Source organism: Gracilibacillus saliphilus (assembly GCF_010994085.1).
Lineage (GTDB): Bacteria > Bacillota > Bacilli > Bacillales > Amphibacillaceae > Gracilibacillus > Gracilibacillus lacisalsi.
In genome coordinates, this window is record NZ_WJEB01000019.1 from 57,672 (window position 1) to 115,342 (window position 57,671).

Consider the following 57,671-nt stretch of genomic DNA (forward strand, 5'->3'; position numbering starts at 1 on the left):
TTTGCGACGGTGATCAATGCAAATAAACCATCGCTATAGTGCAAAAATAGCTCTGTTCCATTTAAATGGAACAGAGCCTATTTTTTTGTGTTAAATTTAGTCCTTTAGTCCTGATTTAATGGTTAGGTGAAAAGTTTGCTATTTCTTGTCGTTTATTGAATAAAAACATGTTATAATCTATTTGAACTAATTCTTAATGATTATACATCATTTATCCACCAAGAATATTTACCTACACTAATTATGAAAACCCTTACTAATAATACTAGAAGTACGGAGGATTTGATTATGACAAACAAATTTATACACAGAAGTAAGAGCGCTTTCAACAAAGCAAAACAAGTATTTCAAAACACATCTAAAAAAATAGGCAAAGGTACAAGTAAACTAAAAATAAAAATTCCAAGTAAGAAATCTAAAGATGGACAACAAGTACTGCAAAATAGTAGTGTTTCTAAAAAAGATTCAATTAGCACTAAAATTCTAATTAGTATTTTAGCAACAGTACTAATCAGTGTTTTGATCGTTGGAATTGCTTCTTATTTTATCTCTAATAATATTATTAAAGATAAAGTTACAGAAGCTTCCGAACAAACAATTGTCCAATCAGGAGATAAACTCGATTATTTGATGAATCAATATAAAGATCGGGTAACAGAAATTTTAATGGCTGATAATTTCAGCAATACATTAGCCGAACTAGATCGCTACGATGAAACAAATAATTTTGATTATTTCAATTTAAAAAGTACGATTGATGACGCACTAACCCAAATTACTATGATTGATAACAATGTGAGTCTCTATCTGTTACATACCGAAAAAGAAAGATTAATCTCTTCTTCGGAGACGCTACCTGAGGAAACTGTCTTTAGTTCTGATTGGTATCAGAGTGCTGTAGAAGCGGAAGGTTCGACTGCCTGGATTGGTGGTCTAGCGCAAGGGGTCAATGGTACCTCTGATGATCCTAAAGTTGCTTTTGGACAAAAGTTAAGAATTAGTGGTACAGAATATATTTTAATAGTTGAATTAGATACTGCCGTATTTGAAGATGCTTTACAAGATGTTAGATTTGGTGAAGAAGGCTTAGTGAGCATGGTAGATCGAAATAATGAAGTTGTCTTTTCTTTTGATCACGAAGAAATAACACAACCATATGCTTACCAGGTTGCAGTAGATTCTGAAGAGAACATGACCGAAGATAATGGGCAACTCGTTTTTCAACATGATTCTGAAGTAACAGATTGGTATTTAGTTGGCTCTGTCCCTGAAGCAGAATTAACAAAAGATACAACCATTATTTTTTACGTAACGGCAGGTATTATCCTATTATCGTTAATTATCTCTCTTATCATTGCAAACGGAATAGTTAAAACAATTGCTCGGCCAATTGCTGATGTTTCCAGTTTGATGGCTTCTGCCGAACAAGGTGATCTTACAGTGAGATCGAATCATACGTCTCGCAAGGATGAGATTGGAGAATTGGCAGAAAGCTTTAATGAAATGCTCGAAAATATCTCAGGAATGATGCATCAAACTAGAGAATCTGCCAACAAAGTATTACATGCTGCGATAGAATTAACGGATATTTCTCAAATGCAATCACAATCAGCGAAAGAAGTTGCTGCTGCATCTGAAGAAATTGCTAGTGGTGCTACAGGCTTAACTGATGAAGCTGAAAAAGGTAATTCCTTAGCATCCAACATACATGATGAAGTGGAAAATGTCTTCGAAAATAATAGTGATATGGAGAATCATGCGGTAGAAGTGCTAGAGCGAAGTCATGAAGGTTTAGAAAAAATGGACGAGTTGGTAACCAAAACAAAAGACGGCGAACAAATGACAAACGCACTTGTCGAAAAAGTAGATACATTGAAAGAAAGCACAGAGCAAATCAATCAAGTAATGGAAATGCTCACGAATATTGCACAGCAAACGAATTTACTTTCACTCAATGCTGCAATTGAGGCTGCACGTGCAGGTGAAGCTGGTCAAGGCTTCGCAGTAGTTGCAGATGAAATCAGAAAGCTTTCTACTCAATCTAAAGATTCGATTGATAAAGTGGAAGAAATTACAACAGGTATCGTAAATGAGGTTAATGAAACGTTAGAGGTTTTAGAAGAAGCTACACCTCGTTTCAAAGAACAAGTAACGCAAGCAGAAGATACACAATTAATACTAAATGGTGTTGGAGAAAGTATGGGTACGTTTACTGGTAAGATCCAGCAGGTTACCCAATCTATCCAACAATTAAGAGATTCACAGGAAGTATTAACTTCGACCATTCACCAAGTAAGTGCAACAGCACAACAGTCTTCTGCGATTAGTGAAGAAGTGTCAGCCACTACAGAGGAGCAATTAAAAGTAAGTGAGTCGCTAGTTACTACTTCTGATGAACTAAAACAACTTTCTGAAGAATTACAAGAAATGATGAAGAAATTTCAGGTGTAGGAGTAGAAGCTCAAGTTGATGAATCGAGTAAGAAAACCAGATTGCTAGTTCTTAGCTGATTGTCTGTTTCGAAAAGATTTCCAATCTAATTCGATCCGTCAAAATCTTTATTTTAATTATAGAAAAGATGAATCCCCAAAAAATTAATTTTCGGGGATTCTCTTCGAATAAAATGCTAATCTAAATATTCACCTCCTGGATATAATGTAACAGAATATAATCGCTTACTCTGTTGTTGAGTTCTCCACTTTTTAATCGACAGATCTACATATTCACTTGCGTAAACATAGGCAGTTGTTTGATCATAAATGATAACCTGACTTTTTCCACTTCCAACGAGATCGCCATACACTAAATAGCCATCTTTCGGAAATGTTGTCACTACATTTTTGTAACCATCATAGATGGTTGGATATACATTATCTCCTCGTCTATAGGCTAAAATATAATCTAAGTCATTATCGTCCCAATTATGTATGGTATCAATGATAGTTAACCAACCAGCAGTTTCCCTATTTTCTTTCCATATTTCTTTTCCATTCGAATCTAACAAGAAGATCCCGTCTTTTCCATCCGAGTAACTAGAACCACGTTTAATTCTATCCAATCCGGCAATCTGTAAGCCCGGTAATTCACGTCGAAAATTCCCCAAGCAAACATGCTGTGATTCAATAGAACCACTATATCTCCACCGCTCATTTCCTTGCCAATCATATAAAACAGTCACACTTCCACCAATTACTATCTGATCTTCGCTCTCTTCTGCTTGAACTTTCCCTACCCATATACAATCCGCATGTTCTTCTAAATCACGACAAGACCATAATAATTGGCCATCTGAATTTATAAAATCGTAACCTGCCATTACTTCATCTTTACCATCACTATTAAAATCGAATGCCCAAGGAAAATGACCAATATTCCCTTCATGTGTCCACAATAATTCCCATTGATTGTTCAACGCCCACATTTGATGATATCTATCCTTCAAAATAATATCTTGTGGAAAGTTATTTCCTGTTAGGTTCGCAATGATAATACAGTCATGTGCTTGTTCTGCAGGTAATGGATATTTCTTTTTAATGGTTCCTGTTTTACCATCAATCTGAAGAAAAGTATGATCCATAATACAAAGAACTTCATTGTAGTCGTCTCCATCTATATCATATATCTGTACCGGATAATCACTTCCTGGCCCACCAGGATTATGGCTTGGAGTACCTAATTGCCATAATAAATCTCCTTCCAAATTAAAAGCTGTCATCGCTTCGACTTGATGTGGCTCATATCTATCATCAATCCCACCATTCGGTTGGACCATTAATAGATCCAATCTCCCATCCCCTGTTAAATCTCCAAGGTACATCTTACAATTTTCTCCAGCCTGGTTGATATTAATTTTTTTTAGTAGTCTTGGTTTTATCGATTTCGTTGTAGTATTCATCTCTTAGCACCCCTTCAGGACTTTATGCTTCGTTTTCTTGCAGTTGACTTTGCCTAATTTCCAATCTTAAAAATGTACGATATGTTATATACATAATTACTAAACTAGATAAGCTTGCTCCAAAGAAGAATATAAATACTGGTAGGTGAAAATATAAATAATATAAAGTTAAACAGGCAGCGATGAGGTAGATGGTTCGTATTGGTGAATAAATAGCCATAAGAATAGCATTTTTAAAATAATTGAACAGTTTGTTTTCATAATGTACATACATCGGAAAAATGTAAATAAACATAATCCCATATACAGTTGCCGCAATGATTAGTAGAATCTTACTTAGTTGTTGTAACCAAGCAATGTCTAGTTGTAAATAATTAAAGTTCACATATAACATATAACCAAATATTAACAATAACAACCCTAAACCATTGGCACGTGCAAATTCCTTTTTATATGTTTTCCAGAAAATGTATAAAATCCGAATTCCATCATCTCCTTTTGACCATTTTCTAAATATGGTAAACATTGCAACAGTACTAGGACCAATCCCAAAAATTATAAAACCAAGAATTGTGAAACAAATCCATAAGAAGTTTACATACAACAACAGAAAAACTGTTTCTCCAAAGTAATAAAATTTACTGATAAATCCGTCATTTAACATGACAATCCACCTCATTTATAGCTATATTTTGATCGCATGTTTGATCGATAAGTTCGAATATGCAGCAACCATGGGTGCCATTTGTCTAAAGCCTATTTTCCCACCTTGTAGAACAGGACCAAAGCTAGTACCATCATCTATCCATTCCAGAATTAATAAATTATTAATAGAAAATTGAACGTATTCGTCATATTTAATCAATTTCATATGATAGGGATAATTTGCATCCTCTACTGGTGGTAATGGATCAGCTGCCTGTGTTACTAAATGAAACCCATGACTTTTTCGTAAATTACAGGTTCGAAACGCACGTTCTTCTGCATGTTTATGACGAAAATAGGATAAGTGTAAGGTATTTATCGCACCAGAATGATAGTCTGGATAATAGCCTGTTCGCTTCGGAAGTGATGGATCAAATAAGTCTTCATCATTTCTTCCTGTTGCAGCAAAAAATAGCATACAAAGACCAGGTTCTTCTAGAGGATAAAAATCCCATTCGATCATTATTCGATCTGGAAACTCGATCGGACACCATAATAGCCAATGTGCACGATCACCATATTCCTCTGGATCAAGCCTATTCTCTAAAAGTAATTTGTTGTTCCAAGTACTTGTTTTTACCTGACCTTCTTTTATCCAATCAGTTACAGAATCTGTACCTGTTAAGTCATTTTTATATAATATTTCTCCTGCCTCAAAGGTTATATTTTTCATTAACTATTTCCTCCTAACTAAAATTTTTAAGAAAGACGGAAACAAACAACTACCTCACCCAACTTGATAGACATTTGTTCTAATCCTTCTTATTCTCGGGCAGAATTAATTTTACGTAGTCCAGTTTCTGCCCGAGTTAATAATAACCCATTGTATATTATCCCTTCACAGAACCTAACATAACACCTTTGGCAAAATGCTTTTGTAAAAACGGATAAAACAATAATATTGGAATAGTTGCAACTACGATAACCGCTAATTTAATTGATTCTTCTGGTGACTCATATAGAGATGCTTCTTGTAAGTCACCTAATCCAGTGTTTGCTACCATTACTAACTGTTGAAGTAATAATTGTATTGGCCATTTCGTTGTATCTGTTAAATATAGTAAGGCGTTGAAGAAATCGTTCCAATAAAATACTGCATAGAATAAAGTAAAAGTTGCAATCACTGGCTTAGATAGTGGCAACATGACACGCCAAAATGTTTGAAACTCTGTGCAGCCATCGATTTTTGAAGAATCCTCCAATTCTTTAGGTAGTTGTTGAAAGAATGTCTTTACGATGATTAAATTAAATGGATTTATAGCCATAGGCAACATTAGAGCCCAGATAGAATCTAACAAGCCTAAATTTTTTACAAGTAAATAAGTTGGAATCATTCCTCCATTAAACAACATGGAGAATAAAACTAGATTTAAAACCAAATTACGACCAACCATATTTTTCCTGGATAATGGATATGCCATAGTTAATGTCAATATCATACTAATTATGGTACCTATTACAGTTACAATTACAGAGATACCTAAACTTCGAATTACTGCATTCGTAGAAAATATATAATCATATGCAACTGTTGTAATTTCATTTGGTATTAAAAAGAATGTTCTTGTCGCAAGCTCTGATTCTGTTGAAAAAGAGCCAGCTATTACATATAAAAAAGGAACTACAGTAACAATTCCAACAATTGCCAAAAACACATGATTAAACACGTCAAATATTCTTCCGGGACCAGTATTATGCATTCGATGCATATAAATTCCTCCTCTTCACTCCATTCCTATTACTATCCTAGAACAAACCGCCTTCTCCCGCTTTTTTAGCAAGCCTATCTGCACCAACTATCAGTACAATACCTACAATTGACTTAAATAAGCCAACAGCAGTACTGTAACTAAATGCTCCCTCGGTTATACCAACGAAGTATACATACGTATCAAATACATCTGCTACACTACGGTTTAACGAGTTAGACATTAAGTAAATTTGTTGGAAACCAGTATCTAAGAAGTTACCCAACCTTAAAATTAATAGAATAACGATCGTGCTTCGTATCGCCGGCAATGTGACATGCCATAACCTACGGAATCGACCTGCTCCATCAACAATAGCTGCTTCATACTGTTCTTGATCAACACTTGCTAATGCTGCTAGAAAAATTACTGTACCCCAACCTGTTTCTTTCCAAATAATTTGTCCCATAATCATCGGTCTAAACCATTCTGGACTTGACAAGAAATTAATCTCTTTGCCTGCTACACTTGATATTAATTCGTTTACTACACCACCACTAGTTGTCAAGAATACATAACTAATACTCGCAATAATTACCCAAGACATAAAGTGTGGTACATATACTAATGTTTGCAATGTACGTTTATAAAAGCTTAGCCTAATTTCATTCAGCATCAATGACAGAATGATAGGTGCCGGGAAAAAGAATATTAGATCATATAACGCTAATATAAAAGTGTTTCTTAATAATCGTAAAAAATCGGGATTTGTAAAGAAATAATGAAAATGTTCAAAACCAACCCATTCACTTTCCCATACACCAAGAAATGGTGAATAATCCTGGAAAGCTATCACGATGCCCCACATTGGGAAATATTTAAATATTATAAAGTAAATTAACCCAGGTAATACCATAAAGTATAACCATTTCTCTTTTAATATTTGTTGCCATTTGCTTTTTTTGTTTTTTTGAACGACACTATTTACTTTATTTTCATGTACATTTTCCATCGAATCCCCTCTTAATCTGTTATTTGACGTAAAAAGCAGGTTACAAAACCTGCTTTTTACAAGCTATTTTAATGATAGTTATTGATGTGCTTGGTGTAATTGATTGATTTCTTCTATATAATCTGTACCACCATTTCTTTTCCATCGCTCTATCTCTTCTTCTAATCCTGCTTCATCAATTTGTCCTACAATATATTTAATACGAGCATCGTTAATAATATCATCAAGCTGCTGGCCTTTTTTAGAGTAAACTTCTGAAATATATGATTCTGCTGGGTTAGCTACAACAATGTCTTCATTTTCTATTTTTAAATCATTTTCTAATTGATGTAATGCAGTTGTTTCTGCTGAATGCGATTTAGCCTCTGGAATATACATTAGCATTTGGTTAAATCCATCTACTTCTTGTTTTAAACCTGCATCGTCCTTAATGTTGGATTGATATTCTCCATCTACTAGGTCATAATGTTTTCCTTCGATACCATTTTCTGCCATAATCTGCATTTCCTCATCATTCATTTTATCCAAGAAATCAAGAACTTGTTTCATCTCTTCATCTGATTTAACTGATGTTCTAGAAATTGCTAACATACCTGAATAACCTGAGGTTGGTAAGTTATGCAATCCTGTTGGGCCTTCTACTGCTTTTATTACAGTAATTGGATCATCATTCTCAGGGTCAGCATCTACAATTTTTTCTGCAATACGGTGTCCTTCATCAAGCACGTTTACTTGTACACCGGCTTCACCAGCTACTACAGGATCAGACCATTGTGCTGGATCCATAACAGCGAAGTCTTCATTAACAAGTCCTTCATCGTAAAGCTGTTTAAAGAAATTTAATGCTTCCATATAATTGTCATCCATAAAGTAAGGATACAATTCGCCATTCTCATCTTCACCCCATTTATTAGGTACGCCAAACCAAGTTTGCATAACATCCCATGGACCTTCATATTTTGAAACAACTATACCATAGGTATCATCTTGTCCATTTCCATTTGGGTCTTCTTCTTTAAAAGCTTTTAACATATTATAAAAATCATCTATGGTTTCTGGCTCTTCTAATCCTAAGTTCTCTAACCAATCCTTACGAATAATAACACCGTTACGTCCTAAATCACGTTCACGAGGAATACCATAAATTTCTCCATTAATCGAACTATTTTCCAAGACAATTTCATTTGCTTGACCTAAATTAGGATAATCAGCTAAATGTGGCCCTAACTCCCAAAATGCTCCATCTTCTACCGCACTAATAAAACTTGGTGATTTATTAGGAATCATCATAACATGTGGTAAGTCTCCTGATGATAAGGTGATATTGAACTTATCTTCTAAGTTACTATTTGGAACCCATTCCATTGTGATATTTTTATTTGTGTAATCTTCTATCTCCTTTAATACTGGACTATCATCTGTTGGTGGTTCTGTAGAGAAGGTTGGAACAAAAACACGCAAATCCATTCTTTCTTCAGAGCTTTCGCCATTATTTTCTGAATCATCACCAGTTTGTTCATCACTACCTGTATCATTCCCAGCAGTATCACTATCATCACTACAACCTGCTACAACTAAAATACCAAATACGAATAAAGCCATTAATAGATAATGAAATATTTTTGATTTCATCTTGACCCTCCCTGAAATATACCTTGTCATATTCGACCACCACATTCTCCTTGTTGATTTCACAAAATGATTTACTCTTTGATCCCCCCTCTGTTTCTGAAATTTAAAAAGGATTTGTGTGTGTCGCTACTTCAAATATAAAACGCTTACATTTTTTCCATCAATATTCATTTTTTGTCCTTTTTATTTATAATACCACTCAGCTTTGGAATGAATGGGTTTACATCAATAAATTATCACTTTTTTTAAAATATAATACTTTTTTGCCCAACATAAAATAAGTGTTTTATACTTAAAAGTTCTCTAGATAAACTTTTTGTATACCTACATCTTTTAAAATAGTGTTCTTCATTATCATATAATTTTTTCCATGTCATTCGACTAATCAATTGGACAAAAAAATTACAAGATTTTACTGAAAGTATGAAAGAGGATTATGCGAGATAACTCTCTAAGTATTTAGAAATATATAAAGTGCTATAACTATTGGACATAAGTCAAACAAAATCTTTCTCAGTATATCCGATACTGTTCTGCAGCCAGTCTTGATAGGTCATGTAGCTTTTTATCACAAACAGAGTTACAGCTAACAGAAGCGATTATCTGTATACTCTATTTCAAAAACTTTAATTTTATCCTCCCTACATGCATTAATAGCTATTTAAACAGGAAAATGAAAGATCCGAACGACATCCAATTCTGAACTAAAGAATTTGAATTACCGTTCGGATTTTGTTATGACTTAAAAAGCTTTGTTCCAATCTTTTTTAACAGTTAATATTATTTTAAAATCATTTGTAATTGATCTGCGATTATTTTTGCGATTTGGTTTGCCCCTTTTACAGTAAAATGAGTATGATCTGTTCCATTTACATCAACCATATAATAAGTTTTTGCTTCATTAAAACCTACTTCTCTTAATTGCTTGATACTTAACGACATCAAATCGATTAATGAACATTCCTCTTGCTCTGCAACTTCTTTCATTGCATTACAATAGTCGCCAAAGTCAGCTAAGAACTCTCCAGAAACATAATGAAAACGTGCAACTGGTGTTATCAAGATTGGTATTGCTTTGTTAGTCTTTGCAACCTCTATATATTTCTTTAAAAATTCTTTATAATCTTTATAGGGTTCTGTATATCTTTCCGGCTTTTCTTTTGTGGCATCATTATGACCCATTTGAACAAGGAGATAATCTCCTTCAATTATTGCTTTGTCGATTACTTCCAATCTACCTTCTTCGATAAAAGTTCTAGTACTTCGACCACCAATTGCGTGATTAAAAACAGTATATCCATTCAGATAATCTGATAAGTACTGCCCCCACCCTGCTTGTGGAGCATCTTTCTCCTGATAGCTTTGACATGTTGAGTCACTTGCTAAGAATAATCGTGCCTTCATCCCCTCAGTCCTTTTTCTTTTTTAATATTCCTTTTATACTAACGGGGCCAATTAACCCTGATCGTAATGATTCTTTGTCCATTTGATTTGCGCTATTATTAGTGACACGAACACGCAGTAAGTTTTCACCTTGTTTTAATAGTTCCCCTGAAAATGATAGGTGATATGGAGCCCACATTTTGACTTTTGTTTTTGATTGGTTAATGGTTACTTCCGCTATTTCATAAACTGTGCCTAAATCGATAACAACCTCATCCAATTTATCTCCTTCATTTTCAAATACATATTGATATTCGATGGTACCAGAATAGTATTTTAAATCTTCGCATGTACTCCAATCACGTAATTCCGACCTATTCCATCCTCTCTCCTGTACAATTAGGTTTGGATGAAGCCTCACTTGCTTGGGAATTGGCCGTTTTTGCATAGAAAGTGGCGTATCACCTTCCACACACCAAATAATTGCTTCACGGCTCGACAGATCTAGCAAATATTCTTTTTCATTCTCTTTTATTAAAGACTGTTCATCACCTGTCCACGGATTCCATTCTTTTGTCGGTTGATCATTGGAAAACTGTATGTTCCCCTTATAAGGCACATCACCTTCATTGACGATAAAATAAAATAAGCGACCGGCTTTTTTTATTTTTGTCATTCTGATTGTGTGACTCTCTCCTTGCAATATTGCATGTCGATAAGGTGAAAAGTGCATTTCTAATTGATTTCTATCAACTGATGATAAATAAATAACATCAAGTAAAACTTCTTTGACTGAATTATCAGTTATTTGATAAACTTTTCCTCCATTTGAAACAAACTGTTGTAATTCTTCCACAACAGTTGGATTAAATAGTGATAAATCCATATTATCCAGCACTACTAAATGGTATGATTGTTGACCAACAAGCAGACGATCACCTTGGACTTCTATTTGATGATCAACAAATAATGATTCATGTAAGTAATTAAATTCTATTTGATGCTCATAAAAATACTTTGCCATTTTCCAAGGTATATGATTGTTTAACGTTAATATTGCTATCTCTGCCTGATTTACACTATCAGTCATTAGCCAGCTAATCCTTTTTATATAGGTACTGAAATATTTATAATAGGGCCACCAAACATTGTTCGGACCAACATCTGGTGGACGTTCATGGCTTCTTTCTCTACCTTTTACAGAATAATAGAAAGCATGAGGACAAAACAAATTAACTCCTCTTACCGCCAACCAATCTGTATACCATTTCATATCAGAAGCAGAAAGATTCCAACTATTATCAATACCACAAACACCTAAATATTCATTCAAATTTCTTCGTCGATTATAATGCCTAGCCGCATCACTACCACATTTTGCTGCTGTTGAATGTTCTCCCGTCACTCCTTTCTCTTTTTCAGGAGCCACCCACCTCCAAACCACATCCTGTCCCGGAATGCTGAATGATTTCAGCAGACCAATATCATCACTTTTGGCAGGATGTCCGGTTAAAAACAAGTTATTTTTGTCACACCACTCTGCTATAGGGTTATAATATGTCTCTAACATTCTCTTATTAATGGCTTTTTCGTAAGTTTGCTTTACTATTTTTGTTTTTTCTCCAATATCGAAAAACAACCCTGGTAAGTCTTCTATATGTAAGCCTTCATGATATAAAAATTTCTCAAAGTCATTAGTCCATGCTAAGCAACCTGGTATAGCATTTCTTCCAGTGATATCTGGTTCATCAGTAAACATTGCGAAAATTGTATTTCCAAAATAGTCACCTACAACTTCTTTGTATCGCTCATGGGTAATCTCAATAAAAGCTTTAACTGCAGCTGGATTTAAGAGATCTGTTGAACGTGGTGCCTTATATTGCCCGTCATCTTGATTCTTATGAATTCCTCTAATTGTACCTTGTGTATAACTTTCAACTAAAAAAATACAGGAGTAATCTTCTTTCTTTCGACTATTTACTTGAAAATAAGATTCGATTACTTCTTCAGAGATCATGACTTTTTCATCATATAAGTGAACAACTTGTGCATTAAGAGGATAGAGACATGTAATTTGTTCAGCCTGATAGGAATCTGTTCCATTTTTTTCAGCTAAATAAACAGCCACTAGACGATCATCTTTTTGTAACGGGACATCCATTGCTTGATCTAATAGATCGATAACCTTAGCAAATAATCCTCTGCTGGCAAACGTGGGATCTCTTTCAACAACTTTGCCATTAGCAGCTCCAGAAGGATACATCGCTTCATCATACAAAATAACATGCATATTCCGCCGATCAGCCTCTTCAACGGCAAACTTTACATATTCCATAAAATCATCTGATAAGTATTTTGTTTGTTCAGGAATACCTATTCTAGGGTGTAAAACAAAACCTTCTACTCCTTTTTCTTGAAAATCTTTTATTTGATTTTGTAACTTTTCTTTATCTAAATGATCATTCCAAAACCAAAATGGCATTGGTGAAAACTCAGACGATGGACTTACAAACTGCTGATATAAACTATCCATTTAGCATTCCTCCTAGATGTTGCTTACTCCTGATTTACGATATTGACTTGGAGTCAAACCTACATGTTTTTTAAATATTCTATTGAAATAACTATGCCTGTATCCAACTTCTTCCGCAATCTCATGTATTTTCATGTTAGTTTGAAATAAAAGTTCTTTTGCCTTGTTCATCCTTATTTTTGTGAGGTAATCTATAAAATTAGTGCCGTATACTTTTTTAAACGCCTTACTTAATGTATAAGCTGTTGTACCAACATATTCCGCACAACTTTCAAGTGAAATATCTTCCATGTAATGTTCCCCAATATAAGAAACAATTTTGTCAACAATTACCTTCATCTCCATATTCATATTATCTTCCACATATGTAATATACGGAGTAATAACATGATTAATCAACCATTTCACAACCCATTCCACTTCACGAAGATGTGATAATTCTTCATACATATTTCGCCCTTTATACAATACCACTGGGTCAACACCAGAAAGTAATATTTCATGTTGTATCGCACTATACAATTGCATCATACCTGCTTGCACACTAACTTCTTTTTTACTGTTTTCCAGAACTCTATCAAAGAAGTTTCGGATTAACTCTTCTGTTTCATTGATTCTGCCTCTTCTAATACACTGAATAATTTCCTTTTCCATTTCAAAAGGATAGAATAGCTTATGATTAGATACATCTCTTTCGACCTCATTTAACATGAGAATTTGATTTTGGTTATTAAAATCCCGAAACCGTTTGATCCTGCCTATTTCTTCAAATAGAAAATTAATGTCTTTTACCTTAGTTGTCATTGAACTAATGGTAATCGTGACATATCTGGATAAAACTTGATTGATCGCTGTTGAAATATCATCAGCAAGCTGTTCTAAAAGTTTCATCACATTTGTTATCTGGTTAGGAATAATTAAAAATATGGTAGAGGTCATATCATATTGATTGAGTACAGTATACTGATCCAAGTATTCTTTCGTTAAATCTTCAGCTATGTTTGCCATCGCAAAAGCCACTAAACTATCATCCTCACCATACTTATGCTCACTCTTATTAGACATTCCAGTTAATTGAATATCCAATAATACAAAAGAGTGATTTTCAACATTCCACCTGTAATTTTCCATTTTTTTCTTTAATGCTCTTTCATCAAAATCATATAAAAACCCACTCGTTAACTGGATAAGGAAATTCTGCCTTAGTTGAGGTATTTGACGCGTTATTCTTTTTTCCAATTGTTCACTTTCAGATGTCAACATATCTATGCGATCACGAATTTGTTTAAATTCATCTTTAGTTCCACTTGTTGTAGAGCGACTAGAGGGTGTAAAACTACTTGTTAAGTTTCTTATAGGTTGATACAAACGATTCGATGCAAATAATGTTAGGAAAAAAGCTAATCCAAAAACAGTTAAACTAGCAAAAAGTATCACTTTTGAAATCGTGATAATTGGTGAAGTAATAGCTGATATAGGTGCCGCTGAGACGTATGTCCACTGTGACCCCACACGGTCAAAAGTACCATAGGAAACGGAATAGGTCTTGTCATTCCAATCGATTTGAAATGACCGATCTGTTATATTCTGATCGGAAAACATAGAGACTAACTTATTCGTAAAGTTATGCTCTGAAAATTCTTCAGTTGATAACAATAATTCACTATTCTCATTCATTAATAATGTGACACCATTACTATACGGTGTTAAGGTTTCAAGCGTACGGATAAGACTTCCACTATCTATAGATACAACAATCGTTCCAAATGGGCTACTAATCACACCAGGTATTTGATGTGTTAAGATTAGGTTACTAGAATATTCCGTATGTTGATAAAACTCTTCTTTATGATCCCAAGAAATATGTTTAGGAGATTCCAACAACGACTGATATGCTCTCATTACACCTTCTTCACTTAGGTGGTTCAAATATGGATTAAATAAAATGGGGCCTTGTTCTCCTTCAATAAATAAATTAACTTCACTAATAAGATACTGACTACCTTGCAGTATCATCAATTTTTGCATAATTTCTCTAGTTTTTTGAAAGTCGTAGACAAAATCCGTAGTAACGAGTTGATAATTAAATGTTGGATCAAACGCCCAATGTGTGAGTGATTCCTCTAAATAGTTAAATTGATCATCAATATTTTGTGCTCGCTCACCTATTTCTTCCAAATGAACTTTTTGCAACTCATTTTCTGTTGAACTCAAACCAAAAGTATAGATAGCAACACCTGATATTATGCCTGGAATGGAAGAAATAAATAAAATTAACAAAAAACTTTTTCGAAAGTAATTACTGTGCCAACGACTTGCAAACCAACTCTTTATATATGAAAAAAACTTATTGTTTTTCATTTTCTTCACCTCACCTAACTATCTTAACACAAATGTAAGCACTTTCATACTATGTGAGGAAAAGTAGGTAAATAGCATCTTATTTATTTTACTCTTAACAATTCTGAATAGCTTCTTCCAAAGGACATTCGCTTTTCTATTATTTTCTATGTTAAGGCTTATTGTATAAATATAGTAGATTACTTCTTTCTAAACCCTTATATATCTATCATGTCTGATTCTAAATATTGATCAATTAATTCCAAACAAACAATTAAGTTAAGAGACCATTGAGAGGCTGTGTTCGTCGACATCGACTGTACTTCGAAAACTGGTTTGACATAGTCAGATGCTTTCACTATTTTTAATGGTGTTTTTATCTGCCAATGGGTGGAATCTGCAAGTAAATATTGCCAAGCTTGTTTTGCAAGTTCTTCATCTTTTTGATTTGCTGCAGCATAGGCAACTAATGATGAAGAAAGCATAGAAGTTCCCCACGGTTGATCACCCCGAATAGCTCCAGATGTCCTTTGCGATTTTTCTTCTTTTGACAAATTATAAAATTCTCCAAATTCTACGAGCATTTTCTTCCATTCATCATCTTCCAAAATCTCTGCCATTTCCATCCATACTTGTGCACCACCCATACTCATTATTAAATGATGTCCCCAATTTTCATTACCCATAAACATTAATTCTCCAGTTCTTGGATCATATCCAAAAACAGGTCCTGTTAATAATCGATAAGGCATATTTTTCAGAGCGTTAATACCTGTAAACATCTTATCCCGAAATGTAGTATCTTCATAGCGTTCCCACCTTGTTAACCAATTAGAACAAAATGCAGCCCAATCCGGTCCGCTTCGTACATGAGTAGGAAAATGATCCTTTGGAAAATACGCTCTCATTGGATCGAGATGTTCTGTTGTGTAATCAGCGTTAACTACCTCATCCATTATGTCGCCAATCCGTTCGTCAGCTGTTAGATAGTAATACATTTTATGAAGTCCAGCTGCACCTATTCGAGCTTCTTTACACCCACAACCCCAATGAACCACATTATGCCTTGAACCAAGTCCTCTATATTCACCTAAATGATATACATCCACTTCACTAGTATGTCGTGTCATTGCTTCAGCAAACCGGAATAAATCCTCTCGTCCTGATCTTAAAAACATGTACCATAACCAGTAGTTAGGAGCTAGTTCGGTATTTTGCCAAGCACAACCACCTAAATCATATTTCCATTCATGACGAATATGATCATAACTATGCATTACGTCTCCATAATCCCAAAAACCGTACCAACCTCTTTGTTCCACCTCATCTAGGTAGAATTGGATAACTTCATCAAGTGATTTTTCAATGCTTGCTTTTATTGGTGTACTCTCATCTTTTAAACTCCAAACACCTAATGCTTTTGTATCATGGTAATATGCTGGATCACATACTAATAAAGGTGGGGATTCTTTTTCTTCGACAATCGTTTGGAGTACCTCCTGATTTGGTGTATTTTTGAATAAATCAATTGTTATCTCACTTGTATTGCCGATTCCATAAGGAGTACTGCGAAACTCCTCAGCACCTTCATAGGCTGATTTTACGTGTGTTTCGGAATCATAATGCCTTAAATCCATTGATGGCGCATCTGGTGACCAAAACCACGCTGATAAGGTAGCAGTTTGTTCAGCTAATTGCTTTACCTCTAGAGATGAAGGGTATTTTCTCCAAAAATTACGAACAGCAACAGCTATTCCCCCGTTTTCACTACCAACATATGCTAATCCTCCTGCTCGTTTTCCAGATACAGCACGAATCCAAGCAAATTCATCTTTAGTTTGCTTTGTAATGGTATAAGAGTCTGCAGAGATTTGGACTAACTTAAAATTGCTCCACGTTGCAGAATCATCCAATAATTCTAGAAATTGATGATCTTCAGAACTAAATTCAATCGGTCTTCCTGCCATTTGCGCTTTGTAAAGTTCTTCATATCTGCCAGTTGTACGCCAAGTTAACATACCTTTAGGAGACTCACTAAAAATACCATTATCACCTGCGAATTTTATATATCTATTATATAATGGCCCATTCATTGGTATTTTAAAATCCATTCCAATACCTTTTATAAAATCTTGATGAGGATTCCCATCATATAAGAATGTGTGAACAGCTTTTATCGCTGTTTGACCTAAGTAAAAATATAATCTAAGCGAAAAAGGTAGCCATTCGCGTTTATCATTATTTATTTTATGTCTACCTGTAATTTTAACCACTGCCCTTATTGGTCCATCTTGTTCAATTTCTACATCTTTAATTTCACTATAAAATACTTCTTGCTTTGATGTTACTATTCCTTCCGTTTGATTTTGTGATTCTCGTATTCCTTTTAAATATCCACCTTGACATAGCAAGTTATTGCGATAATATACTTCTTCTATTAAAATAGTGCCTTTTTTATTTACTTTACAACTTATTTCGCCAGTATTTATATAAATAGAGTCAGGACTATTTTCTATTTCAAGTGGATCAATTTCTTTTGAGATGTTTCCTTTCTTAAGTTGTAAGCAGTCAACATTTACTTCATTCTTCCATGAAACAGCATGTGCAGTCCACTTCACACTTCCATCAGGCCAAAATGCGGTTGGCCAACTTTGAACTGGTATTTCTACTTTATTTTCATCAACTAGCCTTACAGGATCTTTTCTATCTAACACTCCTTTTATCCAAGGGATTCCCCATGTTATACCTTTCGTTATTCTAGGTTTATTTCCTAACCAAGATAAAGGAACCATTACTTCCATACCCTCTCTTCCCCTTCCAATTCAGATGCTCAATTTTTAGATTGTGGAATTTCGATTCGGAATAATTTTGCCTTCTCATCATAATAAGATACAACATTTTTTATATAAGAGATCACAGCATTTATTTCTACAATAAATGCACCTTCCTCATTTATATAGGGCTCACCATTTAACAAGTTTTCTTCACCATTTACGAGAAGATGTGTACGCCCTATTTCGGCGGTAACCGTATAACCATCTGAAACCAATGTCATAATCCCATTCTCTTCATCGTATTGATAGTCAAATAATTTGGGAAAATCATTTTTGATTCTTTCTATGATAAATAGAATCGGACTATAGATACTTCCATGTTCATAAATACTAAAAATGCCATTTGTATTAGGTTCTTGTCCATTTACAATGACCTTACAATATATTTTGTCAGGAGCAGTATATTTAACTGCGTCCGCTTGTGGTATGGCTTTAAATGTAAAACTATTTTCAGGTGAATCCTCAGAGTATGATGGTTCCAGATATTGTGGACAATCATTGGATAGTGCATTTGTATCGGTTGCTTTACTATAGATCTCAATACTATCTCCAGGTAGTCCCTGCATTTTAGCTTTTAATATAATGTTTCCTGCCTTCCTAGTTGAACGAATGAATACCCTATTTTTTCCACATTCTGCATAAACATAATTTTTATGAATCACACTATCTTCTTTTCCATAGCCATTAAAGCGCCCACTATTGTATCCACCTAGAAATATACCCTCACCTTCAATCGTAAAATCGATCCTATCATCTGCATGTGGATGACGACGATCGTTAGCATCCAAAACCTCAACATCAACATAAGCTATATCAGTGCCATCTGCCAAAAGCCCTCGATCACCAACATGTGGTGTAAGCTTTAATTTTACAGACTGAGATACTGTTTCGATTATATCAGTAGCAACATGATTTCCGTGATAATCATATGCTTTAGCTATAATAGAGCCAGATTGAGTAACATCAATATGTGGAAATGGAAAGACAAACGTATCTACCGGCTTATCACATTCTGCTACTAATTCGTCATTTATCAAAAGTTTTATTGTAGCGACAGAATAACTTCCTAGAACATATACTGTTTTATCCTTTGGATTGCGGTAACTATATTCTCCAGTTTTTATCCAATAAGTGCCGTCAAATTCTTTAACTGGGTAACGATAATTTATACCACCCTCGGATGGATAATTCCAATGTCCTATTATTTTTATCATCGGTACAGGTGATTGCATAGTACGAAATACCTCAAAATTTTGCTTTTTTATACGAACTGGATCAACACGACCGCTCATTCTTGCGTTTTCACTTGCAGCTTGTCGCCCGTGTTGTGCTGAATCTGTCCAACATAATGCCGCTGCCGCTGAATAATAATTATTCCCAGATGCACCGCCAATACGATCATTAAAAAATTCCGCATACCCTTTAGCTGCGTATAGAGCTAAATCTTCAGAAGTCAGATCATGACAATCACCACCAACTTGTTTTCTACCGCCACGGCCTAACCATAAATTATCATAATCAAAATGAGGGGGTGAAAAATCATCCCAGACACGTCTAGGGGCTTCTTCACGTAAATATTCGGTTTCTGTAACTGGCATTTTTTCAGATTGATAACGTCCGGCATGACGGTTTAACATTGTACCTACATACTCTGCTTCATTTAATACTTCTTCTGTATTTAATGTACGGCACCCCATAAATCGACCGCCATTAGGATCTAACTTTTCCTTTAATAATCGCATTTCACGCATATGTTCTTTATTAATGGAATTATTGCCCGCTTCCCAGAAGAAAATGGAAGGATTATTCCTAAAATAAATAATAATATCTCTCATTAACTCGACTCGTTGATCCCATTGTCTGCCAAAGTTCTCTCTTTCTTTATCACCAGCAGGTTGTGTGCAAACAATACCGTAACGATCAAACGACCTGATATCTGCTGGACTACCTGCCACATGCATAAAACGAATATGGTTTGCATTACTTTCACGTATTAATTTCGCATCCATATCTTTGAGCCAATCTGGTGCTGTGCCAATGACTGCCCATTCATTTGCAGCTCTTTGAGCATATCCTGTTAACCAAACACGACAACCATTTATTTCCACACCACTATTAAAGTCATATGAAACCTTTCTAAAACCTGTAACATTAGTAACTTGATCTAATATTTTTCCATCCGATATTAAATAGGTTTGAACTGTATATAAATAAGGATCATCTGGCGACCAGAATCGTAAATCTGTACCTTGACCTTTAGATTTTACTACAGATACCTCTAATGAATCCGTTTTTGTAGGTGCCACTTCCTCTTCTGATAATGGTATATACTTGTTCCCTTCTTGTATATAAGCATCCTTTGGTGTTATCGACAGTGGTGGTAATTCAGGAAGATTTTTTGCTTTAGGTATTTGAATGTTTCCTGAAGACATGCGTGCTACTTCACGACCATTATGATCAAGTATGATAGATTCTAATGATATGATCTTGTCTGAGTCATTCTCATTTCTAACCTCCGCCTCAACATTAATAATAGCTTTTTTATTCTTAATGTCATAATCCGATCCGTAAATATATACCCCTTTCGTCTGCAGGTTACTGTATATCGGCAGTGTAATATGTAATTTAGGTTTAACATGTAACCTGATATTTTTAGATAGACCTCCTATACTAGGATTAAAATCATTCGTATTCCAAAAATATGCCACACCTCTTACGCTTTCTTCAATATTATCTGTTTTTTGAGATGCCATGAACGCACCTGGTGTCGCTCCCTCTACATTTGGTGTTTCTGCAACAAATCTATCTAAGTTTCTTGAAGAGGTATTATCAGTAGCAATCGCTATTAAGTTATCAGCCTCATAATCGATATATGGTGTTAAATCAAATCCAAACGGACCCACACCTGCTTCATAATAACCTGCCATCGTTCCGTTTACATACAGATAACAGGTTTGTCGAATTCCTTCAAACTCTATCAAGCATTTTTTTTCTTTATGCTCAGAAGGAAGACGGAACCATTTTCTATAGAAAGAGAATGTCCTTTTTTGTCCACTCCCTGCATCCTCGATTCTTGCAACAAATAAATCTTTGTCATTATAAGTGTGTGGAACACCTACCGTTTCCCAATCATTTTCTTCATATTCTCGTTCATAAAAACATCTACCTGTACCATCTTTCCAGCTATCTAAAGCCTCTTGAAGAGGATATTGATCTGCAAGTTTAAATTTCCACTCATAATTAAAATTATATATTTTGGATTGAACCTTCATATCTGTTATGCAATAACTTCCTTTTTCCTTCATAACCTTTGATGTTCCCCCCTATATTAATAATCAGTCCATAAGAAATAATAAATATAGATACCTTGCGAAAACGCTCACAACATTTCCACCAGTAACTAACCGTGATAAAACCACCTCGATATAATAATTTTAATAAAAATCATAGCATCAAAAAAACTTTCCAACAATAATACTATTTTGCATTTGTGAAAATTGAGCTGGATTAAAGCTCAATCGTAAACAGCCTGAAAGCATAATCACTGACACAGCATATCATTCTATGCTTTCAACTTTTCTTGTTCCAAAAATTGATCAGATTTTCTCCTATTCCACCAATATTGGATGTCATTAAAAGTGAATGGTAGTTATGCAATTTGTATAGTGACAGTTTCTGTCTCATTCGAACTCAAAACACATCAACTTCTGCTAAAATTTGGTCATTGTTTTGAATCAAGAAGATACGCTATAAACGAATTTCTTATATACCTTCAAATTACAGGAGGTAATAGCTAAGAAAAAAGGATAATTTACTCGAATCTCAATAGAAAGCAATCTGAGTAAACATTTCAAAGAAAATCAACACTTCGAGTCATTGATTTTGAAAATGTTGAGTTATACACTTGTTAATACCATTTTGAAAGGAAGGTGAATAAGTGGTTAAGAACCTTTATTTGAGGTATCGAATAACAAGAAGGGGGTGAATAACCAGAAGATCATTTTCATTCAGAGCACAAAGTCCACTTTTGGCTGATGCTAATTCTTCCAGATATTAACTGATAATTAATAATTGATCGACGAGAGGAGAAATATTTTGTGAAAAGAATAGGAAATTTGTTTGTCATTGGATTTATGTTTGCGTTATTGTTTATGACAGGTACAGTTTATGCAGATGAAGTTAATAAGAGTTATTACATTTCTCCAACTGGTAGTGATAGCAATCCTGGAACTAAAAGTGAACCATTTGAAAGTCTGATGAAGGCGCAATCCGAAGCTGCATTTGGTGATACCATATATATTCGTGGAGGGGTTTATGATGAGTTTGAAATAACAGAAACCAATAACCCTCATGAGGATGTTTATCATTTTGTGCATGATATTTATAAAAGCGGAATTACTTATAAGGCATATCCTGAAGATGAAAGACCTGTGTTTGATTTCAGTAGTGTGCCAACTGATCAACGAGTAGCTGCTTTTTATGTAGGTAGCGATGTAAGCGATATCAATTTTGAAGGGTTTAATGTGACAGGTATTAAAGTTGGTAATCAAAAACAATCCGAAGCTTTTAGATTACATGGTCAAGCAAACTTTTGGAATATGATTGTCCATGATAATGAAGCAAATGGTTTTTATTTTGCTGGTGGCCCAGCTTCTGGCATTGTTTATAATTCCGATGCTTATAACAACATTGGACCAACTGACAGCTCAGCTGGAAATATAGATGGTTTTGGTGCCCATGGAGAGGAAGTAGTTTTCATTAACAACAGAGCATGGAATAATAGTGATGATGGTTTTGACAGTATCAGTGTAGAAGGAGCAGTGATTCACCATAAAAACTGGTCTTTTAATCACAGGGGTAATCAAGAAGGCAAAGGCGACAAAAATGGTTTTAAAGTCGGTGGCTATAGTTATAGAACAACAGGAATCCCGGATCCTATGCCTGTTCACACCGTTCAATATAATTTAGCGGCTAATAACGGAGCCAATAATTTCTATGCCAACCATCAACCAGGAAAAGCAGCTGATTGGATTAATAATACGGCTTATAACCCCGGTTATGGTTCTAACTTCAATATGCTAGAGCGTGTTAGTCCAACTAGTGAAGAAGACATCCCTGGTTATAGAGAAGTTTTACACAATAACATAGCTTTTAAGGGAACAATAACATCAAATAATAATACTCCACCAGAAAACGAAACGAATAATTCTTGGACCTTAAATGGTGGTCTTCAAATCAAATCTGAAGATTTTTATAGTTTGGATATGACCCAATTAACTGCACCTAGAAAACCAGACGGTAGTTTACCTGATGTTACCTTTATGCAACCGGTCCCGACCAGTCCTCTTTACGAGTACGATTTAGGTTACCTTGCCTACCAAAAGAATCCCGTTTCAGCTCTACAAAAACTAGTGGACGTATTCGAACAATATGGCATGATAGATAATCACGAAATCGTAAAAAGCCTCCAGACGAAATTAGAGAAAAATAAGATAAAACCGTTTGTTAACCAGGTAGAGGCTCAATCGGGAAAACATATAGATAAAGGAATTGCTCGTGTTCTTATCCTAGAAGCGAAAGCGTTGAAAACCGAATAAAGATTTAACCCAGGTAGAAACTCCCTTCAATCCATATTGGTGTTTCTACCTTTTTCATACATTGGTGGTAGAGCAAAAATGATACTAGTCCAAACTTTCATATATAAGAAAATGATTTTCAAACGGATCCGATTTCTATACCAAAACTAGTATTAACGATAGCTCAAAGGAAAAGCTTATGTGAATGCTAAACAGTTACCACAACAAATCTTCATTTTCATCCATATACATCGGCGAAATATCCATAAATAAATACAAGGAATCAGCTAACGGATAGGAAAAAGTACGAATCCTATCACCTGTTTCGATATCATTGTAAAGATCAGAAAGAATCCCAGCTTGTTCTTCTTTCATGCGAATAACATTTTCAATAAAATACGGACGCCAACTCCAATTTTTCCCTTTAATCGTCTCATCCCAGACCCAGCCTTGATCCATATGAACAAGGTTAACAGTTTTCTGAAACCCATCTTCATCTGTTACATAAATTCGAAAAAAAATATGTTCCATTTCTTTTGCTAGACTATCAACTTGTTCATCTAAACTCTTATTCTTCTTCACTAGCTGCCATTTTTCTTGAACCTGTTGATTTAGTGTGGCTGTCAGCTGATATTTAGTAGTTAGTTTGGATCTTTCCACCTCAATAAACTGTTGGATATTTTGACGAAAACGTTCTTTCAATACGTCTTTTGCTACGAAGGTATCAGATGTTTCGGCGAGAAAGCTTCCTTGATAAAACCGGCCATTATTCCTCCATGCATAATGAAAGTGATAATTGGACGTAATACCGTCAAATAATAATTCGGCTCCAAGTTTACGCGCAAGTAATGATAGGGAATAAATGATGCCATGAAAACCATTAGAATTTGATTCACTTTGAAGGGCTTGCAAATCAACTTTTAAAATATCTGGTTCCATGAGGCTAATCCGATCTAAATTACTTGTTCCTGTTCCTAGATCATCAATAGCTACTTTCACACCCATCGTTTTTAAATATTTGAATGTGTGTGTCACCAGTTCAATATCTCCACGAAATTGATGCTCCGTTATTTCGATTACAATTTTGGAAAGATCAAGACCTTTTTCCTGATACTTTAACAGATGATTTAGAAACTGATCTTCCTTATCTAAGAGAAAATAATTCGCATGCACGTTCAAATACAAGTGCTCATCCATTCCTTGCTCAACATACTGTTTTAATGCCATGTCTTGAACCTTTTGATCAATTTCCATTTTGAAATCATCGGGAACATTCGTATCATGGAAAAATGAACCTAAAGGAATAACTTGATTATCTATTTCCAATCTACCTAACACTTCATAACCAGTCACTTCATGACTATCCGCACTGAAAATTGCTTGGAAATAAGGCTTCGCTTTATCTACATGCATCATTATATCTAAAGGATCCATCTTGATTCCCCTCTCTTTACATTAATTGTAACCGCACATATTGTTTTATTCAAAAAAATAGTCTGAATCCGATTGGAATTCAGACTATTCACTACTTCGATTAAAATTTCGCTTGATATCGATCTAATTCCCATTCCGTAACGGCTATACGATAACTATCCCACTCATCTTGTTTCAATGATAAGTATTCATTTAACGCATAGTCACCAAGAACTTTTTTACCAATTTCACCCGCTTTTAATGCTTGAATGGACTCACCTAATGTTGTCGGTAAGTTTTCAATACCACGCTCTTCACGTTCTTCATCACTCATGCTAAAGATATCATCTACTGTTTCTGTAGGTGCTTGTAATGATTTTTCCACACCATCGATACCAGCCGCTGCAATACTAGCATAAGCGTAGTATGGGTTAGCGCTTGGATCTGGACAACGAATTTCAACACGAGTTCCCGCGCCACGCGTAGCTGGAATACGAACTAATGCAGAACGGTTAGACGCAGACCATGCGATATAACAAGGTGCTTCATAACCTGGTACTAGACGTTTATAAGAGTTTACTAACGGATTTGTAAATGCAACAAATGATGGTACGTGGTGTAACAAACCAGCGATAAAAGAATAGGCTGTTTCAGATAACTCACGAGAATCAGACTCATCATAAAAAGCATTCTTCCCTGCTTTCTCATCGAATAGCGACATGTTCACGTGCATGCCGTTACCATTTTCACCAAATACCGGTTTTGGCATGAATGTAGCGCGTAGACCGAATTGCTGTGCTACAGTTTTCACAACCCATTTAAATGTAGTAGCATTATCTGCAGTTGTTAGTGCATCATCGAATTTAAAGTTAATTTCGTGTTGCCCTTGCGCCACTTCATGGTGAGAAGCTTCAATGGTAAAGCCCATCTTTTTCAAAGTCTTATAGATTTCCAAACGAACACGTTCACCTAAATCGTATGGAGCTGGTTCGAAATAGCCACCTTGGTCATGTACTTGTTGAGTTGGCTGTCCTTTTTCATCTGCTTCAAATAAAAAGAACTCTAATTCTGGACCTACGTTAACCGAAAAACCTTTTTCTTTAGCGTCATCTATTGTTTTTTTTAGAATATTTCGCGGATCTCCTTCGAACAAAGAACCATCAGGATTTGTGACACTGCATAAAAAACGCGCTTCTGAGTAATCTGGTTCTTCTGTCCACGGTAATACTGCGAATGAGTTTAGATCTGGTAATAGGTATAAATCTGATTTATTAATCGGTGTAAAACCTGTAATAGATGAACCGTCGAACATTGTTTTTCCTTCGACAACATCATCTAATTGTTCTGCTGTTACCGTCACCTGTTTTAATGTTCCTTCGATATCAACAAATTGTAAATGTAGTAATTCTACATGTTTCGTTTTAATTTCTTCTTTAATCGTTTCTAGTTGCGAGACAGTGTCCACTGTTTTCTCTGGAGCAATTGTTGCCATTTTTCATTTCCCCTTTTCCATGTAACTTTATTTAACATCCTTTGTTATTAACAATCCTACAATAGACCGAAACAAATCGTCATGACTTTTGTAAGAAAATCTAACAAACTTTTTTAGTGTTTTGTAAGTATTAAATGCTTTCTAATCATTGGCAAATCGCCTATCATGACCTTTGTACGGTAGCTTAATTTTTTTCGCAATAAATTGCATTATGTAAAGTGTGCTGTATACTTATTAAAAACATAGATAATGGTTACAGAAAAAAAACCGGTCCTTTTTATAGGATACCGGATTAAACAATCATTGATCTTTCACAAATAATTTTAAAGCTTGCCATTCCTCTGAAGTCAGTGTTATGCCTTTGCCCATTTTTTCATGATCTGGTGACCAATCACGAATATCATACTTTGGTTCACGATCATTCCAACTGATAAGATTAACTTCTTTACGCCATCCCTTTGGTGATTCAGAGAGGACAGCTACTTGTTCTATAATTTCAAATTTAATTCCTGCCAAGTTTAAAAACCCCCTATTATGATTCCATATTCCAAAGTCCGCATATAGAGGGAGACTTAACAGGTTTTAGCGCCTGTTATCCTCCCGTCTTAGCATTCTTGTGTAACTTGAAGCTTAAAGCGCACCGTCGTGATAAAAAGGAAGACATAGACTGCTACTAAATCTCTCTCTATTTTCTCTATATTTTAATTGAAGAAATTGGAGGATTCAACTTTTATGTGAAGTACCCATAGTTAGTGTAGTTTATATTTATCAATTAAATCACTTAAATTCTGATTCAAACTTGTTAAAGTTTCTGCTGAACTTGCAACATTACTGATTGCATTAATTTGTTCATCAATGGAAGAAGTAATTTCTTCAATAGATGCTGCTGTTTCTTGAGATACACTGGAGATACTCTCTACATTTTCATTCATTTTCTCTGCTTGTGTTGAAATGCCACCTATTTCTTCTTTCACCTTAGTAATAGCTTTAACAATGTCCTTTACTGCTTGTTGCATCTCCATAAACCTTGTTTCCGTCAGCTTCACATCGCTATTTAGTCCCTCTGATAACATACGATTCTCTTCTACAGCTTTTACCGTTTTTTCTGTTTCTGACACAATGGTTGACACAACATTTTGAACATTATGTGTCCCTTCTTTAGATTGTTCTGCAAGCTTACGAATCTCATCTGCAACAACAGCAAATCCTTTTCCATGTTCACCAGCTCTAGCTGCTTCAATACTTGCATTTAAAGCTAGAAGATTCGTTTCTTCCGCTACATGTTCAATCGTATCCATGACCTCTGTAATGTTTTGAACTTTTTGATGTAATTGACGAATGTCGTTCGAAATTTCATTCGCTCTAGTTACTGAATGTTGGTTTGATTCCTGAAGCTTTGAAACAATATCAATACCTTCATTTGATAAAGATTCTGTTTTATGTGAGATGTCGTCCATTTTTTCTGTTTGTTTCTGCATTTGCTGAATAGCTTCCGTTAATCTCTCCACGCGATAATGAATATCTTCTAAGTCATTCGCTTGTTCCTGTGTGCCTTTTGAAATTTCATTCATCGCATCACCAACTTCTTCACTACTTGCCGACGTTTCCTCAGAAATGGCAGACAAATCTGTCGCTGAATCTAATAACTGATCACTAGATTTCTGAACATTGGTTACAAGGCTTCTTAACTCTGCAGACATTTGATTAAAGGAACTAACAAGTATACCAATTTCATCAGTTGATTCTGGTAAATCAGATTCACTAATATTCCCATTTGCGATATTGGTGGCTTGTGACGCAACATCTTTTAATAAACTTAATTTCTTTCGTGTTAAGAAGTAAAACAATATCGAGCTTGCTATAATAATTATGGCAGTAATAGCGAAGATAACAAATTGCAATACATTTAATCCTTCATAAAACTCATCTTGAAATACCGCAACCCCAACCGTCCAATCCCACGGTTCAAAATATCTCATGTAAGCTGTCTTATCACGGTAGCTACCATCTGGTTGTTCATCATTATATTTTACAAATCGCTCTGAAGGAGCATTATTTGCTCCTGCTTCTATCATACGGGCGCGATTATTTCTGTTTAATTCATCTGCTGGTTCTCCCCCAATTTTGCTAGGGTGAAGTTGCAATACTAAATCTTGATCGTAAGCAAGTACATAACCACGATCTTTATAAACAAAGTTTGTCTGTGTGTAATCATACTCATTATTCTCGTTAACAGGTCCATTTAACATCTCTCTTGCTTTATCTTTTGCTTCTTCTTCACTTAAATCTCCTGATTCTACTTCTTCATTTAATAACTCCAGAACAGTGTATGCACCATCGGTAATTTTCTGTAATTCACTTTCCCCTGAGTCTAAAAGTTGACCTTTGGCTACTTGATAACTAAAAATACCGATGACGATACCTGTAATTGCTGTAATTACTATAATTAGTGCGATTAACTTTATTGAGATACTTTGCAATTTTTTCATGTTATACTCCCCTCCTATGCCTTATATCGACAAATTTCTCAAAATTTCAATGAAGGGAGACTAAAATCAATCGAAGTTAATCATTTTTATAGTGTCTATTTAAAAAAGTAAAGAATAATAAAATCATAAACACGAAAACGGAAAGAAAGATAAACATTTGTGAAAAGCTAGTATACTTAATGATCACCCCTAAAACAAAGGAGCCTAATGCGATCCCTAAATCATATAAAGTATAAAAGGTTGCTGTTGCATGTCCAGTACGATGTTGCTTCACTCTGGAGACAGCTATCGTTAAGAAAAACGGCAACAATGAGCCATAACCGACGCCGATTACAGCAGCAGCAATCAAAAACGTGACCGCATGATTAGAAAAGCTTAGCATGAATAACCCTAAAGAAAATAAAACCATACAAGGAATAATGACCGGCTTTGGTCCTCGAAGATCGAACTGTTTCCCTAAAAATGGTCTTGATAAAAGCATCGTTACTGCAAACACAACAAAGAAGTAATTGGATACATGATCTAATCCACGTGCATTAGCATAAACAGAGATAAAGGAAACAATACTTGCATAAGCAAAAGCAATCAGCAAGCCGATAAAGGAAATAGAGACTGCTTCTTTTTCAAGTAATTCCTTCCACTTAAATGAAGTTCCTTTTGGCTTGTCAGTACCTGTTACCTCTTTCGCTTGAACGAAAAAGCTAGAGATCACACTTAAAACCGTAAACAGGTTAAGCATAAGAAATAAGTTATAATATGAAGTAAATTGGATTACGGTAAGTCCTATAAAGGGACCAAAAACAACCGCTAAATTCATTGCCATTGTAAAGTATCCAAGTCCTTCTCCACGCCTTTTGGCTGGTACAATATCTGCAGCAATTGCAGATGTTACGGTTGTAACAATCGCAAATGATAATCCGTGAATAAAACGAAGTACCAGCATTGTCATAAAAGTGTCTACAAATAAATAAAAAATCATCGTCATCGCAAAAAGAATACTACTGATTAATAACATTTTGCGTTTGCCAAATTTATCGAGAATGGTACCTGAAAATGGTCTTAACAATATCGCAGCCAACAGCATGGCAGTGACAACGAGACCACCTTGCGCTTCCGTAGCACCCCACTTATCAATCACATACAACGGTAATGTCGTTAGTAACGTATAAAATGTGATAAAAATAAACAGATTCACTGCCGCTATACTTATAAAATTCTTCGTCCATATTCTTGGTTGGGACATACCTATTCATCTCTTTCTATTGATAGTTTTTCTAGAAGGTGTTGTAAAGTAAGTTTTTCCTGTTCTGATAATTGTTCCAAAAATAATTCTTCTGTTTGTTTCACTGCTTGAATAATTTCCAGATAGGTTGATGTTGCTTTTTCCGTTAATGTGACAATCCGTTCTCGTTTGTCGGTTCCAATTTTCCGCTCAACCCAACCGCTTTGCTCCATCCTTATTAATGTTCTCGTGATGGTTGGAGCTTCCACCTTTAAATATTGCCATATTTCAGTCTGTGTCATGTTCCCCTTTTGATATAAAGTATAAACAATTGTCCATTGAGAATGATAAAGTCCAAACTGTTTTAAAGTTATGTTTAATTCATTTTGAAACATTCGCAGTTTTTGATGATATAAGTGCAACAAATGACTCGTATCCATGTTCTTACTCCCTTCCATTTTATTTACCTAGGTAAATAAATAACTTTACAAGTATAAGATATAAGTGATAAAAAGTAAAGAAGCAGCCAGTAATAACTGGCTACTTCTTGCTTCTCATTCGTTCTTTTACATATTCAATAAATTCATTTGCTTTTTGTTCGGGTGGTTGTGTCATTAAACTAACTACCATAAATAAAGCTGTTGCAACCACAATTCCCCAGATACCAGATTTCAAACCGAGTAATAATCCGCCAGTTGCCTCTATATAAATCACCAAAATACTACTAATGGTAACACTGACGATAACTCCAGCTGCTGTACCTCTTTTCCAGAAGAAAGTCCCGACGATTGCTGGAACAACAACAATTAATCCGGCTGAAGAAGCAACAGAAAGAACTGCAATTAAATCAAGCTCCAATTGAGCAAATAAAAAGGCTAATACAGCAATTACCGGGATAACGATTTTACCGATTAATAATTGCTTATGATCGTCAATGTCCCCTTTCACATTACGATATACGTCTCGTGAAAATAAAGATGATAATGTTAGTAAAATCGAATCAATGGTTGAAATTGCAGCAGCCATAATTCCAACCATTACGATCACACCTAAAATCGGTGGAACGACTTCAGAAGATAACAACATCGGAGTCGCTAAATCCGCATTTTCTAAACCAGGGAATAGAATAGATGCTGAGAAGCCCCAGACAACAGACACAACCGTATATATAAGTCCAAAAACTAAAAATCCCATTAACATATGACGCATACTTTTTAAAGAAGCTGGCATAAACAATCGCTGACTTACTTGTGGATTGGATATACTAAAGAAAAACCATGGTATGGTTAATCCTAAAAACGTCCAGAAATTAAAATATCCATTGCCCGGAACGGCAAATGCTTGTGGATCATTCGCTTCAATTGATGCAAAAAATCCACTCACACCCCCTAAACTATTGACAATTAAAATGACGACAATAGTTGAAGTAATGATCATGATTAATGATTGTAAGGAATCGGTCCATGCCACCGATCGAATCCCCGCAATATAAGAAAAGACAAGTGCTAATACCGTTGCAATAATAACACCTGTGGTATAAGGTATCGCATCATTCGTCACCCCTTGCAGCAAATAGCCGATTCCTGTTAACTGAACAGCACTGTACGGAATTAAAAATAAACAGCTGGCAATCGCCGAAACGATAGCTACCCATCTATTCTGATAACGGTCACCTAACATTTCGGATGGTGTTACATAACCATACTTATTACCTACTAGCCAAAAGCGTGGACCAAATATAGCAACAAGGGAAACCCCCATAAAATAAATAATTTCAAACCCTAAGGCACCGACACCACCATTGTAAGTAAGGCCTGCCAGTCCAACTAACATAAAAGCACTGTAAGTTGTAGCACTATAACTTAAAGCTGATACAAAACCATTTAATTTTCGTTCTCCTAAAAAGTATCCAGACATACTGTTTTGTCTGCCATTTCTTGATAAATAAGCAATGACAATAGCAATCACCACATAAATGGTAATCGTTGACCAAACCAATGTTGTGCTCATTCCTCGTCACTCCAGTCCGTTGTTAAGAAGTAATTCGCCAAAATGGTGATAACTGCTAAGATCGACCAGACTAAAAAACTGCCATACCATTTCGTGATATCACTGAGGAATGTGTAAGGAATCACATAACCAAGAATAACAACAAGCAAAATAATAAGTCCCCAAAATTTCTCTTTTTGATTCACTTCTCTCACCTATCCTTTCGTGTCATGATTCTTATTATACAGATAATCATACATGTGTAAAGACACCTGTTAAAAATTTTCATTCTTATAAAGAGAACTATGATCAATCTTAAGCACCACAATAAAAAAACACGACCAGCTTCAGAGCTGATCGCAACTTTTTAATCTTCTGGCGGATCTGGATTTTGGTCTTTTAATACTTCTAACGGGGAACGCTTCTTCTTTTTCTTTTTCCAACGTTTAATATAAATGGTTGGTGATTCATAATCATCAGATGCGATAATATCACGATTCGATGCTCGCATAAATGACCATGCTAATAAGAACATGATGAAAATTAATGGAAAACCACCCACAATACTAGCTGTCTGTAGGGTATCCAAACCACCAAGGAACATTAATGTAAGTGGCATAATACATAATGTAAATGCCCAGAAAAGTCGGTTCCATCTCAGTGGCTCATTTTCTACTTCCTTTTGCGCAACAGATGCTAAAATAAATGAGGATGAATCAAACGTCGTTGCTAGAAAAATGATTGCAAGAATCGTAAAGGCTGCAACCATTAGTCCTGGCAGTGGAAGTTGGCCAATAATCGCAATAATTGTTGCTGGTGCGCCAAAGTCATTAATATAGCTCATTGCGTCAAATTGTCCTGTTAACTGTAGATGTAAGCCAAAGTTGCCCATGATACCGAAAAAAAGTACACAACCTAATGTACCGTATAACATTGTACCAAATATCATCTCCCGGATCGTACGCCCTCTCGAAATACGGGCAACAAATAAGCCGACAAACGGTGCATATACTAGCCACCATGCCCAATAAAAGACAGTCCATGCTTCTGGGAAACCAGATTCAGTGAACTCATCCAAATTTCCGAACGGTTCTACCCATGTTGCCATTTTAAAGAAGTTATCTAATAAAATACCTATGGAGTTGAAGGTTGTCTCCATAATGAACCGAGTAGGACCAAGCACGAGAATAAAGGCTAGTATAAAAAGTGCTAACCATAAGTTAATATCACTTAACAGCTTAATACCTTTCCGTAGACCGGAATAGGCACTTACCGCAAAAATGGTCGTACAGACAAGCATGATAACTGCTTGTAACCACAAGGTAACTGGCCAGCCTGTCAAATAGTGAACTCCTTCTGCAATCATTGGAGTTCCCAAAGCTAATGTAGTTCCTGCTCCACCTAATAATCCAAAAATAAAGAAAATATCGATAATTTTCCCTAATGGTCCATCTACCAAACCGCCTAAAACAGGCCTAACTGCTTCACTTACTTTTAGTACAGGTTTCTTACGAACATAGAAAAAGTACGCGATTGGTAATGCCGGTAATGTATAAATCGCCCATGCTATCGGTCCCCAGTGAAAAATACCATAGGCAGTTGCCCACTGAATTGCTTCAGTTGATTCTCCTGCCAAACCGAATGGAGGACCTTGATAGTAGTATACCCATTCAATAACAGACCAGTACAAAATACTGGAACCAATACCTGCTGCAAATAACATTGCGGCCCATGAAAAAGTATTAAATTCAGGTTTTTGACCTTCATCACCTAATTTCACGTGACCATTCTTACTAAACGCAACATATAAAAGAAAAGCAAATATAATGAGACCCATCGCTAAATACAGCACACCGAAATTAGTGGTCATAAAAGTATTAGCCATACCAACAATTTCTTTTCCTTGTTCCGGAAATAAAACAAGTGGTAGTACTACTGCTAGTAACAGTAAAAACGCTCCAATAAATGTCGGCCAATCAATCAGTCGATGTCTCATTGTTTTTCACACCTTCCTATTTGATATTATTTTTTAACTTTCCCATACTAGCTAAAAACAAACTAAAAAGAGGACAATTTTTTCATTGTCCTCTTCTTACTTTTTCTTATTTTTATTATGTTGATTCGATACATTTCTTCGAATATGGATGTTATACCACAGTAACGCAATTGCAATAATAAAAATAACAATCGCTGGAACATGAATAACACCTGTTAAATCTAATATCATCATTACAACTAATACTGTCAGCAATGGTATTCGAATTTTGTTATAGTTCATGACATCCCCCTTTAAGTGCGTGTTCAAAAAGTTTAGAAGTGACTTTTTGAACAAACTCTTTAACCGCTTTCATCCATTAATCCTATCATAAGTAGCGAGGAATTCATAATGTTAACCAAATAATTGCTTTTGGGCTGCTAAACTCATCTGTGATGGATTCCATGCAGGCTCCCATACTAATTCAACGGTAACATTCTCTATTTCATCTATTTGCAGCAATCGTTTTTTGACACCATTTACAATACTATCATGCATAGGGCACCCTGGGGTAGTTAATGTCATTTTTATTAAAACATCATTTGATTCAGCTATTAGAATGTCATATACCAACCCTAAATCAACAATATTTATTGCTAATTCCGGATCTATTACCTCATACAAAGCTTCTTCTATCACTTCACGATCCATCACTTCCACTCCTCTATTTAAATAATACAAGTATCATTGATAGCGCATATACCATAGACACAATCATCATGACGCCTTGTGCTAACCACACACCTACTCCAATTTGAGTTAACATCGAACCAATCATTACCACAACACTAATTGTTAAAATCGCAAAAAGAACTACTGCTAATTTTTCATTGATCATCTCTTTTAAAGTAGGTACCCTTTCTTTCCCAACAAAGTCTGCATATTGTTTGGTCCACCATAAAAAAGGAACAATTTTATATAAATAACCTAAAATACTGAAGACAATCCAACACATAATATAACTAAATAAAAGAATACCCCAATGAAAGACTGATTGTAGATCGATAACAACTAAAATCACAGCAATAATATGGATAACGTTCCCAAGTAAAATGGCAAACAGGGAAAAAACAAAGGCTTTATCCAACTTTCTTTTCAAACGATTCCGGTAGATGATGTACATATTATAGGTAAATAATGTGAAGCCTATTGCCAATAACAGAAAACCGATTGCTTGTACATAGGCTATTTGTATCCAAAACGAAACAGATACACATAGCAATCCCATGCTGTAACTGCAGATCGCATATTTGCCGTAACGAGTAGGATAATCATGTGATAAACTGAACATAGGAACCAATTTATAAGAAAAGCCGAAAATCAACAGGCTAAACCATCCCGCTACTCCTAACAAGATATGGGTATAAAAAATCGATTCATGGAACGGTATACCTTTTGTTGCAAAACTATAAGCGAGCAAAAAACCTGCTGCAATTGTAAAAAGGAGCATAACTAACGCAGTCAGAACAAAGGCATACATAATTGATTTTTTCTCTGTTTGACGAAGCGTAATAGCCATTTGGAGCAAAAACATACATAACCCTATTACAACAATTGCCGCTCCATAAATGGATTGAGTAGGACTTATTGCTAATAAACCGGCAAATATAACCACACCAGAACAACTGAAAAGTAATGGGAAATACGCTAGCTTTAGTCTCCAAATACTAGTTAAAAACACCACAGGTACAAGTTGGTACATTGCCCCCATCGCAACAATCATCGCAAACCCTAATAGTAATAAATGGGCTGCAGACCAAATTTCAGGTATGCGAAATTGTCCTTGTAAAATCGATGTACTGTTCCAAAAAATGATAATCTGTGCAACTACAAAGGCCACTAAGCCAAAAACAATAAAACTTAAAGGTAATCGAATATCGGTCGTACTCTTGATGTTTCCAGTTGTCATCATTTTATTCACCACGCTTTGTAATGATTATCTTAAAACTGCCATCCTGTTGGGGTTCTGTTACATAATCAAAGCCCAGTTCATCTAATTCTTCATATAAAAACATTGGTCTTCGGTCATTGATAATGGTCAACACTTCACCAACTGTCATCGTTTCTAATTGATTCAAGGTGCGAATCATCGGTTGAGGCGGCTCCATCCCTCTGTTATCTAATGTGATCATCAGCCTTCACCTCTTTTCGATAGATGACTTTCCAATGTTTCCTTTCGATTTTCTCAGCTTGATAGATAAATCCCTTACGTCCTAAAAGTTTATGCAATGGTATCGGATTGAATGGCGCATGTAGTATAAAAGCTTGATTCTCTTTTAAACCTTTGACAGTTCCCATAATTTTATCGAATGGTTCTTTTTTTAACGCTAAATCTTCACGGACATCTAGTTCAACATATTCTTCCGTCATCATTATCCCTCCTCCTTTATCATTTTGCTAATCGTCCATAGACACCCACTAATGAAAATATATCTCTATGATAATCATTATCAATTAAATAAGAAGTGATTTTAGTCACATTTTTACGTTATGAGTGTTTGATATCACATTTTTGTTTATCAAAACATGATATGTTATCGCAGAAGGAGGGAATGATTTGTTGAAGACTAAATTACTTGTAGTCATTGTCCTAACGTATATGTTGATTGTTTTTGGAGGTTATGTAGCATCATCCGAATCAGGAATGGGATGTGGACCGGAATGGCCGTTATGTAATGGAGCGGTGATACCCGAATTACAGGGTGATACTTTAATCGAATTTGCCCACCGTGTGATTGGACTTGTTTTGTTTTTACTGTTCAGCCAGATTGTCCTACAAATTTATAAGAAGAAACGATATCAGCATCTAAAAACTATTACGTTATACAGTTATTTGTTACTCCTATTTCAAATCATAGCGGGGGCTGTCGTAGTCATATTGGATTTGCCTGCTCTTGTTGTGACACTGCATCTTATGTTAGCCATGATTTTTTCTGGGTTATTACTTTATCTCTATCACCATACAAATAACACCCTTTTTAATGAAAAGAAGTTCATACATTTGCGGTTATTGTTATTGATCCTACTCATCACGATAGGATTGGGCGCCTATATCAAACACACATCGATTGGTCTAGCATGTAGTTGGTTGGATTGTCATGACACATTTATGCCAGCCTCCTTAGTAGAATGGATACAAACGATCCATCGAGTTTTTGCTCTTATTAGTTTTGTATATCTCATTTTTGTCACTTTTATTTACCGCAACCGTTCTATACTGATTGCGCTCGTTTTATTTGTTATCCAAGTGGCGGTTGGTATTATCACCATCTTGACCAATATAGATATGTTCTGGAGTGTATTACATTTAGCCTTTGCCACTGCTGTTTACTATTTTGTGTTAGATACATGGCTGCAACCAAGAAAATAAAGGATAGCATAACAGTAAACGCTCAAGCTCACGGTGAACTTGAGCGTTATTGTCGAAGATTATTTATTTGTTACATCTTTCAACCTTCTATTTACTTCTGGTATAACTTTGTGGACTAGTAAATCCATCGTTTGTTTGATGGATTCGATCGGTTGCCCACCAAAATCAACTTGTGCGTAAAATCGATCATGATGAAACAATTGATGTTGGTAGATTATTTTTTCTACGATTTGTTCTGGTGTTCCTACAAATAACGTCGATTCATTACTTGTGATAAATTCTAAATCTGTTCGAGCAGCGCCCATTGCTCCACCAATTCCTTGTTTCGTTAAATGTTTCCAATAATTAGAATAATAGGAATAGAAGTCCTGTTCTAACTCCGTTTCTGTTTCACGAATCATGGTATGACCAGCAATCGCAACTACTGGTCTTTCCCCTTGATAGACTTCATGATAACGGTGCACTAATCGTTGATACTTTTTAGCAATTCCACCAATCATCACAATAGTTAACCCGCAGCCATTGCGCCCTGCTCGCTCGGCACTCTCGAGCGTTCCACCAACTCCGATCGAAATCGGTAACGTGTTCTGTAGAGGACGTGGCGCAATTTCTGCCGCTTGTAAAGCTGGTCGGTATCTACCTTCCCATGTTACTCTTTCTTGTTGATTCAGCTGTAAAAATAGTTGTAAATGTTCATCAAAGAGGTCATCATAATCCTTTTCACTGTAACCAAACAACGGAAAGGATTCGACAAATGCACCTCTCCCTGCCGTAAATTCCACACGACCGCCTGATAACAAATCTAAGGTCGCAAAATCTTCGAATAATCGTACAGGGTCTGCTGTATTTAATAAGGAGGTCAAGGCTGTTAATTTGATCTTACTTGTTTGCTGTGAAATGGCAGCAAGCAGCATTTGCGGCGAGGAAACAGCGTAATCCAGACGATGATGCTCACCCACACCAAATAGGTCTAAGCCTATTTGATCTGCATATCGAGCCATTTCCACTAACATATCGACTCGTTCTTTTGTTGTTATCGCTTGTGTTGTTTTCGGATCTTCTAAGATTTCAGATAAACTATACACACCAAACTCCATACTATTCTACCTCTCTCTCTTTTGTAAGCAGAGCTTTCCAATTTGACCACGGGAACTGATTAGGCGGAAAGGACACCGCACTGATTTCCTCTTTACGAACCGGGTGAAAAAGTCGTAATTCGTGCGACCATAACGCAATTTGCTGACCAGGCTTGTTTACCTTTTTCCCATATTTCTGATCGCCGTATAGCGGATATCCACGTGAAGCAAACTGAACTCGAATTTGATGTGGGCGTCCGGTATGTAAATTAATTTTTACCAAGCTCAAACCTTTATCACTAGCTAAAAGCTGATAATCAAGCACAGCTTTTTTTGCTTTTGAATTATTTTTTGACGAAACCGTGACAATATTGTGACGACGATCTTTCCACAAAAAATCGACCCATTCCTCAGCTGGCGCCGGAACCCCTCTGACAACAGCCAAATATGTTTTATCTAATTCATTTTTTCGGATTGTATCAGATAATCGGGATGCTGCCTTTGAAGTTTTCGCAAATACCATCACACCACCAACTGGTCGATCTAACCGATGGACTAGCCCTAAATAAACATTACCAGGCTTCTGATAGCGAATTTTAATATCTTCCTTTAAAATAGTGAGAAAATCCTCATCATTACTTTGATCTTTCTGTACAGGTACATTAACTGGTTTTTCCACCATTAGCAAGTGATTGTCTTCATATAAAATATGGATATTCATAAGAAACCCCTTTTTTTGTTGATAGTCATTCATACTAACATTCTAACATAAGAAGCGTTTAGAGCACCTGTTCAAAATGTTTTACTACAGCGATTTATATCCCTTCTTTTAAAAATTCTTTAAATACAAAAAGATCCCCTAACTATCGTAGGAGACCTTTTATTCTTTACTATTCTACTATTAAGGTTGCCACCATATCGTCGTGACCAGCACCACACATAATCGAACATCTAATAGTATATTCACCTGGTTCAAGTGTTGCAGTTTGAGAACCTGCGTCATCCAATGCAATATCAGTACCTTCTATTTCGATACCATGGAAACCTTCTTCGTTTGTTAAGTTTACTGTAACTTCACCGGCTGGTACGGTATATTCTTCTTGATCAAATTGCCAGTTAGATGCCTGGATATCTACTGTTTCACCATCACCGCTTGCATTTTCTCCAGCTTCTCCATCGCTATTTGAACTTCCTTCATCATCACCGCCACCACAAGCAGCAAGCACAAGTGCTAATGATAATGTCATCATGCCTAAAAGTATTTTTTTCATGATTGTTTTTCCCCTTTCTATTCCATTTTGTTTGTCAACCACTTACATCATAAATGATTGCCTACGACATTCATATGATTTTAATCACACTCAGGTTGTGATATGGCTCACTTTATAACCAATCAAAATATCCTATGCTTGAGTCAAATCCAATAGATAGGAGGTTCACAAGATGTATTCCAACACAAAGAAATCAAAGCATTCCATGTCAGGAACGATCGCCTCTGTCACTATTGTTGCTTTAATTATTATTTTGATGTGGGCAGGTGTATTTGCAATTTATATGGCTAGAGTGTGATCTATGACTCTATTATAACGATTGGTTTCTTTATTTATCTACTTTTACGTTATATTCTTCACAAAACATTCATATTTGAAGGAGGGAATAAAGCAATGAGTAAATTAGAAGAAATTTGGATGACAGCAAGTGTTGGGATTCTCGTTGTCTTTATGGTGATTGTTGGTTACCAAACGTATGCCTTAGGAATGGGACCACCAAGTCATAAAGAAACGATCGATCCACAAAAAGTTGAACAAACCGCTCCATTTGATAAACCGGGCCTAATTGATCTCGGAGACAACCAATACGAATTAGTTATGACGTTAGAAGCGTTTGCGTTTAATCCAGGAAATGTCGAAGTGCCAGTTGGAGCAGAGATCGAATTTACGATGACCTCAAAAGATGTATCACATGGTGTTCAAATTCCGGGTACAAATGTAAATGCGATGGTGTTACCTGGTCATATTCAAAAAATTACTCAAACATTTGATGAACCTGGTGAGTACTTAGTTTTATGTAATGAATATTGTGGTGCAGGTCACCAAGCAATGTTCACCACCATTACAGTGAAATAAGGAGGGGCAAAAATGGAACAGGCAAAAAATGTTGGATTGAGAGAAAAGGTAATCAGTAAATTAGGAGTTAACCCTCAAGATGCTAAAATTGCACTCACTTATTTCACCATTTCATTTGCAACATTATTAATAGGTGGTTTGTTAGGGTTAGTTCAAGGATTAGAGCGCGCAGGTCTTTATTCTTTACCGGCAGGATTTAATTATTACCAAGTCTTATCCGCACACGGACTTTTATTGTTAGTTGTTTTTACTGCTACATTCACGATTGGATACCAACTTGCGAATCTTTCCTATTCGTTTAATGGATTATTACCGAAAGTCCGCAAAGTGATATGGACTGGTATCGTATTAAAGGTAATTGGTGTTGTGCTTGCCATAACCACGATTGTTTTAGGTGAAGCATCGGTATTATACACTTTCTATCCACCTTTGGCAGCACACCCAGCATTTTACATCGGATTAGTTCTTCTAGTGTTAGGAATTTGGTCTGTAGCTTTTGGTGTATTTATCAACTATCTTCATTGGCGAAAACAGAATCCGGGTCAACCAACACCAATTCTTGCTTTCTTTGCAATGGGTGTATTTGTACTATGGTTCTTCGCAAGTCTCGGTGTAACAATTGAAGTATTTATGATTATCCCATGGGTTTTAGGATGGGTCGAAACGATTAATGTAATGGTTACAAGAACACTGTTTTGGTGGTTTGGTCACACGCTTGTTAACATTTGGTATCTTGTTGCTACTTCTGCATGGTATATTATTGTACCAAAAATTGTGGGAGGTAAACATTTCAATGAGAAACTAATTCGTTTAGTAGTTATTTTACTTGTTGTCTTAAACATTCCAGGCGGTTTCCACCATCAAATAATCGATCCAGCTATTTCAACATCAATTAAATTCTTACACGTCTTCATGAGTCTGTCGATTGCAGTACCATCCTTGATGACTGCCTTTGCCATGTTCTATGTATTAGAAAAAGCAGGACGTAAAAAAGGTGGCAAAGGATTATTTGGATGGTTTAAAAAGCTACCCTGGGGAGATGTACGTTTCCTAGCACCAATGATTGCGATGATTGCTTTTATCCCAGGTGGTGCAGGTGGTATTGTCAATACTAGTAACCAAATGAATCAAGTCGTCCATAATACAATGTGGGTTGTTGGTCACTTTCACGTCACCGTTGGGGTATCCGTTGTGCTTACGTTCTTTGGTATTTGTTACTGGTTAATCCCACATTTATCTAAGCGTCAATTAACACCAAAAATGAATAAAATTGGTGTGATTCAAACATGGATTTGGACGATTGGCATGACGATTATGGCCGGTTCCATGCATTTAGCTGGCTTAGTCGGAGATCCTCGTCGTACTTCTGATACAACATATGCTGGTCATGAAACTTCATTAAGTTGGTTGCCATATGAGTATGTCTTTGCAACTGGCGCAACCCTACTTTTAATAGGTGTCATTATTCAGGTATATGCCGTGTTTAACATGATGTTCTTTGCTCCAAAAGGAAAAACAGAATATCCAGTGGCAGAGCCGGAGGATGATCAACCGAAAGTGCCGATGTGGACAGAACGCTGGGGATTATGGGCCATTGTCTTACTTGCTGTTGTTGCAATGGCATATGTGATTCCAATTGTAGACATGATTGTTAATGCACCTCCAGGATCCCCACCGATCAAAACGTGGTAACTATTTAATGATATGCGGGGAAGGACATACTTCCCCTTGGATATCTTCATCTATCCCTAGAAGAGAGCAGGGAGCAAAATTTCTCTTCCATGGATATGGTTAGGGAAAGTACTAATCAAAGAGTTCTTCTCAGTCTCTACTCAATCTATAGCAAAAGGTGGTGCTTGGCTTGACTAATCATGAAAGAATCGCAGTTGTTGTTATTATACTTTTTGGGTTGGTTGTTTTCTTGATTGGGACAGATGGCTTTCACGCTTTTACAACAGAACAAGCACGCACTAATCAATTAATCAAAGAACAACCTCAGGTTCCATCCGTAGATTTAGAAGACAGTAAAAGTCGTACTTATTCGATTGAAGAGTTACATCAAACTAAATTTTTATTTATTACTTTTATGTATACTAATTGTGCTACTGTTTGTCCACAATTAGAACGTAACATGCAAGAGGTTTATCAGCAATTGCCAGTTTCCATGATCAAAGATGATATTCAATTTTTAAGTATTAGCTTTGACACCGAACATGATGATCCAGAAACACTGGGAAAATATCGGAGCTATTTTGACAGTGATGGAGAAACATGGCGCATGGCACGAATAAATGATCAAGAAGAATTAACGAGTTTGCTAGATCAACTTGGTGTTATTGTGATCCCAGATGATTATGGTAATTTCCAACACAATACAGCTTTTTATTTAGTTGACAAGGATGGCTATTTAATCGATGTGATGGATTACACTGAAATTGACCAGGCAGTTGAACGAATTAAATCTGTGATCGGAGGAGATTCAGCATGAAACAAACAAGGTATGGTCTTCTATTATTTATTTTTTTAATCCTACCTCCTGTTGCCGAGTTACTAGAGTCGATTATGATCTTTCATATGCACACACAAATGCCTTTATTTGTCTTTGCTGGTTTTCTAATGACACCTTTTTTCCAAAAAAAGTTTCCAAATTTTTTTATGAAATGGAATCGTTCAGGGATTCCAGGTATCTTGTTAGTAATCTTAATCTGGTCCTATTGGCAAATTCCTCGAGCAATGGATGATGCCTTAACCCATTCCCATGTGGAAATCTTTAAGTTTATCAGTCTACCTTTTTTAGTAGGAATACCACTTCGTGATAGCTGGCGAAAGATCAAAAACAATGGGCAATTTATATTTTTAGTCTATTTACTTGCTACATTGATTGTCACTGGTTTTCTTTATATTTGGGTAGATGAGCAAATTTGCAATAATTATTTAATCATTGAACAGCAAACTCTCGGTTGGGGTTCCTTAGCAATGGCTGCCTGTTTATTGTTATATTTAGTTTACCGTCAGTTTGAGAAAGATGAAGGAGTTTAGAACATAAGATATTTATAAAAGGCAGGAAATTCGCGAATGGTTGAGTAAACATCTCGCCATTCAAAATATTCTGCATGTGAACCATATACTTCCTCAAAACCTTGTTGTTTCATAGCCAATTTAGTCCTGGAAATATGAAAAAATTGCGTGATAACCGTTATATGGTCTGTTGATAAATTATGTTTTTGAGCAATCTCCAAACTATTCTCTGCTGTCATTTCGGTATTATAGCCATTGTTATCAGTGATGATCGATGATTCAGGTACTCCTTTTTCAATTAAATAACCTTTCATTACTTCTGCTTCATCAAATCCTTCCATGCCAATGCCACCACTGACAATAATCGTTTCTAGTAAGTTATTGATATACAAATTGTAGGCTTTATCAAGACGAGCTTGTAGTCTGGCTGAAGGCGTGCCGTCTTCCTTCACTTTATTACCAAGGACTACACCAACTTCTGACCGATCATTTTCATCAGTTAATCCATCAATAGTAATAACGATTGTATGTATAACAAAAAAAGTAAACGTTAGTCCAATCAAAATGATAACTATTTTTTTCATAGAATACTCCTTTCCCTTCCTATCATAACTAAAAAAAGGCTTTTAAACTATCCCTCCATATAGTAAACTTATTTTCAAAGAGACAACTGGGGGATACATCATGTTGATGAAAAAATGGCTGATCAGTTTACTTTTTGTGATGACCATACTAGCCGGGTGTGGTACTGCAACAATCGAAGAGGAACAAACTGATCCAACTGCAGCAGACAGTACTACTGAAGAAACAATGTCTCAGGAAAGCAAGACACCGTCAGAAAAGCCTGAGCAAGCAGAAACACCAGATGATGAACATTTCGCCACGGCTACAGTCAGTCGTGTAGTCGATGGTGATACGGTCCATATTGAATTAGATGGCCAGGGAGAAACAGTAAGACTTTTATTAGTCGATACACCTGAAACAAAACACCCTAACCTTCCTGTTCAACCTTTTGGTCCGGAAGCATCTGAATTTGCAGTGGAAAAACTGGCAGGAAAAGAAATTCAAATCGAATTCGATGGGCCAGAACGAGATAAATATGATCGACTTCTGGGCTATATTTGGGTAGATGGAGAAAATTTTAATCAACTATTATTAGAAGAAGGCTTAGCACGTTATGCTTATGTCTACGATCCTCCTTATATACACCAGGATGAAATGAAGCAAGCAGAACAACGAGCACGTGAAGCAGAGATTGGTATCTGGAGTATCGATGGATACGTAACTGATGATGGTTTCCACCATGAAGGAGTCGAAGATGCCCCTCAAGAAAATCAAGAAGCTCATACACCAGATGAGGATGTTTATTATGCTAATTGTACAGAGGCACGCGAAGCTGGTGTAACTCCTTTGCATGAAGGTGATCCTGGGTATGGCAGTCATATGGATGGCGATGGTGATGGTGTAGCTTGTGAGTAATGAAGAAAAGCCCGAAAGGTCAGATGACCATTCGGGCATATTCTTATCATTGATTTTATACGCGATAAAATAATTTCGTATTCTGTTCTACTTGTTCTTTTACATATTGTATTGGTAACTGTTTCATTTTTGCTATTTGTTTAATCACTTCTTTTATCATATTCGGATGTGTCATTCCCCCTTGAAATCGCCCTTCAAACGGCCATGGACCATCTGTTTCTACCATCATCAATTCAATAGGATAGCTTTTAATTAAATCCTGAATCTCTTTTTCATAAAAACAATCTGGTGTCACGGAAATCATAAATTGTGCCTCGATCATCCGCTTAATCGTGATGTCATCTCCTTTAAACCAATGAAAATGTGCACGTTTTACCCCATGCTTTGCTAATAAATCACATACTAATGCAGCATCATCATATACTGCATGCAATACAATCGGCAAATCATATTGGACAGCAAAGGACATGAATCGCTCTAATATGTCGATGTATGGTTGAAGAGCGAGACTAGGTTCTTCTTTTCTTTTGTAAAAAGGAAGTCCGACTTCTCCAATCGCAACTATCTGCTCATGGTGTTCGTGAATCAATGTTTCAATCTGAGTTAATTCCTGAACAGTCGGGAGTGGTTGTTCTGGATGCCAGCCAAACGCCGGATAGACAGTTGGATATTGCTCCGCTAATTCCAAAACTTTTTCACAGCTTGTAAGATTACTGGATACTGCAATCATCCCAGCAACGTCTAACGTATCCATCATCTTTTTTTGCTCAGCAGGCTGATACCAATCCAAATGGATATGTGCATCAATCATTTAACACACCTCGTAATGTTTGATAAATTTCCTTCTTCTTTTCAAGGAATTCCTGCGTTAAAGTCAACTCTTCATTTCTCGGACGTTTGAAATCAATCGTAAATTCCTTGATGACATTGGCAGGCTTAGAACCCAATACAAGAATTCGATCTGATAAAAAAATCGCTTCCTCAATATTATGGGTAACAAATAAAACAGACGGTCTTTCTTGTTCCCAGATAGTTAATAACCACTTTTGCATTTCTAACCTTGTGAACTCATCTAATGCCGAAAAAGGTTCATCTAAACAGATAAAAGATTGTGGACTTAAAAGACTTCGAACAAATGCAACACGCTGGCGCATTCCACCAGATAATTCGTGGGGATATGCGTTGGCATACTCTCTTAACCCGGCCCGTTCCAACATTTCTAGCGCTTTTTGTTTATCAGGTTTTTGATGTAATTCCACACTTAACACAACATTTTCTAGAACGGTACGCCATGGAAAAAGCGAAGGTGTTTGTGGCATATAGCTTATCGATCCTTTTTTACCATTGATTGCCTCATTATCTAAACGAATTGTGCCATGATCGGCTTGATAGAGCCCGCCAATCAAGTGAAAAATAGTACTTTTTCCACTGCCAGATGGTCCGAGTAAGGAAACGAATTCACCATCGTTCACGTGTAAATCTAAGTGATCAAGAATAGTTAGTTCACCAAAGCTTTTTGAAATATTTTCTAGTTCTAGCGTACTCATGACTGTTCCCCCTTACCCGGATGCCATTTTAAAATGATTTTTTCTGCAGCAATGATAATAGCGAAAAAAATCAGGCATAAGATCATAATAAATAAAATCGCTACAAAAACTCGATCAGTACGGAATGATGATGAGGCTAGCGTCATGTATACACCAATTCCTTTGTTAGCACCTAACCATTCCGAGATGACAGCTCCCATAACACTATAGGTAGCGGAAATTTTTAGTCCGGAAAACATTTGTGGAACTGCATGAGGCAGCTCCAGTTTTGTGAAAATTTGTTTCTTCGTTGCACCAGCCATTTTCATATAATGAATTAATTCCGGATTTGTATGTCTTAATCCATCGATTGTCGATACCGCAACCGGGAAGAAACATACTAATGTAATAATTAATAGTTTAGGTGTAACACCAAATCCAAACCAAATAACAAGTAAAGGTGCGAGTACAATAATCGGGATATTTTGCGACATAATCAGCAATGGATAGAGTGCTTCACGGATTTTAGGCATTAGATGAAGCATAATCGCAATGAGTAAACCTACACTTACACCAATGGCAAATCCGCTCACAGTTAAAAATACAGTTGATAAGATATGATGCTGATAATTACTCCAGCCATTAATCGCCTCTTGTATAATAACAGTAGGTGCAGGAAGAACCCAGGTCGGAATAGCTAATATCCGACTGGATAATTCCCATATAATTAAAATACCGACGATCAAACTGACTGGTAAAAAAGACTTTCTAAACATAGAGCATGCTCCTATTGGTTTACTGGACACTTTTTAATGTTTACTGGACACTTTTCGTGATTTATTGGACACTTTTGACCTTTTTCTGGACACTTTTTTTAATTTGCTGGACACTTTCCGGAATTTACTGGACACTTTTCCAATTAACGATACTTCTTCGTCAATTCACTCATGGAAGCTTGATGATCTTTTTGTGAATAGATCTTCACTTGCGAAATCACACTTGGGCAGTCTAACTCATGCATACGTTGATTCATTTTTTCGATAACAGTTAATAACTTTGCCAGTTCGCCCTCCATTGTTGTTTCTAATGGATGAACTTGATAGTAGACACCTGCTTGTTCGATAATCTTGATTGCTTCATCAACAAAAGGAATTGAATCTTCCCCATTAGGTGTCTTCGGAATGATTTGTACACTAACTAATGCTTCAGCCATTCATACCCCTCCATTATTCTGGTAAAAATTCGTTTGTATATGCTGCATCAACGTCTAGTTCGCGTTCTAATAGGTCATTTTCAAACATGAATTCTGCGTAATTGCTCCAGACTTCTTCTGATTGTTCGCCCCATCTATCCGCATCATCTTGGTATCTTGGTGATATCCATTCCTGACTGGCATGAACTAATTCTTCGTCTAAATCTGGTTGCGCTTCTATTAAAATGTCAGCTGCTTCTTCTGGATTGTCTATCGCATCCTGATAACCGCGATTAACTGCTGCCACGAATTTTTTGATTGTTTCTGGATTTTCTTCGATCATCTCTTCATTTGTGGTAATAACAGGTGTATAGTAGTCTAGTTTTTCTGAATAGTCTGTAAGATAAATCATATCAATTTCCTTACCTCGAAGTTCTGCTTCGATTCCAGTCCAGCCATAGTAAATCCAAGCAAAATCTACATCACGTTCAACTGCTGTGAAAAAGTCAGTATTGCCCATATTGACGATCTCGACATCTTCAACAGATGCATCTTCCTGTTTCATTAACGCATCAATAACTGCCGATTCAACAGGAGCACCCCAACCACCATACGTTTTTCCGGCAAAATCTACAGGAGATGTGATTTCTTTTTCCACTGGTGCGGCAAATCCGGAAGTATTGTGTTGGATTACTGCTGCAATCGATACGAGCGGAATATCTTGTGTGCGGGCTTCTGTTACTTGTTCTTGATAACTAATACCAAATTCTGCTTGACCTGAAGCTACAGTCTGATCTGCTCCTGCTTCTCCTGGCATAACGATCTCTACATCTAATCCTTCATCTGCGAAATATTCTTTTGATTGCGCAACATACAGTCCGGTATGATTAGTGTTAGGTGTCCAATCTAATACTAAGGTAACTTCTTCTAATTCTTCTGGTGTGCTTTCTTCATTCCCGCAACCTGCGAGTATAAACATACCTATTATGGCAAATAAAAATTTTTTCATGATGAATCCCCCTATTTTTTATCTTTTTAGCGGAACATATAAGAAAGCGCCCTAGACTTATAGCCTAGGGCGCATACAGATATCTCATCTCATATGTTCCCTACGCTGGTGCTAACCAGATCAGGTTCTAAGGGTCAGCATCTTACGGATACAGTCTCAACCGGCAACACCGGTCCCCCTACATTTCATATAATATTGCTAACTTCTACTTTGACATAATTCGTGTTTTTCTTCAAGTTTTGACCATTTAAAAAACGAACCTCTAATAAAAGAGATTCGTTTTTTAATTATTATCCATGAATTTTACTAGCTACTTCAACAACACGTTTTGCCTGATGTTTAACCGCATCTTGAACATTTTCTACCATAGAGCCGTCTTCCTGGCTTTGGGTAACACTTGTACCATATGGATTACCGCCAGCTGCAAATAGTGAATCATCGGAATATCCTGGAGGAACAATGATGGCACCCCAATGCATCATAGATGTATAAAGACTTAAAACAGTAGCTTCCTGTCCACCATGGGGATTAGAAGCTGAAGTCATCGCACTTACTACTTTGTTAACAGTCTTACCTGATGCCCATAGCCCACCTTGCGTGTCGATAAATTGCTTCATTTGAGAAGCAACATTTCCAAAACGAGTTGGCGTACTGAAGATGATAGCATCTGCCCATTCTAAGTCTTCCGTTGTTGCAACAGGAACATCTTTGGTTTCTTCCACGTGTTTTTGCCAGCCAGGATTTTGAGCAATCGCTTCTTTTGGTGCTGTTTCAGCAACTCTTACTACTCTTACTTCCGCTCCTGCTTCTTTTACTGCGTCTGCTGCCCAGTTTGCTAATTGATAGTTTATACCTGTAGAACTATAATAAACTACTGCTACTTTTACCATATTGATAAAACTCCTTTTCTTGTTAGATATTATTGGTTTGCCCCGTTTAATAAAATCTATGCATTTATCTCGGAATCGAGATATTAACAATTTACCATATGATTATCTCAGTTTCAAGATAAATGATTGAGAAAAACATGGTGTTATGCTCCATGTTTAATCAAACGTTAAGCCTGCCTCAACCAACGTATTATAACGGATCACATTTCCTACTTCCTGATAATCAAAATGAATGATTGCTTGTTTGCCATATAAAATAATTTCCCCTTCTGGAGCCATCATGGTCATCGCCATTACAGATTGTGGTGTACCCTCACGTATTTTTGTAATAATCTCCTCTTTTTCGGATTCTTCAGTTGTATCCAATACAACCTCATCACCTACGATCACCTTAACACGGTGATAGATGTCTTCAGGAACTATCATATCTTTAAAGGGGAGATTTGCTATCGCTAATACTCCAGTGTCGTTATCACAACCTGTCAATTCAAACATAATGTTTTGATCATCTGTTAAGTAATACTCTAATTGTTGACAGGATACTTCACTTATTGTTTCTACTTCAACAAAGTTATCTTGCGTCGCATCTTCTTTTACGGTATACTCTCCATTCTGAAAAATATAAGTATCAAACACAGAGCTACCTTCAACTGTAATGTTTACCCCTCGCATGGTGGCTTCCTCATTGTTTTCTGTTTTTTGAATAAATTGTTCCAAAGCGACTAAGTTTATCGTTTCATCAGGTGCAATGACCATATCATGTTCTTCATCAACGATCCGCTTTATGGCAATTGCACTACTTTGTCCTGGATAGGATTCTGCAACTGCACCATGGGTGACTTGAACTTTTTCGCCTCTCATAAGTGAATCAGCCATGCTATCTTCTATATTGTCGAGGCTGAAACTAATTGCATTCCCTGCTTCTTCATGCTGTTCTGGATGGAACTCAGAAATGGATGGATCTAATCGATTCTCGACAACTAATACACTATTGTCCCCTATGTTAGCGACATAACCTTCCATCACATTTTGCACATCATTATTTTCATCATCTTGCGATTTATTCCCGTTATCCAAATTTGTACCACAAGCAGTTACGAATAATATCGTGATAATACCGAGTACATATTTCAACACAATCGCCTCCCTTTTTCTATTAGTCGTTGCCCTTTGAAAAAGGTTACACTAAAAAAAAGAATGGACATTCAAACATCCATTCTTCATCTTCATTTATTCTCCTGTTTCGGCAAACTTTTTAATCCGTTTCCCAATCTCATCACGTACTCGACGGAAAACTTGCCACTTCTCTTCGTCTGTTCCTTCTGCTTTTGCCGGGTCATCAAATCCCCAGTGTTCATTACGGATACCAAACGGGATAACAGGACATTTATCTCGTGCATCACCACATAATGTCACAACCATATTTGAATTTCTTAGTATTTCCAAGTCAATTTTGTCAGAGGTTTGCTCAGAAATATCAATACCGACTTCATTCATCGCTTTGACTGCATTTGGGTTTAATCCATGTGCCTCAATTCCTGCACTGTAAACATTCCAGTCATCACCTAAAAAATTTTTTCCCCAACCTTCTGCCATTTGACTGCGACAAGAATTACCTGTACATAAAAAGTAAATGGTTTTTTTCGCCACTTTACATTCCTCCTAATAGTTAAAATAATAATAGTGTCAGATATAGACCCACTAGTGTAATAAATAAAATCGGGATCGTGAGAATAATCCCAGTCTTAAAATAAGTACCCCAGGAGATTTTTACACCTTTTTGGGATAGAACATGTAGCCATAAAAGCGTTGCTAATGAACCAATCGGAGTGATCTTTGGACCTAAGTCAGAACCAATCACATTCGCGTAGATCAATGCTTCACGTACTACACCAGATGTATTTGTTTCGGCAATCGCCAATGCATCAATCAGTACCGTAGGCATATTATTCATCACGGAAGATAATATTGCCGCTATAAAGCCCATAGCGACAGTAGCACTGAATAATCCTTGATCTGCACTCCATTGAATGAGATCTGCCAATACGTCGGTAAGCCCGGCATTACGAAGACCATAAACAACGACATACATACCAATAGAGAAGAAAACAATTTCCCATGGTGCTCCTTTAACTACTTCTGTCGTATTAACCGCTGCACTATTTCGTGCCATGATTAAGAAAAAGATAGCAACGATTCCAGCTATAATGGACACTGGAACAGCAATAAATTCACTAACAAAATAACCAACTAATAGTATCGCAAGAACATACCATGACAGATGAAACATTTTTATGTCTTTTAATGCGTCAGATGGCTGTTTTAAATGATCGAGCTGATATGTTTTCGGAATATTTTTCTTAAAGTATAAATATAATACCACTATTGTTGCTAAGATGGAGAATAAATTTGGAATGATCATTCTTGAAGCATATTCAACAAAACCAATTTCAAAGAAATCTGCTGAAACAATATTGACCAAGTTACTCACAACTAATGGCAATGAAGTCGTATCAGCAATAAATCCACTCGCCATGATAAAAGGAAAAACCATTTTTTCACTAAATTGCAGATTGCGTACCATCGCAAGTACTATCGGTGTTAATATCAAAGCAGCACCATCGTTAGCGAAAAAAGCAGCCACTAGTGCACCTAGCAAACTTATATAGACAAACATTTTAATACCGTGACCCTTTGCAAGGCGTGCCATATGTAAGGCAGCCCATTCAAAAAAGCCGATTTCATCCAGTATTAACGAAATAATGATAATTGCTACAAATGCAAGTGTTGCATTCCAGACGATTCCAGTTACTTCTAAGACATCCTGAAATCCGACGACTCCTACGAGCAACGCTAATACAGCCCCACCGATCGCTGACCAACCAATTGATAAATTTTTAGGTTGCCAGATCACTAGTACTAACGTTGCCAAAAAGATGATAATAGCTAAGATAACATCTAACAAAATATCCGTCCCCCTACTAACAACATGTAATTCTTGTTCCGTTTTTCTCTAATTCTATTAACTTGTCTTCCTGACTAGGTAGTTGTTCCAAAATAGACTTCATTAGCCCGAACCATTCACTTTCGTGATTTAAGGAATAAAATACCCATTGTCCTTTTCGTTCTTCTTTGATTAAGCCTACATCTCGTAATTTCCGCAAATGCTGACTGATTGATGGCTGGCTCATTTGAAAAATTTCAACGAACTCACAAACACAACAAGTCTGATTTTCGATTAATTTCATCATGGTAAGTCTTGTTTTATCCCCTAACACCTTAAAAATTGGTGCAACTTTTTCAATTTGAAATTCCGTTTTGGCAGTCATTTTCATCCCCCTTTTTCATTCGAATATAACTATATAACAATATGCTTATATGATCAACGCATAAAACCTATCTTTACAAAAAATTAATAAAGGAAGAGGCTATTTTGCCTCTTCCTCTAATCCTCTAATAAAAACAAGATACAATAGATAAAGGATCGAAACTAGTACAATGGAAAGGTACACTGCTCCAACTATTTGTTGTTCGTTAATCAAATAATTATTACAAATTTGCACAGGTGTTCCGAGATAAAGCCATGCCAATAAACCGAACATCGATACCAAATTGATATAAAGAAAGCTCTTGAATATTCCCCCTATTTTTCGCCAGCTATTTCTCCATAAAAACCCGAGAAGCGGGAGTGATACAAACTTCCAAACTTCTATTTCTATTTCTGTTAAAGCATCATCCAATGAACGGGGAAGCATCCAGAAAATCAACACCCCCACTGCAAGTAACATGCCAGCTACACCATTCTCGTTCCACTTTTTCAGAAAACGCCAATCACGATTGCCATGTAATAAAACACCAACTAATATGAGTAAAGGTAATTGCAGAAACATATGCAGAACCATTATTGATTCAAGACTTTCTCTAGTACCAGGGGCTAGTAAGAGGATAAAAAATAAGATGGCCAGTTTCATCATATCTCCCTCTCTAACCTTTCCACGATATATTCTGAAGCAGCCTTAATATCAGTATAATCTAGTACATTCTCTAAATATCCATGCTTATTAACAAAGTAAAAAGCTGAATTGTGGGAAAAGCCATCGTACTCATCTGGGATAACGATCACCCCAAAAGCGTCTAATAAAGATTTTAGCTCCAGCTTTTCTGGAACCCTTGCCATTCGCCACGTTTCTCCATCACTTTGAAAATATTGCCGATAGTTTTCTAATGTTTCTGGATCATCTCGCTCAGGATCAAAACTTATCGTTAGAAAGATAATCTCTTCCCCTGTATAAGATGTGGGAATGCTTTGATATACCTCAGCAAAGTTTCTTTCTAACTCTGGACAAACTGTGGTACAAGCTGTATAAACAAAGGTGATCAACACATTTTTCCCACGAAATGATTCCATTGTATACTTTCGTTCTTTGCTATCTTCTAATATTACCTCTGGGAACTTTGGTTTCGCCTCTATCAAATTGTTCTTTCTAGCTGTTTCTGCGGTAAAGGCAGTGAATCCATCTGTTCCAATAAACCACATCCAAATAACTAATATAATCGATAAAGTAATAGCTATTCTGTTACACCATTTTTTCGTCATATAGATCGTTCCTTTTAACGTTTCGTTGCAAAACATAGCGAACAAAATGAACGATAAATAATGTGGTAGCAATTACTAGAAATACGCCGGCAATTCCTCCAAATATGGCTGGTCCCATCCATTCTGGAATATGTGTTGCCCAACGTCTAGGGGTACTTAATGCACCTGATACTAAAAATTGAATACTGATAGCAGCCATCGTTACGATATAACTAAAAAAGGCAATCCAGTCTAACTTGGTTACTTTTAGACCACCATCTACTTTTGCTAGATAATACATAAAGGCAAAAATCATCACTACTGCCCCAAGTCCCATATACATATGGAAATGCCCCGGTACCCATTTGGTATTATGCATAACATGGTTCACAACAATCGTTGCATCTATGATTGCCGGAACGACTCCAACTGTCCAACCAAACATGGATAAAAAAGCTAACCCAGATGCAATATCCCATTTAATTCCTGATTTATATACAATCATCAGTGCACCATATGCGGTGACAATTAATACTGGTAATCCATTTGCATAGGAGAACACCTGTCCGATTATTAACATCCATTTTGGCATTACGGAATCCATTAACATATGATGTGTATAAATCATTAAGGTGAAGACGGTTGACATAGACCATGCAATTAGAAAGACTTTATTCGCTTTCCAAGGCCTGTTTGTATATTTTGCTAACAATTCATAGACGACAATAACACTCATATAAATAATCGAATTAGCAAAAACATGACCAAATGCAAACGTTAAATTTTTCGCTAATAGTGGATCAAAGGTAAATGATGGATTAACTGTATGAATAATATTCATCATAATTACTGTTGCACCGGCAATCAACGCTGTTACATTAACAATCGTAACCATTGTACTAGCAATAATCGCAGGTTCCGGTGCATCTTTTTCAGCTTTCTTCCCAGCAATCACATCCCAACCTAAACCTTTAGCAAGACTGCCTTTTTTCTTAATAATTGCCCGGCCTGTATCAATGAATAAAAGCAAAAAGCCGATTCCAATAATCAACATACCAAATAGATATAGTAATGCACCAACTGTTCCCCACGCTTTAGCAGATAAGGTTGGTAGAGGATACAAAAACGTCCAGGCACTTGCATAATCAAAGGAGAAAACACCTATGATCACAAGCACAAGTCCGATTACAAATAATACTAGGTTTGCCTTAAAAATGTTCTTTGATAATGTTACATGCTGACTTAAAAAATACCACATCACAGCTGATGCAGCTAATGCTGCCGCACCAATCATGCCTGTGCCATGAATGGTCATGTATTGATAAAATGCCGGCGGACTAAGTGATAGAACACCACCTTGGGCTAGCAACATTAAAATACCAAATACCATCATTAATAAAATCACTGCTCCACCAATGATTAAGTAATTTTTGATCAATCGATTATGAACCATCTAAAACACTCCTTCACTAATTCGTTACCGTAATTTGATAGGTCATCACATGATGAGCAAGGCCGCAATATTCCAGACATAACACTTCATACGTACCTGGTTCCGTAAACGTTAGATAGACAACATTGGTGTACTCTGGCATTGCTTGTGTTTGCGCAATCATGTTCATTTCCTCATCGTATATTCCAAATCCATGATTAACGTCTTGACTTGTCACATGAAATTCTATTGCCTCTCCAACTTTAAACTCTGATTGACTTAACTCCCAATCAAATTGCAACGCTTCCACATCAACAATTGTTGGGTCCTCACCTTTTCCGTAAACTGGTTGGTCATAAGGAAGATCTCGTAGTGTGTAAATCGTAATGATAAGCATAAATACCACTAGAGTGACACCATAAAATGTCCTTGCTTTGTACCATTTCTTTTTAATCGGTTCATACTCTCTTTTTTCAGTCGATTTCATAGCTACAAACAAAAAAATAAAGGTAATCAATAACATAAAAACAAGACTTGTTATCCACGCAACTGTTTGAACCATCCTACTACCTCCTAAAATCAATATCTATGTCACAATGTATGACAATTTATTTATGTTACGTGTGATACAAATCACGTTGAAGAGTTTTTTATTGACAAAAAACAAAACTTTTAATATATTTAAATATTAAACTTTTATTTATGTAAAATAAAAAAAGCTTGGTATTATGAAGCTTTTTTGTTTTTATGGTAAATTTGAAATGTAGACTAGTTTACTGATAACAGATATAAGGCAAAATTAGTTGATGCCTTGCCCGTGGAATGTGAAATAATTAGGCGGAGCGTTGCAAATACACATCAAACATTTCAAAATAACTACTTCGTTTAACGCAGTCACTGCACTGATTTTATACTTCCCATATAAAAAAACACGGAGTAAATAAAATCACTCCGTGTTTTTCTTTAGTTATCTAATGCTTCTGTTAATACGTTTAAGTTTCGTTCCATTAAACTAAAATATGTTTCATCATTTTCAATATCCTCATCAGTCAAAATGGATAAGTTATGCAATTGTAATGATTCGACATTTGTTTCTGCTTGAATCACTTCTGCTACTTTTGGTTCTACATTTTGTTCGAACAATAGATATTCGATATTGTTATTTTCCACACGATCTAAAATTCTTTCCAACTGTTTCTGAGAAGGTTCCTCAGATGAGGATAGTCCTGTAATTGCAATTTGTTCAATACCATAGCTCTGTTCCCAATAGCCATATGCTGCATGTGTGACAAGGATTTCGTTATTTGGTGCAGATTCCAATTGTTGATGAAATTCTTCATCTAAAGCTATTAATTTTTCTTCTAGATCGCTAAAATTAGCTTCAAAAGTTTCTTCTTGCTCTGGATACAATTCGATTAATCCATCTTTGATATTACGTGCTAACTCTAAGGAACGAATAGGATCTAGCCAAAGGTGTGGGTCCTCATCACCATGGTCATGATCATGCCCTTCTTCTTCGTGGCTATGCTCTTCTTCCTCATGTGCATGTTCTTCTTCGTGACTATGCTCTTCTTCCTCATGTGCATGTTCTTCTTCGTGACTATGTTCCTCACCTTCGTGATTGTGCACATGATCTACTAGTGATACTCCTTCCGCTGCTTCTACCATTAACACATCTTCACCTATAAGTGCTTCTTCTATTTGCCCAGCATAGGTTTCTAAATTAGCTCCATTATATA

The 57,671-nt window shown here is 36.1% G+C and carries 54 protein-coding genes and 1 riboswitch (2 of these 55 cut by a window edge); of the genes, 10 read left to right on the top strand and 44 right to left on the bottom strand.

Features of this window, described 5'->3' with window-relative positions:
- A protein-coding gene (locus GHT08_RS13065; protein WP_163581831.1) for a DsbA family oxidoreductase crosses the window boundary here: on the top strand, positions 1 to 26 show its final stretch. 676 nt of this gene lie to the left of the window's left edge; 26 of the gene's 702 nt are visible here — the last part of the coding sequence; its start codon lies off the left edge, out of view; the stop codon is at positions 24 to 26.
- 262 nt (positions 27 to 288) lie between these two features.
- Complete coding sequence (locus tag GHT08_RS13070) at positions 289 to 2,451, top strand: methyl-accepting chemotaxis protein (protein WP_163581832.1); 2,163 nt, start codon at positions 289 to 291, stop codon at positions 2,449 to 2,451.
- Between the two features lie 175 nt (positions 2,452 to 2,626).
- On the opposite strand, the gene GHT08_RS13075 is transcribed toward GHT08_RS13070, so the two are convergent.
- The 11 genes from GHT08_RS13075 to GHT08_RS13125 form a co-directional block, all read right to left on the bottom strand.
- The gene (locus tag GHT08_RS13075) at positions 2,627 to 3,895 is read right to left on the bottom strand and encodes a hypothetical protein (protein ID WP_163581833.1); all 1,269 of its coding nucleotides are present in this window, start codon (positions 3,893 to 3,895) and stop codon (positions 2,627 to 2,629) included.
- Between the two features lie 22 nt (positions 3,896 to 3,917).
- Positions 3,918 to 4,559: a YesL family protein gene (locus GHT08_RS13080; RefSeq protein WP_163581834.1), complete on the bottom strand. Its 642-nt coding sequence runs from the start codon at positions 4,557 to 4,559 to the stop codon at positions 3,918 to 3,920.
- Positions 4,560 to 4,580: 21 nt separating this feature from the next.
- On the bottom strand, positions 4,581 to 5,273 hold the full coding sequence (locus GHT08_RS13085; RefSeq protein WP_163581835.1) for a DUF1961 family protein: 693 nt from the start codon (positions 5,271 to 5,273) through the stop codon (positions 4,581 to 4,583).
- A 157-nt stretch (positions 5,274 to 5,430) separates the two neighbouring features.
- On the bottom strand, positions 5,431 to 6,309 hold the full coding sequence (locus GHT08_RS13090; RefSeq protein ID WP_163581836.1) for a carbohydrate ABC transporter permease: 879 nt from the start codon (positions 6,307 to 6,309) through the stop codon (positions 5,431 to 5,433).
- Between the two features lie 37 nt (positions 6,310 to 6,346).
- Positions 6,347 to 7,300 carry an ABC transporter permease gene (locus tag GHT08_RS13095; protein ID WP_163581837.1) on the bottom strand — a complete coding sequence of 318 codons (954 nt, stop codon included), beginning with the start codon at positions 7,298 to 7,300 and terminating at the stop codon, positions 6,347 to 6,349.
- Positions 7,301 to 7,378: 78 nt separating this feature from the next.
- Positions 7,379 to 8,932, bottom strand: coding sequence for an extracellular solute-binding protein (locus GHT08_RS13100; RefSeq protein WP_238343572.1), 1,554 nt, complete (start codon positions 8,930 to 8,932; stop codon positions 7,379 to 7,381).
- A gap of 780 nt (positions 8,933 to 9,712) precedes the next feature.
- Positions 9,713 to 10,336, bottom strand: a complete 624-nt coding sequence (locus tag GHT08_RS13105) for a rhamnogalacturonan acetylesterase (RefSeq protein WP_163581839.1) — start codon at positions 10,334 to 10,336, stop codon at positions 9,713 to 9,715.
- A 4-nt stretch (positions 10,337 to 10,340) separates the two neighbouring features.
- Complete coding sequence (locus tag GHT08_RS13110) at positions 10,341 to 12,848, bottom strand: glycosylhydrolase-like jelly roll fold domain-containing protein (protein WP_163581840.1); 2,508 nt, start codon at positions 12,846 to 12,848, stop codon at positions 10,341 to 10,343.
- Between the two features lie 12 nt (positions 12,849 to 12,860).
- Positions 12,861 to 15,209 carry an AraC family transcriptional regulator gene (locus GHT08_RS13115; protein ID WP_163581841.1) on the bottom strand — a complete coding sequence of 783 codons (2,349 nt, stop codon included), beginning with the start codon at positions 15,207 to 15,209 and terminating at the stop codon, positions 12,861 to 12,863.
- Between the two features lie 197 nt (positions 15,210 to 15,406).
- A complete protein-coding gene (locus tag GHT08_RS13120; RefSeq protein WP_163581842.1) occupies positions 15,407 to 17,989 on the bottom strand; it encodes an exo-rhamnogalacturonan lyase family protein in 2,583 nt (860 codons plus the stop codon).
- A gap of 29 nt (positions 17,990 to 18,018) precedes the next feature.
- Positions 18,019 to 21,327 carry a glycoside hydrolase family 2 protein gene (locus GHT08_RS13125; RefSeq protein WP_163581843.1) on the bottom strand — a complete coding sequence of 1,103 codons (3,309 nt, stop codon included), beginning with the start codon at positions 21,325 to 21,327 and terminating at the stop codon, positions 18,019 to 18,021.
- A 792-nt stretch (positions 21,328 to 22,119) separates the two neighbouring features.
- Between GHT08_RS13125 and GHT08_RS13130 the strand changes: the two genes are divergently transcribed.
- The gene (locus GHT08_RS13130; protein WP_238343573.1) at positions 22,120 to 23,619 is read left to right on the top strand and encodes a right-handed parallel beta-helix repeat-containing protein; all 1,500 of its coding nucleotides are present in this window, start codon (positions 22,120 to 22,122) and stop codon (positions 23,617 to 23,619) included.
- A gap of 195 nt (positions 23,620 to 23,814) precedes the next feature.
- On the opposite strand, the gene GHT08_RS13135 is transcribed toward GHT08_RS13130, so the two are convergent.
- The 14 genes from GHT08_RS13135 to GHT08_RS13200 all read right to left on the bottom strand — a co-directional run bounded on the left by GHT08_RS13135 (position 23,815) and on the right by GHT08_RS13200 (position 36,608).
- Positions 23,815 to 25,032 (bottom strand): EAL domain-containing protein, encoded by a 1,218-nt coding sequence (locus GHT08_RS13135; RefSeq protein WP_163581844.1) that lies wholly within the window; start codon positions 25,030 to 25,032, stop codon positions 23,815 to 23,817.
- A 100-nt stretch (positions 25,033 to 25,132) separates the two neighbouring features.
- Positions 25,133 to 26,503: a type I glutamate--ammonia ligase gene (glnA, locus tag GHT08_RS13140; protein WP_163581845.1), complete on the bottom strand. Its 1,371-nt coding sequence runs from the start codon at positions 26,501 to 26,503 to the stop codon at positions 25,133 to 25,135.
- Between the two features lie 300 nt (positions 26,504 to 26,803).
- Complete coding sequence (locus GHT08_RS13145; RefSeq protein WP_163581846.1) at positions 26,804 to 27,019, bottom strand: YdbC family protein; 216 nt, start codon at positions 27,017 to 27,019, stop codon at positions 26,804 to 26,806.
- A gap of 233 nt (positions 27,020 to 27,252) precedes the next feature.
- The gene (locus tag GHT08_RS13150; RefSeq protein ID WP_163581847.1) at positions 27,253 to 28,992 is read right to left on the bottom strand and encodes a methyl-accepting chemotaxis protein; all 1,740 of its coding nucleotides are present in this window, start codon (positions 28,990 to 28,992) and stop codon (positions 27,253 to 27,255) included.
- A gap of 76 nt (positions 28,993 to 29,068) precedes the next feature.
- Positions 29,069 to 30,235, bottom strand: a complete 1,167-nt coding sequence (locus tag GHT08_RS13155) for an MFS transporter (protein ID WP_163581848.1) — start codon at positions 30,233 to 30,235, stop codon at positions 29,069 to 29,071.
- 2 nt (positions 30,236 to 30,237) lie between these two features.
- Positions 30,238 to 30,654: a MarR family winged helix-turn-helix transcriptional regulator gene (locus GHT08_RS13160; protein WP_163581849.1), complete on the bottom strand. Its 417-nt coding sequence runs from the start codon at positions 30,652 to 30,654 to the stop codon at positions 30,238 to 30,240.
- A gap of 100 nt (positions 30,655 to 30,754) precedes the next feature.
- The gene (locus GHT08_RS13165; protein WP_163581850.1) at positions 30,755 to 32,224 is read right to left on the bottom strand and encodes a sodium:solute symporter family protein; all 1,470 of its coding nucleotides are present in this window, start codon (positions 32,222 to 32,224) and stop codon (positions 30,755 to 30,757) included.
- Positions 32,221 to 32,409: a hypothetical protein gene (locus GHT08_RS13170; protein ID WP_163581851.1), complete on the bottom strand. Its 189-nt coding sequence runs from the start codon at positions 32,407 to 32,409 to the stop codon at positions 32,221 to 32,223. The genes GHT08_RS13165 and GHT08_RS13170 overlap by 4 nt, the downstream gene beginning before the upstream one ends.
- Before the next feature lie 161 nt (positions 32,410 to 32,570).
- Positions 32,571 to 34,199: a BCCT family transporter gene (locus tag GHT08_RS13175; protein WP_163581852.1), complete on the bottom strand. Its 1,629-nt coding sequence runs from the start codon at positions 34,197 to 34,199 to the stop codon at positions 32,571 to 32,573.
- A gap of 96 nt (positions 34,200 to 34,295) precedes the next feature.
- Complete coding sequence (locus tag GHT08_RS13180) at positions 34,296 to 34,481, bottom strand: hypothetical protein (RefSeq protein ID WP_018933061.1); 186 nt, start codon at positions 34,479 to 34,481, stop codon at positions 34,296 to 34,298.
- Between the two features lie 111 nt (positions 34,482 to 34,592).
- Positions 34,593 to 34,889 carry a metal-sulfur cluster assembly factor gene (locus tag GHT08_RS13185; RefSeq protein ID WP_163581853.1) on the bottom strand — a complete coding sequence of 99 codons (297 nt, stop codon included), beginning with the start codon at positions 34,887 to 34,889 and terminating at the stop codon, positions 34,593 to 34,595.
- A gap of 13 nt (positions 34,890 to 34,902) precedes the next feature.
- On the bottom strand, positions 34,903 to 36,147 hold the full coding sequence (locus tag GHT08_RS13190) for a hypothetical protein (RefSeq protein WP_163581854.1): 1,245 nt from the start codon (positions 36,145 to 36,147) through the stop codon (positions 34,903 to 34,905).
- 4 nt (positions 36,148 to 36,151) lie between these two features.
- The gene (locus tag GHT08_RS13195; protein ID WP_163581893.1) at positions 36,152 to 36,367 is read right to left on the bottom strand and encodes a DUF2249 domain-containing protein; all 216 of its coding nucleotides are present in this window, start codon (positions 36,365 to 36,367) and stop codon (positions 36,152 to 36,154) included.
- Positions 36,354 to 36,608, bottom strand: a complete 255-nt coding sequence (locus GHT08_RS13200; RefSeq protein WP_163581855.1) for a DUF2249 domain-containing protein — start codon at positions 36,606 to 36,608, stop codon at positions 36,354 to 36,356. The genes GHT08_RS13195 and GHT08_RS13200 overlap by 14 nt, the downstream gene beginning before the upstream one ends.
- A 187-nt stretch (positions 36,609 to 36,795) precedes the next feature.
- On the opposite strand from GHT08_RS13200, the gene GHT08_RS13205 reads away from it, so the two are divergent.
- A complete protein-coding gene (locus GHT08_RS13205; protein WP_163581856.1) occupies positions 36,796 to 37,608 on the top strand; it encodes a COX15/CtaA family protein in 813 nt (270 codons plus the stop codon).
- Between the two features lie 59 nt (positions 37,609 to 37,667).
- Here the strand turns inward: GHT08_RS13205 and GHT08_RS13210 are convergent, their stop codons facing one another.
- The 3 genes from GHT08_RS13210 to GHT08_RS13220 form a co-directional block, all read right to left on the bottom strand.
- Complete coding sequence (locus GHT08_RS13210; protein WP_163581857.1) at positions 37,668 to 38,705, bottom strand: LLM class flavin-dependent oxidoreductase; 1,038 nt, start codon at positions 38,703 to 38,705, stop codon at positions 37,668 to 37,670.
- A 1-nt stretch (position 38,706) separates the two neighbouring features.
- A complete protein-coding gene (locus GHT08_RS13215; protein WP_163581858.1) occupies positions 38,707 to 39,405 on the bottom strand; it encodes an RluA family pseudouridine synthase in 699 nt (232 codons plus the stop codon).
- Between the two features lie 169 nt (positions 39,406 to 39,574).
- Positions 39,575 to 39,955, bottom strand: a complete 381-nt coding sequence (locus GHT08_RS13220; RefSeq protein ID WP_163581859.1) for a cupredoxin domain-containing protein — start codon at positions 39,953 to 39,955, stop codon at positions 39,575 to 39,577.
- Positions 39,956 to 40,127: 172 nt separating this feature from the next.
- Between GHT08_RS13220 and GHT08_RS13225 the strand changes: the two genes are divergently transcribed.
- The 5 genes from GHT08_RS13225 to GHT08_RS13245 all read left to right on the top strand — a co-directional run bounded on the left by GHT08_RS13225 (position 40,128) and on the right by GHT08_RS13245 (position 43,849).
- Entirely contained in the window at positions 40,128 to 40,253 is a 126-nt protein-coding gene (locus tag GHT08_RS13225; RefSeq protein WP_163581860.1) for a cytochrome C oxidase subunit II, read from the top strand.
- Between the two features lie 95 nt (positions 40,254 to 40,348).
- Positions 40,349 to 40,810, top strand: a complete 462-nt coding sequence (locus GHT08_RS13230) for a cytochrome c oxidase subunit II (protein WP_163581861.1) — start codon at positions 40,349 to 40,351, stop codon at positions 40,808 to 40,810.
- 12 nt (positions 40,811 to 40,822) lie between these two features.
- Complete coding sequence (locus tag GHT08_RS13235) at positions 40,823 to 42,502, top strand: cbb3-type cytochrome c oxidase subunit I (protein ID WP_163581862.1); 1,680 nt, start codon at positions 40,823 to 40,825, stop codon at positions 42,500 to 42,502.
- A 169-nt stretch (positions 42,503 to 42,671) separates the two neighbouring features.
- Positions 42,672 to 43,298, top strand: a complete 627-nt coding sequence (locus GHT08_RS13240; protein ID WP_163581863.1) for an SCO family protein — start codon at positions 42,672 to 42,674, stop codon at positions 43,296 to 43,298.
- Positions 43,295 to 43,849 (top strand): hypothetical protein, encoded by a 555-nt coding sequence (locus tag GHT08_RS13245; RefSeq protein WP_163581864.1) that lies wholly within the window; start codon positions 43,295 to 43,297, stop codon positions 43,847 to 43,849. Before GHT08_RS13240 ends, GHT08_RS13245 begins: the two co-directional genes overlap by 4 nt.
- Here GHT08_RS13245 and GHT08_RS13250 read toward each other — a convergent pair.
- Entirely contained in the window at positions 43,846 to 44,412 is a 567-nt protein-coding gene (locus GHT08_RS13250) for a YdcF family protein (protein ID WP_163581865.1), read from the bottom strand. The two genes, GHT08_RS13245 and GHT08_RS13250, sit on opposite strands and share 4 nt — an antisense overlap.
- 100 nt (positions 44,413 to 44,512) lie before the next feature.
- On the opposite strand from GHT08_RS13250, the gene GHT08_RS13255 reads away from it, so the two are divergent.
- Positions 44,513 to 45,307 carry a thermonuclease family protein gene (locus GHT08_RS13255; RefSeq protein WP_163581866.1) on the top strand — a complete coding sequence of 265 codons (795 nt, stop codon included), beginning with the start codon at positions 44,513 to 44,515 and terminating at the stop codon, positions 45,305 to 45,307.
- A 55-nt stretch (positions 45,308 to 45,362) separates the two neighbouring features.
- Here GHT08_RS13255 and GHT08_RS13260 read toward each other — a convergent pair whose 3' ends face one another.
- The 15 genes from GHT08_RS13260 to GHT08_RS13330 all read right to left on the bottom strand — a co-directional run.
- A complete protein-coding gene (locus GHT08_RS13260; RefSeq protein WP_163581867.1) occupies positions 45,363 to 46,118 on the bottom strand; it encodes a TatD family hydrolase in 756 nt (251 codons plus the stop codon).
- A complete protein-coding gene (locus GHT08_RS13265; protein WP_163581868.1) occupies positions 46,111 to 46,854 on the bottom strand; it encodes an ABC transporter ATP-binding protein in 744 nt (247 codons plus the stop codon). The genes GHT08_RS13260 and GHT08_RS13265 overlap by 8 nt, the downstream gene beginning before the upstream one ends.
- Positions 46,851 to 47,609, bottom strand: coding sequence for an ABC transporter permease (locus tag GHT08_RS13270; RefSeq protein WP_163581869.1), 759 nt, complete (start codon positions 47,607 to 47,609; stop codon positions 46,851 to 46,853). The genes GHT08_RS13265 and GHT08_RS13270 overlap by 4 nt, the downstream gene beginning before the upstream one ends.
- Positions 47,610 to 47,752: 143 nt before the next feature.
- Positions 47,753 to 48,046, bottom strand: coding sequence for a thiamine-binding protein (locus GHT08_RS13275; RefSeq protein WP_163581870.1), 294 nt, complete (start codon positions 48,044 to 48,046; stop codon positions 47,753 to 47,755).
- A 13-nt stretch (positions 48,047 to 48,059) separates the two neighbouring features.
- On the bottom strand, positions 48,060 to 49,034 hold the full coding sequence (locus GHT08_RS13280; protein WP_163581871.1) for an ABC transporter substrate-binding protein: 975 nt from the start codon (positions 49,032 to 49,034) through the stop codon (positions 48,060 to 48,062).
- Positions 49,035 to 49,114: 80 nt separating this feature from the next.
- Positions 49,115 to 49,224, bottom strand: a riboswitch (TPP riboswitch).
- A 100-nt stretch (positions 49,225 to 49,324) separates the two neighbouring features.
- Complete coding sequence (gene wrbA, locus GHT08_RS13285) at positions 49,325 to 49,924, bottom strand: NAD(P)H:quinone oxidoreductase (RefSeq protein ID WP_193568301.1); 600 nt, start codon at positions 49,922 to 49,924, stop codon at positions 49,325 to 49,327.
- 156 nt (positions 49,925 to 50,080) lie between these two features.
- The gene (locus GHT08_RS13290) at positions 50,081 to 51,058 is read right to left on the bottom strand and encodes a DUF3221 domain-containing protein (RefSeq protein ID WP_163581872.1); all 978 of its coding nucleotides are present in this window, start codon (positions 51,056 to 51,058) and stop codon (positions 50,081 to 50,083) included.
- Positions 51,059 to 51,154: 96 nt separating this feature from the next.
- Entirely contained in the window at positions 51,155 to 51,574 is a 420-nt protein-coding gene (gene arsC, locus GHT08_RS13295) for an arsenate reductase (thioredoxin) (RefSeq protein ID WP_163581873.1), read from the bottom strand.
- Positions 51,575 to 51,593: 19 nt separating this feature from the next.
- Positions 51,594 to 52,889 carry an arsenic transporter gene (locus GHT08_RS13300; protein ID WP_163581874.1) on the bottom strand — a complete coding sequence of 432 codons (1,296 nt, stop codon included), beginning with the start codon at positions 52,887 to 52,889 and terminating at the stop codon, positions 51,594 to 51,596.
- Positions 52,890 to 52,905: 16 nt separating this feature from the next.
- Positions 52,906 to 53,253, bottom strand: coding sequence for an ArsR/SmtB family transcription factor (locus tag GHT08_RS13305; RefSeq protein ID WP_163581875.1), 348 nt, complete (start codon positions 53,251 to 53,253; stop codon positions 52,906 to 52,908).
- 99 nt (positions 53,254 to 53,352) lie between these two features.
- A complete protein-coding gene (locus GHT08_RS13310) occupies positions 53,353 to 53,895 on the bottom strand; it encodes a hypothetical protein (RefSeq protein ID WP_163581876.1) in 543 nt (180 codons plus the stop codon).
- Positions 53,895 to 54,521 carry an SCO family protein gene (locus GHT08_RS13315; RefSeq protein WP_163581877.1) on the bottom strand — a complete coding sequence of 209 codons (627 nt, stop codon included), beginning with the start codon at positions 54,519 to 54,521 and terminating at the stop codon, positions 53,895 to 53,897. The genes GHT08_RS13310 and GHT08_RS13315 overlap by 1 nt, the downstream gene beginning before the upstream one ends.
- Entirely contained in the window at positions 54,502 to 55,953 is a 1,452-nt protein-coding gene (locus GHT08_RS13320) for a cbb3-type cytochrome c oxidase subunit I (RefSeq protein ID WP_163581878.1), read from the bottom strand. The genes GHT08_RS13315 and GHT08_RS13320 overlap by 20 nt, the downstream gene beginning before the upstream one ends.
- 16 nt (positions 55,954 to 55,969) lie before the next feature.
- Positions 55,970 to 56,494, bottom strand: a complete 525-nt coding sequence (locus tag GHT08_RS13325) for a cupredoxin domain-containing protein (RefSeq protein WP_163581879.1) — start codon at positions 56,492 to 56,494, stop codon at positions 55,970 to 55,972.
- A 401-nt stretch (positions 56,495 to 56,895) separates the two neighbouring features.
- Positions 56,896 to 57,671: the 3' portion of a metal ABC transporter solute-binding protein, Zn/Mn family gene (locus GHT08_RS13330; RefSeq protein ID WP_163581880.1), read on the bottom strand. 265 nt of this gene lie beyond the right edge of the window; the window shows 776 of its 1,041 coding nt (coding positions 266-1,041); its start codon lies beyond the right edge, outside the window — the gene reads right to left on this strand; its stop codon occupies positions 56,896 to 56,898.

Coding starts and splice junctions, on each gene's coding strand:
- GHT08_RS13150 (WP_163581847.1), bottom strand. CDS start 28,992: ATGAAAAAATTGCAAAGTATCTCAATAAAGTTAATCGCACTAATTATA.
- GHT08_RS13180 (WP_018933061.1), bottom strand. CDS start 34,481: ATGAACTATAACAAAATTCGAATACCATTGCTGACAGTATTAGTTGTA.
- GHT08_RS13250 (WP_163581865.1), bottom strand. CDS start 44,412: ATGAAAAAAATAGTTATCATTTTGATTGGACTAACGTTTACTTTTTTT.
- GHT08_RS13220 (WP_163581859.1), bottom strand. CDS start 39,955: ATGAAAAAAATACTTTTAGGCATGATGACATTATCATTAGCACTTGTG.
- GHT08_RS13070 (WP_163581832.1), top strand. CDS start 289: ATGACAAACAAATTTATACACAGAAGTAAGAGCGCTTTCAACAAAGCA.
- GHT08_RS13200 (WP_163581855.1), bottom strand. CDS start 36,608: ATGACGGAAGAATATGTTGAACTAGATGTCCGTGAAGATTTAGCGTTA.
- GHT08_RS13210 (WP_163581857.1), bottom strand. CDS start 38,705: ATGGAGTTTGGTGTGTATAGTTTATCTGAAATCTTAGAAGATCCGAAA.
- GHT08_RS13320 (WP_163581878.1), bottom strand. CDS start 55,953: ATGGTTCATAATCGATTGATCAAAAATTACTTAATCATTGGTGGAGCA.
- GHT08_RS13095 (WP_163581837.1), bottom strand. CDS start 7,300: ATGGAAAATGTACATGAAAATAAAGTAAATAGTGTCGTTCAAAAAAAC.
- GHT08_RS13090 (WP_163581836.1), bottom strand. CDS start 6,309: ATGCATCGAATGCATAATACTGGTCCCGGAAGAATATTTGACGTGTTT.
- glnA (WP_163581845.1), bottom strand. CDS start 26,503: ATGGCAACAATTGCTCCAGAGAAAACAGTGGACACTGTCTCGCAACTA.
- GHT08_RS13235 (WP_163581862.1), top strand. CDS start 40,823: ATGGAACAGGCAAAAAATGTTGGATTGAGAGAAAAGGTAATCAGTAAA.
- GHT08_RS13175 (WP_163581852.1), bottom strand. CDS start 34,199: ATGAGACATCGACTGATTGATTGGCCGACATTTATTGGAGCGTTTTTA.
- GHT08_RS13135 (WP_163581844.1), bottom strand. CDS start 25,032: ATGGATCCTTTAGATATAATGATGCATGTAGATAAAGCGAAGCCTTAT.
- GHT08_RS13125 (WP_163581843.1), bottom strand. CDS start 21,327: ATGAAGGAAAAAGGAAGTTATTGCATAACAGATATGAAGGTTCAATCC.
- GHT08_RS13325 (WP_163581879.1), bottom strand. CDS start 56,494: ATGGTTCAAACAGTTGCGTGGATAACAAGTCTTGTTTTTATGTTATTG.
- GHT08_RS13100 (WP_238343572.1), bottom strand. CDS start 8,932: ATGAAATCAAAAATATTTCATTATCTATTAATGGCTTTATTCGTATTT.
- GHT08_RS13315 (WP_163581877.1), bottom strand. CDS start 54,521: ATGACGAAAAAATGGTGTAACAGAATAGCTATTACTTTATCGATTATA.
- GHT08_RS13230 (WP_163581861.1), top strand. CDS start 40,349: ATGAGTAAATTAGAAGAAATTTGGATGACAGCAAGTGTTGGGATTCTC.
- GHT08_RS13110 (WP_163581840.1), bottom strand. CDS start 12,848: ATGGATAGTTTATATCAGCAGTTTGTAAGTCCATCGTCTGAGTTTTCA.
- GHT08_RS13265 (WP_163581868.1), bottom strand. CDS start 46,854: ATGAGTACGCTAGAACTAGAAAATATTTCAAAAAGCTTTGGTGAACTA.
- GHT08_RS13215 (WP_163581858.1), bottom strand. CDS start 39,405: ATGAATATCCATATTTTATATGAAGACAATCACTTGCTAATGGTGGAA.
- GHT08_RS13225 (WP_163581860.1), top strand. CDS start 40,128: ATGTATTCCAACACAAAGAAATCAAAGCATTCCATGTCAGGAACGATC.
- GHT08_RS13120 (WP_163581842.1), bottom strand. CDS start 17,989: ATGGAAGTAATGGTTCCTTTATCTTGGTTAGGAAATAAACCTAGAATA.
- GHT08_RS13280 (WP_163581871.1), bottom strand. CDS start 49,034: ATGAAAAAATTTTTATTTGCCATAATAGGTATGTTTATACTCGCAGGT.
- GHT08_RS13310 (WP_163581876.1), bottom strand. CDS start 53,895: ATGAAACTGGCCATCTTATTTTTTATCCTCTTACTAGCCCCTGGTACT.
- GHT08_RS13105 (WP_163581839.1), bottom strand. CDS start 10,336: ATGAAGGCACGATTATTCTTAGCAAGTGACTCAACATGTCAAAGCTAT.
- GHT08_RS13190 (WP_163581854.1), bottom strand. CDS start 36,147: ATGACAACTGGAAACATCAAGAGTACGACCGATATTCGATTACCTTTA.
- GHT08_RS13275 (WP_163581870.1), bottom strand. CDS start 48,046: ATGGCTGAAGCATTAGTTAGTGTACAAATCATTCCGAAGACACCTAAT.
- GHT08_RS13305 (WP_163581875.1), bottom strand. CDS start 53,253: ATGACTGCCAAAACGGAATTTCAAATTGAAAAAGTTGCACCAATTTTT.
- GHT08_RS13155 (WP_163581848.1), bottom strand. CDS start 30,235: ATGTCCCAACCAAGAATATGGACGAAGAATTTTATAAGTATAGCGGCA.
- GHT08_RS13075 (WP_163581833.1), bottom strand. CDS start 3,895: ATGAATACTACAACGAAATCGATAAAACCAAGACTACTAAAAAAAATT.
- GHT08_RS13080 (WP_163581834.1), bottom strand. CDS start 4,559: ATGTTAAATGACGGATTTATCAGTAAATTTTATTACTTTGGAGAAACA.
- GHT08_RS13165 (WP_163581850.1), bottom strand. CDS start 32,224: ATGAGCACAACATTGGTTTGGTCAACGATTACCATTTATGTGGTGATT.
- GHT08_RS13115 (WP_163581841.1), bottom strand. CDS start 15,209: ATGAAAAACAATAAGTTTTTTTCATATATAAAGAGTTGGTTTGCAAGT.
- GHT08_RS13270 (WP_163581869.1), bottom strand. CDS start 47,609: ATGTTTAGAAAGTCTTTTTTACCAGTCAGTTTGATCGTCGGTATTTTA.
- GHT08_RS13085 (WP_163581835.1), bottom strand. CDS start 5,273: ATGAAAAATATAACCTTTGAGGCAGGAGAAATATTATATAAAAATGAC.
- GHT08_RS13255 (WP_163581866.1), top strand. CDS start 44,513: ATGTTGATGAAAAAATGGCTGATCAGTTTACTTTTTGTGATGACCATA.
- GHT08_RS13260 (WP_163581867.1), bottom strand. CDS start 46,118: ATGATTGATGCACATATCCATTTGGATTGGTATCAGCCTGCTGAGCAA.
- wrbA (WP_193568301.1), bottom strand. CDS start 49,924: ATGGTAAAAGTAGCAGTAGTTTATTATAGTTCTACAGGTATAAACTAT.
- GHT08_RS13160 (WP_163581849.1), bottom strand. CDS start 30,654: ATGGATACGAGTCATTTGTTGCACTTATATCATCAAAAACTGCGAATG.
- GHT08_RS13245 (WP_163581864.1), top strand. CDS start 43,295: ATGAAACAAACAAGGTATGGTCTTCTATTATTTATTTTTTTAATCCTA.
- GHT08_RS13185 (WP_163581853.1), bottom strand. CDS start 34,889: ATGGATCGTGAAGTGATAGAAGAAGCTTTGTATGAGGTAATAGATCCG.